The sequence below is a fragment of the uncultured Adlercreutzia sp. genome, from assembly GCA_910585575.1.
Lineage (GTDB): Bacteria > Actinomycetota > Coriobacteriia > Coriobacteriales > Eggerthellaceae > Adlercreutzia.
Map to the genome: position 1 here is coordinate 1 of CAJUFS010000021.1, position 40,859 is coordinate 40,859.

The window sequence follows — 40,859 nt, forward strand, 5'->3', positions numbered from 1 at the left end:
AACATCGCCCTTGCCGGCAACCCCAATTGCGGCAAGACGACCATGTTCAACGATCTGACCGGTGCGAACCAGTATGTGGGCAACTGGCCCGGCGTGACCGTTGAAAAGAAGGAAGGCAAGTATCGCGGCAACAAGGACGTGACCATCACGGACCTGCCCGGCGTGTACTCGCTGTCCCCCTACACCCCCGAGGAAATCGTCACTCGCGATTACCTGATGAGCGGCAAGCCCGACGTGGTGATCAACTTGGTGGACGCTACCAATTTGGAGCGCAACCTGTACCTGACGACCCAGATCATCGACCTGGGCATTCCGACGGTCATCGCCCTGAACATGATGGACTTGGTGGAGAAGAACGGCGACAACATCAATGTGGCCGAGCTGTCCCGCCGTCTGGGCTGTCCCGTGGTGGAGACCTCGGCGCTGAAGGGCCGCGGCATGGACAAGCTGCTGGAAACCGCTCAGGCCGAGGCCGCCAAGGGCGTCGCCCCCGCCACCGAGGTGGGCTTCAGCCAGCCGGTCGAGGAGGCCCTGGCCAAGGTGATCGACATCGCCGGCCCCGCCATCAGCGGCCGCCATGCTCGCTGGTACGCCATCAAGCTGCTCGAGGGCGAGCAGATGACCGAAGAGAAGCTGAACCTCCCGGCTGCTCAGATGTCCAAGATTGCCGCCGTGCGCGACGAGCTGGAGAACGCCGAGGACGACGATATCGAGTCCATCATCACCAACGAGCGCTACGACGCCATCTCCGACGTGTGCGCCGAGAGCGTGAAGAAGTCGCCCAAGGCCATGACCGCCACGCAGAAAATCGACCGCATTGTGACGAACCGCATCCTCGGTATCCCGATCTTCATCGTGATCATGTTCTTCGTGTACTTCATCTCGGTGTCCACGGTGGGCACCTATGTGACCGACTGGGCCAACGACGGCCTGTTCGGCGACGGCTGGCTGTACACCAACACCGAGGCCTACGAGGGCGACGTGGAGGAGTACGAGGGCTACCAGGCTCAGATCGATGCCTATCTGGAGGCTGCAGAGGCCGACGGTCTGGACGTGGAGGGCTTCACGGCCGCCCTGGAGGCCGAAGAGCCGACAGTCGAGGACGAAGAGGCCATCGAGAACTTCATGTACGCCGCCGACAGCGCCGGCGTCGTGGGCGAGATGGAGGTGGAAGAGGACGATGGCGCGGTGACCACCGAGGCCGTCGACTCCGCTGCCTTCGCCCAGGCCCTGGAGGCCGAAGAGCCCGATCCGGCCGATTACGGCTTCTACCATGTGGGCGTTCCCGTGGTGGTGGGCGGCTGGCTGGAAGCCATCGACGCCGCTCCGTGGGTGCAGTCGCTCATCCTTGACGGCATCATCGCCGGCGTGGGCGCCGTGCTCGGCTTCATCCCGCAGCTGATCGTGCTGTTCATTCTGCTCGGCTTCTTGGAAGGCTGCGGCTACATGGCTCGCGTCGCCTTCATCATGGACCGCGTGTTCCGTCGCTTCGGCCTGTCCGGCAAGTCCTTCATTCCCATGCTCATCGCCTCGGGCTGCGGCGTGCCCGCCGTTATGGCCACGAAGACCATTGAGAACGAGAAGGATCGTCGCATGACCATCATGACCACCACGATGATTCCCTGCGGCGCGAAGCTGCCCATCATCGCCCTGGTCTTCGGTGCGCTGGCCGGCGGCGACTACGAGAACACGTGGTGGGTGGCTCCGCTGTTTTACTTCCTGGGCCTGTTCGCCATTATCGTGTCCTGCATTATCCTGAAGAAGTTCAAGTCCTTCGCCGGCGAGGTGGCCCCCTTCATCATGGAGCTGCCGCAGTACCACCTGCCGACGGTGAAGAACGTGCTGCTGTCCATGTGGGAGCGCGTGAAGAGCTACGCGGTGAAAGCCGGTACCATCATCTTCATCTCCTCGATGGTCATTTGGTTCCTGCTGAACTTCGGCGTGTACGATGGCCAGTTCGGCCTGCTTGACCCCGAGATGGACGATTACATCCAGTACTCCATCATGGCCGGTCTGGGTAACGCCCTGGCCTGGATCTTCGCGCCGCTGGGCTTTGGCAACTGGGAGTCTGCCGTTACCTCCATCACCGGCCTGGTGGCTAAGGAGAACGTGATTTCCACGGTGGGCATCATCACGAGCCTGGGCGACGAGATTGGCGAGACCGACCCGTCCCTGTGGATGTCCTTCAGCGCCATGCTGGGTGGCTCTACGGCAGCCATCATGGCCTTCTGCGCCTTCAACTTGCTGTGCGCCCCCTGCTTCGCTGCCATCGGCGCCATCCGTCGCCAGATGATGAGCGCCAAGTGGACTTGGGCCGCCGTGGGCTACATGTGCGCCTTCGCCTGGTGCGTCGGTCTGATGATCTACCAGTTCGTGGGCTTGGCTACCGGCGAAGTGGCCCTCAACCCCTTCACGGCCGTGGCCGTGGTGGTGGCCGCCGGCATGCTGTTCCTCATCTTCCGTCCCGCTGCTAAGCCGAAGAACGCTCAGCTGGAGACGGCGACCAACAACGCCTAAGGAGTTTCCATGCAAGATCTTGGCTTGAACGCATCCACGGTCATTCTGCTGATCATCATCTTGGCTCTGGCCGTCTTGGCCATCCGTCGCATGACCCATCGCGGGCTGTGCGACTGCGGGGGCGACTGCGACGAGGGCTCGTGCCGCGGCTGCTCAAGCTGCTCGGCCGTTGACGATATGGTGAAGTCCATGGACGAGGCGGCCAAGAAAGCTTGCTGCTGCGAGAAGGAGAAGGGTCGCTAACTGCCCTTTTGCCGCTCGGCGAAGACTCTATGGAACGAGGCTCGGAATTCATTTTCCGAGCCTCGTTTTTTCATGGGAACGTGCTACTATGAACAGATCATCTGGATAGGAGCGTACCGTGGTGAAAACATCCATGTCTCATGAGGACTACCTTGAGGCCATCGTCATGCTGGGCGGCACGAACACCGTGCCCGTTCGGTCGGTTGATGTGGCGAACAAGCTGGGTGTTTCCAAGGCCTCGGTGAACAAGGCCGTCTCGGCGCTGAAAGAGCAGCAGCTGGCTGTGCAGCCCCATTACGGCGACATCACCCTGACCGACGCCGGCTATGCCTACGGGCAGTCGGTGCTCGATCGCCACCACCTGCTCTCCGAGTTCCTCACCAAGGCCGTGGGTATCGACCCCGAAGTGGCCGAGGTGGAGGCTTGCCAGATGGAGCACGCCATCAGCGATGAATCTTTTGAGAAGTGGGAGGCCTTCGTAAAAAGCCTCAACCTTTGATAAAGCGGGGCTCGCCCCGCCTTTGCTTTCGGCTCGCTACTACCGCACTAGAAACACACCACGGCAGCGAAAGGAACCTTCTTTGCAGTCCCAGGCGCATATCGTCTCGTTCGACGCGGCCCGTCGGCGCTCTACCGCGCAGCGCCGCGGTGCCTCCGTGCGCCCTGAAGTCCGTGATGACTATCGAGCCCAAGTGGGGGCGCGGCCGTTCGGCGAGACGCCCTCGAAGCGTTCGCGGGCGGCAGCAGTGCCAGCCGGACGCTCGGCGCGGTCTGGAGTCTCTGTCGGTGCGGCGCGTGGCCGCGGTGCTACGGTAGCCAGTCGCAACGATGGGCGAGCGTCGGTGCGCAGCGGAGCTTCCCCGGCTTTGGCCGCGGCGCGGGATCCCTTAGGAACGTCCTCGCGTCGAAGCGCAGCTGATCGCTCGTCTTCGATGACGGCCAGCGCGCGCCGTGGGCGTGTGGATGAGGATCGCTTCGAGGACGAAGGCCCGCAGGCGCAGGGGTTCTTCGGCCGTATGCGCGCTTCAGCGAGCGAGGGCCGTCGGGCCCGCACCAAGGAGCGGGCGGGCAAGGCCTATTTCCGACAGTACGAGAAGGACAAGCCCTCGGGTGCGTCGCAGGGCGGTCCGCGGGCGGCCGTGTACAAGGGCGAAATGGGCAGCACCCATAAGCGCTCGGCTCGCATGCAGCAGGACGGCAGCGGAGGCAGTCGTCGCAGCACGGGCTCCTTCGCCGCCTCCCAGAAGCGCTCGAAGGCCCGGGGGCCGCTGGTGGCCCTGGGGGCGTGCGTTTTGTGCGTGGCATTCGGTGTGGCCATGCTCTACGGTCCTGCCCAGCAGTTCTACACCGAGCTGCGCGAGCGCGACCGCCTGGCCGCCGAGTACCAGGCCGTGGTCGAGCGCAACGAGGCCATCGGCCAGCAAGTGGCGGCCCTGCAGACCGACGCGGGCATCGAGGATCGGGCGCGCGAGGAGCTGGGCTGGGTGAAAGAGGGCGAGCACGCGGTGAGCGTGAGCGGCCTCGAGTCCAAGGACCGCTCCACTTTCCGCAGCAATATCGTATCCGAAGATATACCGTTGCCTGACACGTGGTACTCGGGCTTGCTCGACCCGCTGTTCGGCGTGGAAGATAAGGCCGGCGCCGCTGCAGGCGACGCGTAACCGGTAACCGAAGGGCCCTCCAGGGCCCTTTTGCATTGGTGATCAAGGAGGACTCATGAGCTACGTGAACGGACGCTATGCCGCGCTCGATATCGGTACGGTGACCTGCCGTATGCTGGTGGCCGATGTGCACGATGGCGCGTTGACCGAGCTGGACAAGGAATACCGCATCACCGATTTGGGAGTGGGCGTTGATGCGACCGGTCGCTTGCAGCCAGCTGCCATGGAGCGCGTGATGGCGGCAGTCGACGACTACCTGGCTGTTTTGGCGCAGTTCGATACGGCCGAGCATCCCGTGCGGCGCTTGATCGCCATGGCCACCTCCGCGGCCCGCGACGCTTCGAACGCCGACGAGTTCACGGCTCTTTTGGCGGCGCGGGGGGTGACACTGACGGTGATTCCCGGCCAGCGCGAGGCTGCCCTCACCTTCGCCGGCGCCTCGAGCGACTTTCCCGGGGAGAACTTGCTCGTCGTCGACATCGGCGGCGGCTCCACCGAGGTGGTGGCAGGTCGTGCCGGCGCCGACCCTCTGGCCTCGCACTCGTTCGATATCGGCTGCCGGCGTGTGACTGAGCGCTTCTTCCACAGCGATCCGCCCACGGCCGACCAGATGGCGGCGGCGCGCCAGTGGATTCGCGAGGAAATGACCGCGTATTTCGGCGATTTGGCGGCGCGCGGGTTTGCCATTGAGCGCTTAGTGGCCGTGGCTGGCACCGCCACGAGCGTGGTGAGCATTCGCGAGGAAATGACGGTCTACGATTCGACGCGGGTGCACAAGGCGGTGGTGACCGCCGAGCAGCTGCGGGCCATTACCGACCGCTTGGCAGCGCTGCCCGTGGTCGAGCGCGAGCGCACCGTGGGGCTCGATCCCAAGCGCGCCGGCGTCATTGTGGCGGGGTTCATCATCTTGGAAGAGGTACTGCGCTTGGCTGATGCCACCGAGTATACGGTGAGTGAATCGGATATTCTGAACGGCATGATTCTGGAGGCTGCTCGGGCCTAGGGGCGCAGAAAGCGCCTTGTGCGGAGTTCTCCCGATCAGCATTGCGGGCCCCCGAAGCCATGTGATAAGGGAAGCGCTCTCAAGTATGGTAGGGGCGGTGGGACTCGAACCCACAAGACCGAAGTCGGCGGATTTTAAGTCCGCTGCGTCTGCCAATTCCGCCACACCCCCACAGGAATGCGGGATCGTAACGACCCAAAGAAGGCTCGCCCTGGCGCGAGCCTTTGCATTCTATCACGAAAGCGGGGAGGGGCCTATCGCGCCATGACGCAGCGGACGTTCTTTTCGTCGGCGCAGCAGGTTTGCAGGGTGATGGTTTCTCCACGGGGGGCGATGCGGCCTTCGTAGCGATAGTAGTTTGTGGCGTTCGGCAGCGTGAGAATGTCGAACACGTAGTAAGTGCGCTTCGCGCCCGAAGCGTCCCAGACGGTGATCTTGTCGCCGATCTCCAAGTCCATGACACGGGCGAAAACGCCGGGGTTATGGCCGATGAAGTAGGTGTTCTCGCCATCGTCGACGTCGCCGGTGCTTACCCAGGTACTCGCGGTAAGGGCCGGGGCGGTGGTGTCGGCGGGGCTGCCCTGGGCGAAGGGAACGTACTCGCCTTGGAAATAAAGGGTGTTCTTGCGCTTCTTCTTTTTCTTGGCGGTTTGCGAAGACGACGAGGTGCTTTTCGTGCTCTTGGAGCTTTTCGCCTTTGTGTCAGTTTTGGGCGTCGTGGAAGAGAGCGGCGTGCCGCTGTCCTCGATGGCTCCCTTGGCGTCGTCGTCGGCCGCGGAGCTTTCGGCGGTGCTGTCGTTGGCGTTCGCATCGGTGCTGGCCGAGCTTGCGGCTGAGCGTGCGGCGGCTTCCTCTTGGCCGCGCGTGTTCAGGGCTTCCAAGCGCCGCTGCTCGTCGGAGTCGTCGGCGCGACGAGCGTATTCGAGCGCCTTCTCGTCGAGCACGTACTGGCCGTGGCGCTCCACGCGATGGCCCAGGGCGCTGAGCGTATCGAGAACGCCCTCGTGCACCGAAGAGACGGAAATTGACGGGTTGGCGGCGGTTTCGTCAGCCTGGGCGCTGCCGGTGAACGCAAATCCGACCGCTGCGACGCCAAGCGCGACAACCAGTCCCCCGACAAGGGGGGCGCGGAGAGCGGCAAGGCGAAAAAGGCGGACGGTCACGGCAGCGATCTTTCAGGGCTCGGTGGCGAAAAAGGGGTGCGACGGGCGCTGCTGCTTTTAGGGTGGGTAAGCCGCGCAACCCCCATGGCCTCTACTTTATCGACTTCTCGTCAAAAAAGCTACCCCTTGAACGGTGAGAAGTTTCGTGCCTTCAACCTTACAATCTTGTCGGTGAATTGGGCTTCCAGAGCGGTAGGAGGGTTCTGTGGTAGTATGATGGGCGCTGAAAATCATCAAGCCCACGGCAAGAAAGCACTATGAAAGACATTAACGCAATTCTCGAGGACGCCCCCGCGGTGCCCGCTACCTTCGAAGAGTACCTGAGCAGCTTCGCCGAGCCCGTGGGCGTGCTTATCAACGAGTACATTCCCCACGGCTCTCATCCCGACATGGACCGTTACCTGTACGACCCGCTGTTCCGCTATAGCGAAAATGCGGGCAAGCGCCATCGTCCGCTCATTTGCGTGGCCGCCTGCAAGGCGGTGGGCGGCGACCCATCCCGGGCTATGTCGGCTGCGGCCGCTATCGAGCACTTCCATTCGGCCGCGCTTATCCACGACGACATCGCCGACGAGGCCGAGCTTCGTCGCGGCGAGCCGTGCCTGCACCTTACCGAGGGGCTGGGGCTGGCCATCAACATGGGCGACCTGGCGCTGTCTCAGGTGAACGGCACGGTCATTGATGATCCACTGTTGGACGATGCCACGAAGGTGCGCGTGATCGGCGAGCTGATCGCTATGACCCGCCGCACGGTGGAGGGCCAGGCCCTCGACATCGGCTGGGCGCGCGATGGGCGCTACGACATCACGCCCGACGACTACCTCACCATGGCCATCCACAAAACCGCCCATTACTCGGGCGCGGTGCCGCTGGCTATCGGCGCCATTGTGGGCGGCGCGTCCGACGAGGTGGTGGAGGCCCTGCGCAGCTACGGTCTGGATACGGGCCTGGCCTTCCAAATTCAGGACGACTTGCTGAACCTCATCGGCACCGACGAGGCCAAGAAGAAGGACTTCCGCAGCGACATTACCGAGGGCAAGCGTACCTTGGTGGTGGTGCACGCCCTGTCTCACGCCGAGCCTGCGGCTCGCGAGCGCCTGGTGGAAATTCTCTCGTCGAAGGAGCACGATCCCGCGGTGCTGGCCGAGGCCGTGGCCCTCATGGAGGACGCGGGCTCCATCGAGTACGCGCGGTCCTACGCCGAAGACCTCAGCCAGAATGCCAAGGCGCGCCTGATCGAGGTTGTGCCGGCGTCGCCCTACCGCGATCTTCTCGTTTCCATGGCCGACTGGTTCGTGAACAGGTTGAAGTAATATGGAGCCTATCAAGCGCAACGACACGGGAGCTGCCGTCGAGGACGTGCAGCAGCGCCTGTGCCGCATCGGGCATTTGGACGAAGCGGCGGTAACGGGCGTCTTCGACGAGGCCACAGTGCGCGCCCTGGCGGCGTTTTGTCTGGAATCCTCGCTGCCGGTTTCCGAAGAGGTAACCGACAAGGTGTGGGCGGCCCTGGTGGACGCGTCCTACAACCTGGGCGATCGCACGCTGTACCTGCGTATGCCCTACTTCCACGGCCACGACGTGCTGGAGCTGCAGCAGGCGTTGGGGGCCCTGGGCTTTTTCCATGGCGGTCAGGACGCCATCTTCGGTGCGTTCACCGAGGAAGCCTTGCGTCGCTTCCAGCTGAACCTGGGTCTGCCCTCCGATGGCATCGCCGGCGCCTACACCTATGCGGCGCTGCGCAACTTGGCCCATTCGTGGGTGGGCAAAGAGGCCACCCACGGCGACACGCGTCACCTGGGCTTTGCCCGAGCGGCCGATGTGCTGGAGGGCCATGCCGTGTGCCTGTTCGGTACCGATGAGTTCTCGCGCTCGGTGGCGTCGCGCATGTCGAACTTGTCGCTGGCCACGAATCCCGCCTCGAAGATTATCAGCGCCGACAGCCTGTCGGTGGCGCCGGACGCCTCCATGATGCTGGTGCACGTGCTGCTTTCGGCCGAGGAGGCCGAAGTGGGGGTGCCCCTGGTGTCCTACGAGGACGAGGACACGCTGGCCCTGCGCCTGGAGTCGGCGATCGACGTGGCGCAAGATGCCTCCTGGCCGCGCCTGTCGGTGCTACTGCCCGGCGCGATGTGGCTGGAAGCGGGCCCCGAGCGCTCGGCCCAGCACTATGCCATCACGCTGCTCGACGCCCTCTGCGCCGCCCTGCAGGAGTAGGGGAGGACGGCGCGTCTTCTGCGGTGGGCTGACAAACCATGTGCGTCTACGCCGCCCTTCGGGGCGGCGTTTTTTTTGCTCTGAGGGGTCGTTGTGGCCGAAACGGCTATTTCGGCGGCTACTCGCTGGGAGGAAATCTGTTTGCAACGAGGGCAGTGCTAAAATATGTCCGTTTGAGAGAAGACGTAACCCCGCGAGAAGAAGGAGAGCGTATGGCCCGTCCTATGACCATGGCGGAGAAGATCCTCGCCGCCCATGCGGGGCTGGACGAAGTCGAGCCGGGGCAGCTGATCGAGTGCGATCTCGATCTGGTGCTGGCCAACGACATCACGGCCCCCATTGCCATTGCCAAGGTGCGCGAGCTGACGGGGAAGGTGTTCGACCCTGAGAAGATCGCCCTGGTGCCCGATCACTACACCCCCAACAAGGATATTAAGAGCGCTGAGCAGGCCAAGATCGTGCGCGATTTCGTGCGCGAGCAGGGCATTACCCACTACTACGAGGTGGGCTGCATGGGCGTTGAGCATGCGCTGCTGCCCGAGCAGGGCGTAGTGGGCGCCGGCGACCTCATCATTGGCGCCGACAGCCACACCTGCACCTACGGCGCCCTGGGCGCCCTGTCCACGGGCATGGGCTCCACCGACGTGGGTGTGGGCATGGCCACGGGCAAGGCCTGGTTCAAGGTGCCCGAGACCATCAAGTTCGTCATCGACGGGCAGCTGGCCCCGGGTGTGACCGGCAAGGACGTTATCCTGCATATCATCGGCATGATCGGTGTGGACGGCGCGCTGTACAAGGCCATGGAGTTCACGGGCAGCGCCATCGAGTCCATGCCCATGGACGAGCGCCTGTCCATTTCCAACATGGCCATCGAGGCCGGCGGCAAGGCGGGTCTGATCCCGGTGGACGACATTACCCGCGCCTATCTGGACGAGCGCGCCGAGCGCCCCTATACCGCGTACTATTCCGACGACGATGCGGAATTCGCTCAGGTCATCGAAATCGACGCAGCCGACATTGTGCCGACGGTGGCCTTCCCGCACCTGCCCTCCAACACGCGTCCCGTGTCCGAGGCCCGCGACGTGAAGATCGACCAGGCCGTCATCGGCAGCTGCACCAACGGCCGTCTGGCCGACATGCGGCAGGCCGCGGCGGTGCTGAAGGGCCGCACCGTGCACCCGGATGTGCGTTGCATTGTCATCCCTGCCACCCAGAAGGTGTACCAGCAGTGCATCGCCGAGGGGCTCATGGACATCTTCATCGACGCGCACTGCGCCGTGTCCACGCCCACCTGCGGCCCGTGCCTGGGCGGCTACATGGGCATTCTGGCCGCGGGCGAGCGCGCCATTGCCACCACCAACCGCAACTTCGTCGGCCGCATGGGCGATCCCACCAGCGAGGTGTACCTGTCCTCGCCGGCCGTGGCCGCTGCGTCCGCCGTGCTGGGCCACATTGGCCTGCCCGAGGATCTGGACTAGGAGGGAACCCATGCAATTCAAAGGAACTGTGCACCGCTACGGGCGCGACATCGACACCGACGTCATCATCCCGGCCCGTTACCTGAACACCTCCGATCCGGCCGAGCTGGCGAAGCACTGCCTGGAGGATCTGGACGTGGAGTTCGTGAACAACGTGCAGCCTGGCGACATCATTGTGGCCGACGAGAACTTCGGCTGCGGCAGCTCCCGCGAGCACGCCCCCATTGCCATTAAGGCGGCGGGCGTGGACGTGGTCATTGCCAAGAGCTTTGCGCGCATTTTCTACCGCAACGCCATCAACACCGGTCTGGCCATCATGGAGTGCCCGGAGGCCGTGGACGCCATCAGCAACGGCGACGTGGTAAGCGTGGACGCCGACGCGGGCGTCATCACCGACGAAACGACGGGCCAGACCTTCACCGCGCAGCCCTTCCCGCCGTTCATTGCTGAGATTATCGAGGCCGGCGGCCTGGTGGAGCGTTGGCAGAAGAAGTTCGCTGAGGAGGCGTAAGAGCATGACCGCAACCTATAAGATTTGCCTTTTGGCCGGCGACGGCATCGGCCCGGAGATCATCGCCGAGGGCGTGAAGGTGCTGAACGCCGTGGGCGCGAAGTACGACACCGCTTTCGAGTACACCGACGCGCTCATCGGCGGCATTGCCATCGATGAGACCGGCGAGCCGCTGCCCGCTGCCACGCTGGAGGCGGCCTGTGCTTCCGACGCCGTGCTGCTGGCGGCCGTGGGCGGCCCCAAGTGGGACACCACCGACCCGAATGCCCCGCGTCCCGAGCAGGGCTTGCTGGGCATCCGCAAGGAGCTGGGCCTGTACACGAACTTGCGCCCTGTTCAGATCTTCAACGCCCTGGCCGACGCTTCCACGCTGAAGCCCGAGATTGTGGACGGCGTGGATATGATGATCGTGCGCGAGCTGACCGGCGGCTTGTACTTCGGCATGCGCGAGCGCTTCTACGACGAGGACGGCGCCGGTCCGAACGGCACCAAGGGTCAGCGTGCCTACGACACGCTGGAGTACTCGGAGTACGAGATCGAGCGCATTGCCCGCCAGGCCTTCGAGATTGCCCGCAAGCGTCGGAACAAGGTGACCAGCGTGGACAAGGCCAACGTGCTGGAAACGAGCCGTCTGTGGCGCGAGATTGTGCATCGCGTCCACGACGAAGCCTATGCCGACGTGGAGCTGGAGGACCTGCTGGTGGACAACACCGCCATGCAGCTGATCAACCGCCCGGCTGACTTCGACGTGGTGGTGACCGAGAACATGTTCGGCGACATCCTGTCCGACGAAGCGGCCCAGATCACGGGCTCGCTGGGCATGCTGGCCAGCGCGTCTATGGGGGACGGCGTGGCGCTGTACGAGCCGAGCCACGGCAGCGCGCCGGACATTGCGGGCCAGGGCATTGCCAATCCGCTGGCGCAGATTCTGTCTGTGGAGATGATGCTACGCTACAGCTTCGACATGGGCGAGGCCGCCGACGACATTCGTCGCGCCGTGACCCAGGTGCTCGACGAGGGCTGGCGTACTGGTGACATCAAGGACGCCGAGACCCCGGCCGACAAGATCGTCGGCACCGTGGCCATGGGCGACCTGATTGTGGAGCGCCTGTAGCGCCTGCGTCGGCGGTGTTGCCGCTCTTTGCGGTTCTAACGCACTGCCGTGCATCCACTGACACGACGAGGGCTCCGTCGGGGCTGCTTCTGTTTCGCAGAGCGAGGTGGAAGCAGTGGACGGAGCCCTCTCTGTATCGACTGAGCTTGTGCAGGGAGGGGTATGAGCTTGAGGATGGAGGAGGTTCGTCGCGGGCTTACCGCGTCGGCCGGGGTTGCGCTGGTTGCGTACACCCTGTATCGCTTGCTGGCCTATACCAGCTATGTCACGAATTTCGGATTCTTCGCCAACCCTTTGGGCTACGTGTCGAGCGGCTCGTTCATGCTGGGGGCGGCCTTGGGCAATCTATTCTCGTGCGCGGTGGTATTCCTGCTCTATGCCACGGGTCGCTTGCGGCCCTGGAGTATTCCGTATCGTGGTTCCCTTTTGGTGGTCGCTCTCGTGTACGGCGTTATCGCCTTCGCGCCGCGGGCTTTTCTGGATGAGGCAGTGGCCTCGTCGTTTCTGGGGGTGCTGTGGGGGCTCACCATTACTATGATCGGCTTTGCAGCATTGGAGCTGCTGACGGCTGCCTCATCGCCTTTTGTTCTGATCGGGCAGTTGGCCGTGGCGTCGCTGCTGTTCAGCGTGGTCTCCTTCGGTATGGAGCAGCTGCCTGGCTTGGCGAAGGATCTGTTGGGCGCCACCTTCGCTTTGGCGCTGTGGCCGCTGCTCCCCTCGGCCCGAAAGCTTTGCCGCGCGGAAGGGGAAGCGGGGGCGGAAGACCCGGGGGCGGCGGTGGCGGCGTCGCAGGGGGAGCCGACGCCTTCGGCTTCAGCGCCGGCAGCGGAGGGGGACACGCCGGCGGCGGTGGCCGAGCGCTTCCGCGTGTTTCGCGCCACCTTGGAGGAGTGCTCGACGCCTATTTTGGCCACAGCCTTCTTCGAGTTGGTGGTGGGGCTCGTGAATATGTACGCGGCCAGCGCCCATGTCTCGTTCACTATTTCCACCCAGGCGCCGCTGGAGGGCGCCCTTATCTGCTCAGTGCTGGTTATTGCCTTCGTGGCGCTTACTTCCGCTATCCCGCACCGCAACTTCATGTACCTGGGAGTGTTTCCCGGCGTCATTGCCGTGTTCTTGGTGCTTCCCTATTTCGGCGACGTGTGGGGCGGTCCGCTCAGCGCGATCATCTACACGGCGTACTCGTTCACGGCCATGCTCTCCACCTTCTGCATTATTCGCGCCTGTCGGCGCACGGGCGACTGTGTGTACGGAGTGGCGGCGGTGCTGTCGGCCTCGATGAGGCTCTGCCTTATGGTGGGTTTGGGGCTGGGGCGGTACTTCGGCGGGCTGACCGAGGGCAGCACTTTCGTGCACCTGTCCATCGTGGGCGTCACGTGCGTGTACGTGTTAGGTATTGTGGTGGTGCTTTGGGGGCTGAAGAACGCGCGGGCCAAGCGCGTGGTGCAGGTGGTGGAGGTGGTGCGCGTGGTGGAGGAGCGCACGCCGATGAGCTTCGAGGAGTCAGTGGCCGAGCGGGTCGATGAGCTGGTGACTGCCTATCAGCTGTCGCCGCGCGAACGCGACGTGCTGGTGGGGCTGGCCCAGGGAAACACCGCGGCCAGCATTGCCGCAGGGCTTCATCTGTCCACCTCGACGGCGCAAGGGTACATTAAAAGCCTGTACGCCAAGCTGGGAGTAAATAAGAAACAGCAGGTCATCGACTTATTTCAAAAATAGCCATTTTTTGGGGGAGCGCAATTCTCGCTTCTTTCGTAGGCTTCTCGGCGCATTGACCGACCGCGTGTTCGCTGGAGCGGAGCGCAGGCGAACTCAAGGGGAGGGGCTGGCGCAGGGCGCGGCGGTCGTCGAGAATCCGAAAGGTAGGATTTCGCCATGACTCTTTCACGTCGAGATTTTTTGAAGGCTGGCGGCGCAACGTGCCTCATTGCCGGGGCGGGAGCTGCGCTCGCGGGCTGCAGTCCGTCGGGCGACGCGGGCGATTCCGGCGCGCTGGCCGAAACCGGTGAAGTGACGCTGGTGGGCTACCAGCCGGTGAACTTCACCGAAGAGACCGACATTCTCATCATCGGCTCGGGCTATGCGGGCCTGGCGGCCGCCATGGCGCCGGCGCTGGCGGGCAAGAAGATCAAAATCGTCGAGAAGCAGGACCAGACCGGCGGCGATTCGGCCACCTCGTGCTGCTTCATGTTCGCCGCGGGCACCGAGCTGCAGCAGGCCGCGGGCAACCCCATGACCGTGGACGAGTACTGGGAGGCCGTCAAGGAGAAGCAGACGGCCGGCTACGATCAGTACGACTGGTACCCCGAGTGGGTGAAGGGCAAGACCTACGCCAATACCAAGTTCGTGGACTCTGCCATCAACGATTTCGGCGCGAAGTTCCAGGAGCCCTGCACCGAGGCCGAGTTGCCGCGCCTGTTCGGCAGCGTTATCCTGCCGGGCGACGGCATCGGTTCGGGCGGCCCCAACATTTTGCAGCCCATCTCCGACAAGTTGGCCCAGCTGGGCGTGGAGACGGTGTGCGGCCTGCGCGCCACCACGCTGATCAAGGGCACTGAGGGTGCCGTGATCGGCTGCCGCTTCGAGGACACCACCACGGGCAAGATCACCGACATCAAGGCTACGGCCACGGTGCTGGCCACGGGCGGCTTCGCCGACAACGGCGAAATGGTGCGCGAGTACCTGCCCGAGTGGGCCAACTACGGCCAGATGGTGCATGGCTGCATGGGCGAGGGTCACAAGATGGCCGCCGCTGCCGGCGCACAGCTGGTGGGCATGGACTCCTCCTTCACCTATTGCAACTTGATGGGCGACATTCCCAACTGCACTACCTGGGGCTATTGGACGCCCGTGGTGCTGGTGCTGCCCAACGGCAAGCGCTTCATCGAGGAGGCCCAGTCCCACGATGCCGCTCAGGCTGCCCTGGACGCGGGCTACCGCGAGTGGTGGTCCATCTTCGACCAGCGCGCCTTTGATGCCCGCGCCATTGGCCACTCGGTAGAGGGCAACGTGAAGAGCCACGAGGATGTGTACGTGAAGGCCGACACGCTGGATGAGCTGGCCGCTGGCATGGACGTGCCCGCAGATACGCTGAAGGCCACGTTTGCCCGCTACGACGAGCTGGTGGCCGGCGGCGAGGACACCGACTTCGGCAAGGTGGCATGGCTCGAGTCGTTGCAGCCGCCGTATCATGCGCTGAAGCTGAACGTGAGCCGCTACAAGACCTCGGGTGGTGTGATGGTCGGCCCGAACAACCAAGTGCTTGACACGTCCGATGCTGAGATTCCCGGTCTGTATGCCGCTGGTGCCGTCACGCTGCAGTCCTTCGCAAGCGTGTCCACCTGCATGGCCACGGGCTATTTCGTTGGTGAAACTCTGGCGGCTCTGTAATCCCTCCCTTGTTCCTCAGAGCGCCGGTTCACAGGGGGCGGTTCTGACCGCCCTTCCCCAGGGGCGCCCGTCTCGTTGCGAGGCGGGCGCCTTGCTGCCAGTGCCGTTTGCGTGGCCGCGCTTGACGCGACCTGCAATTTCCCGTTGAATGGAAGCGATACATGCTTCGAGAGAGGAAAGCTTATGGCAACCATTAAACTGGCAGTGCCCACCATGGGCGAAGCGGGCCTTCAGGCCACGCGTGCCGGCCACTTCGGCCACTGCGACCGCTTCACCATCGTCACCATCGAGGACGGCGTGGTGTCCGAGGAAACCGGCGTGGTGGAGAATCCGCCCCATGAGTCCGGCGGGTGCCTGCGCCCCGTGGGCCTGTTGGCGGGCGAGGGTGTGGACGCCATCGTGGCCGCTGGCATGGGCGGTCGTCCGCTGATGGGCTTCAACCAGGCGGGCATCACGGTGTACTTCGACAATGTGCACCCCGTAGTGGCCGACGCCGCTGCGGCCGTGGCCGCCGGCGAGGCGCCGATCATGGATCCCTCCCAAGCTTGTCAGCACCACTAGAACCGCGCCCGCACCGTCTTGTTGCTTGCGGCATGGCTTGACTATCGAGCGGCCCCCGACGACATGTCAGGGGCCGCTTTGCGATTGACGACGCGTAAATATATCCTCGACTATCAGGTTTGCTCCAGGGTTGCCTATAATAGTGGTATCCAGGGAGCATGATCGACGAAGGAGGATGCCATGGAACAGGCGAAAAAACTATCGAGGGGAGGGGTCGCGCTTTTCGCGGTTATCGCGCTGCTGCTCGTGGGCGCCGCCAGCTTGGCCTTGGCCCCGCAGAAGGCGTGGGCCTATGGCATTACGCAGACGGCCGCTACCACTAATTCGGCTACCATTTCGTGGGAGGATCCGAACAAGGACAGCTCTTCCTACGAGACGACGGGCTATACGGTCAGCTGGGGCGCCGATTACAACAGCGCGACGAACAAGGTAGCGCTGCCTGCTGAGCAGACAAGCTATACGGTTACGAATCTCAAAGCAGGTACCAAGTATTACGTCAAAGTTGAGTACAGCGAAAAGTCCTTGAGAACCGGAAATGCCAACACTTACACGGTCGGGTCGAGCTCCGACGTTGCTTCCCGCGTGACCACTCCCACGGGCGTGAAGCAGTCCAAGTGGTGGTACTACATCAATAAGGTTGACTTTACCTGGAATAAGCAGAACGCCGCCGACAAGATAGAGTACCGTGTTTATCAGGTGGGCAAGAAAAAGGTGTTCGCCAAGCAAACCGCCACGTACCCCTCGAATGAGTTCGAGGTTAACAAGGTGAAGAACAACGCCATGTACACCGTGGAGATGCGCGTGCACGACAAGTGGGGTTGGTCGGGTTGGTCCAAGAAGGCCTATATGTTCACGCAGCCCATGGCCGTTGCAGGCAAAACCAAGGTCAAGGGCAATAAGCTGACGGTTACTTGGAACAAGATCAAGGGCGCTACGTCCTACACGGTCTACGCCTCTACCAAGGAGAAGAAGGGCTATAAGAAGCTAAAGACGGTAAAGGCTTCCAAGAACTCCCTCACGGTAAAGAAGATTGGCAAAACGAAAGTGAATGCCAAGAAGAAGTACTACGTGTACGTGGTAGCCAACAAAAAGGTGGGCAAGACCACCTACACCAGCGGAAAGCACTACACCTATCAGGTGAAGGGCAAGAGCGGAACCGTTCGCTGGACGTTCGACTAGGACGGTTTTAGTGCCGAGGGGCGGCCGACAGCGACGCAATGTGTCGCTTGGGCTGGACGCCCCGCGGATATCATCGGAGTGCGCTACAATAGACGCGCGCTTGCCTTGGCGGCAGGCGCGCGTTTTTTGTTTGACTGCAGGCGGCGTGCCCACGGCGCGCCGATAGTGGCGCCGCGGGGCGCTGGACGAGATAAAGGACGGGTTATGGCCATCAATGCACCGGAGGGAACGCGCGATCTTCTGCCTGACGAGGCGCTGTTCTGGAACTACTTCAAGCAGACGGCGGCCGATATTTTCGGGCGCTACGGCTACCTGCCCATCGATACGCCCATCATCGAGCAGACGGAGCTGTTCGTCCGCGGCATCGGCGAGGCCACCGACGTGGTGTCCAAGGAAATGTTCACCGCCATCTCCGGCGAGAACCTGCGCCGCTGGGTGGAGGAGGGCAAGGCTCCCAAGGCGAAGAGCCGCCTGAGCCTGCGTCCCGAGGGCACCGCTGGCACCGTGCGCGCTGTGGTGCAGCACGACCTGGTGCCCCAGGGGGCCGCTCCGGCGAAGCTTATGTACGCCGGTCCCATGTTCCGTGCCGAGCGCCCGCAGAAGGGGCGCCAGCGCCAGTTCAACCAGGTGGGCGTCGAATGCCTGGGGGCTGAAGAGCCCACTATCGATGCCGAGGCCATCATCATGCTCATGCGCTTCTACGAGAAGATCGGCATTCCTCGCGATTCCATGCGCCTGCTGCTGAACTCCATGGGCTGCGAGCAGTGCCGTCCCGCTTACCGCGACTTGGTGAAGGCCTACATGGATGAGCACGCCGACGAGCTGTGCGACACCTGCAACGAGCGCGCCCAGGTGAACCCCCTGCGCGCCTTCGACTGCAAGAACCCCCAGTGCGCTGCCGTCATGGAGAACGCACCGAAGATCACCGATCACCTGTGCGACGAGTGCCTGGAGCACTACGGTGCGGTGAAGGCGTTGCTTGACGGTGCGGGCATTGCCTACGAAGAGGACTATCGCCTGGTGCGCGGTTTGGACTACTACACGCGCACGGTGTTCGAGGTGCAGGTGGATAACGGCATGGGCGCCCAGAACGCCATCGGCGGCGGTGGGCGCTACGACAAGCTGGCCGAGGAGGTAGGCGGTCGCCCCACGCCGGGCCTTGGCTTCGCCCTGGGCTTCGAGCGCTGCGTGCTGGCCTTGGAGGCGGCAGGCTATGAGTTCCCGAAGGCCCAGCACTGCGAACTGTTCGTAGCCTGCGTGGACGATTCCGTGCGCGCCCGCGCCTTCGCCTTGGTGCAAGAGTGCCGCGATGCCGGGTTCGCTACCGAGATGGACCACCAGCATCGCAGCTTGAAGAGCCAGTTCAAGCTGGCCGACAAGCTGGGAGCAGCCCGCGTGGCGGTGTTGGGTCCCGACGAGCTGGCCCGCGGCGAGGTGACCCTGCGCGACATGGGTACCCACACCGAGGCCCAGGTGCGTTTGGAAGACGTGGTGGGCGAGATGGGTCGCGCGATTTTGTAATCGCGCGTGGCTTGTGGCCGCTGCCGCTCCCGTTGGCGCGGAGCGCTGGTTGACCGTCCTGCGCTTGCGGTTTTTCTTTCGGGTCTTTAACGGCTCCCTGGGGACAGGGGGCCGTTCTGGTATGGTGTCACGAAACCTTTAGCGGGCGAGGGGCCCGCGCTCGGCGGTGCGACGTGGCGGGGACCGAGCCGCCCGATCGGCCGACGGGAGCGTTCGAGGAATTGTCTCGGACGCGCATCAAGAGAGGATGAGTTACGTGGCGAAATCTGGTTTGGATGCCCTGCTGGAGGCGCTTCAGCAGTCGGGCATGAACACCGACAACGTGGGCTCGGGCGCTGGTAGCGCCGGGGCTGATGGGGCTTCCTCGGGGGCTGCGGGAGCGGGCGCAACGGGCGCCGGCGCTGGCGGCTCGCAGGGCGGTCGCGGGGCTTCGGGCTCCCGCGGCGGCGTAGGTGGCTTCGGAGGCTTCCCCTTCAGCGGCTTCGGCGGTTTCGGCGGAGGCAGCGGCCATGACGGCGGCAAGGGCGGCTCGGGCGACGGCGACGGCCCGGTGAACTTCGAGTTCTTGGCGAACGACTTCCATCTGCCGGGCAAGAAGACCCTGGTGCTGCTTATTATTGTGGCCCTGCTGGTTATTGCCGGCGCCTACTGGTGGTTCCATCCGGCCATCAACATTCACTCGACGGACTTCTGGACCTTCGTGTTCATCGTTATCCTTCTGCCGGTGTTCCTGTTCTTTTGGATGAAGTCGAAGCAGTACCGCACGGGCACCAAGGAAATTACCCAGAACGAGGGCAAGGCGAAGACCTTCCGCGTGCTGTCGTTTATTCCCATTGCCGTGGTGGTGCTGGTGGCCATCGGCGCGGTTATGTCCATGGCCATTTTCCCGGGCAACGCCGAGAAGTACTCCAATGTGCTGAAGACTGACACCCTGGAGTTTGCCCAGGACATCAAGGAGGTCAACTACAACGAGATTCCCGTTATCGATCGCGACTCGGCCATTTTGCTGGGCAGCCGCGAGATGGGCTCCATTCCCGAGTACGTCAGCCAGTTCGAGGTGTCGAGCCTGTACTCGCAGATCAACTACCAGGGCACGCCGGTGCGCGTGAGTCCGCTGAACTACGCCGACCTGTTCAAGTGGTTCACGAACCGCGAGGGCGGTATTCCGGCCTATGCGCTGGTGGACATGACCACCCAGGACGCCGAGATTGTGCGCTTGGGCGACAGCCCCATCTACTATTCCCAGAGCGAGCCTCTGGTGCGTAACATCGACCGTCATGTGCAGCTGAAGTACCCCTTCTACATGTTCGACGAGAAGTCCTTTGAGATCGACGAGGACGGCCATCCCTGGTGGATCTGCCCCGTGAAGGACTTCACCATCGGTCTCTTCGGCGGCCAGACCATCAGCCGCGTGGTGCTGTGCGACGCCACCACGGGCGAGACGCAGGACTTGGCCGTGGAGGACTGCCCCGAGTGGGTGGACCGTGTGTTCCCGGCCGAGCTGCTCATCCAGCAGTACAACTGGTGGGGCTCCTACAACAACGGCTGGCTCAACTCGTTCCTGGGCCAGGAGGGCGTGGTGCGCACCACGCCGGGCACCGACGGCACCTTGGGCTACAACTATCTGGCCAAGGACGATGACGTGTGGGTCTACACCGGCGTCACCTCGGCCACGGCCGACAACTCCATCATCGGCTTTGTGCTGGTGAACCAGCGCACCCAGGAATCGCATTTCTACAGCGTGTCCGGCGCCACCGAGGACTCGGCCATGAACTCGGCCGAGGGCCAGGTGCAGAACTTGCGCTACACCGCCACCTTCCCGCTGCTGATCAACGTGTCGAACCAGCCCACCTACTTCATGGCGCTGAAGGATGGCGCGGGTCTGGTGAAGAAGTTTGCCATGATCGACATCCAGCGCTACCAGAACGTGGCCGTGGGCGATACGGTGGCCGACACCCAGAAGGCCTACGAGGCGCTGCTGGCCACCAATGGCGTGGTGGCCGAGGGTGAGGACGGCACCACCGACGTGGTAACCGTGAAGGGTACGATCCGCTCCATGAACCAGGCGGTCATCGACGGCAACACGCACTTCTACGTGACCGTGGAAGGGGAGGACGGCTCGGTCTTCGACTTCGCGCTGCCGGGTCTGCTCGACATTGTGGGCTACAAGGAGGGCGACTCCATCAACTTTACCTACGTGGAAGCGGCTGGCTCCAACGTGAGCCCGGCCTATGAAATTCTGGGGACCGATGGCAAGCCTGCCGAGAACGCCTCGGGCGAGCCTCAAGACGATGTGGTGGAGGACAACGGCGCGGCCCAGACGCCGGAGCAAGTGGCCGATGGCACCGACACCCAGAACGCCGCCGCAGCCGCCGAGGGCGACGCCGCCACCGACGCCGCCGCGGGAGCAGCGGAGGGCAACAAGGCTGCCTAGAGCCGGCGAGATCATTCGGCAAGTTAAACGGGCGACCCTGTGGGGTCGCCCGTTTGTTTATTCTGGGATGCATTCCCCGGGGATGCCCTCTTCTATTTGCCGCTCGAGTTGACGCGTGCTCCAATTTGCATCGGCACATTCGTTCATGTACCAGGTGCGGGCTTCAGCATCTTTTACCTTGAGCAACGCTCTGTAGTGCGTCCAGCTCAATTGTGTACGCAGTGCGTTCACTTTCGGGAAGGCGAGATAGAATGACCTCATATTCCAGAGGTTGCGCTTGTCGAATCCCTTCCCGAAATCTGCTGTCAGGCGCTTCGAGAGCTCTGCAACCAGGCGCTTCCCGTACTCTGCTCGTTCGCCGCCTTGCTGCTCAACAATGCTGCGTCCGATTTCCCAATAAGCCTGCACCATGGCAAAGTTCGCCGCCCGATAAGCGGAGTGACGCGCGGCGGTCAGGATCTCTTTTACGGGATGATAGAAATCGGGAGTGAGAGCGGTCGGGCTCGTCGAGTCGCTCTTTTTGACGCTTTCGCTTTCCATTGGATCCACCGCCTATGTTTGCTGTTTGGCATGGTTGACATGTGCGCCGCGCTTTGGTGCAGAGTCGTTTCTTGGCTTGGCATTCTAGCAAGTTGAAGAGGGGTGGGATAGTGCGCGCAACCGCAGATTTAATGGACGGAAAGAAAGGCGCGTCAGCAATGAGACGAGTAGTGGTTTGGGTCAAGCAGTCTTGACAGATTGCAGGGGATCTCTGGACGCTTGAGAAACGGGATATGCGGTTATCCCATGACGTTTTCCCAGTTCAAGCGGAGGGTTTATAGGGTGGTTTAAAGCTTTAAACTTCTTTTTCCTCGTTGGTCGATGCGGGATTTTTCGCGGGGCGGCATAGTTCGTCTCGCAGCGAGGGTGCTGCAGGAACGGCAGCCGAGGCTGCGGTCGTCTCCAAGGGCGGGACGGCCTTACGAGAGAGGGAAGGGAACCCATCATGAGCAACGCAAAGAACGTATCTCGTCGTGACCTGTTCAAGTTCGGCGGCCTGGCCGCCATGGGCGTCGCCACTGCCGGCGCGCTGGCTGGCTGCGGGCAGCCGAAGCTGGCCAGCACCGGTAGCGCCGCCGCCGAGGACGGTTCCACCTATATGGGCCCCAGCTTCCTGCAGAAGCCGGCGGAGATTACCGACTTCGCCGAGACCCATGAGTTCGACGTGGTAGTGGTAGGCGCCGGCGAGTCGGGCCTTTCCGCCATGCATGCCGCCTTGGAGGCCGGCGCTACGGTGGGCGCGCTGCAGAGCCTGTCCATTGTGCAGACCGCAGGCAACATGGGCGCCTCCATCGATCTGACCAAGACCAGCGAGGCCGGCATCAAGGCGGCGCTGTCCTTCATCAACTACAAGAGCGACTATCGTGCCAACATGGGTCAGGTGGAAACCTGGGCCCGCAACTCCCAGGAAGCGCTGGCCTGGTGGGCCGATGCGGCCGCTCAGGGCGGCAGCGAGTCGCAGCCCTACGACTACACGGTGAATTGCAACGGCCACGAGGTGTTCTTCCATGCCAACACTTACTTCCATGACGAGGGCCACCAGAAGGGCGCGCTCATCATCGGCGACGCCGTGCAGGCCGAGGGCGCCGAGATCTTCTTCGAGACTCCCTGCGTGCAGCTGTACGTGGAGGACGGCCGCGTGGCCGGCGCCATCGGCGAGACGGCCGACGGCTCGCACATCCTGCTGAAGGCCGCCAAGGGCGTCATCATGGCTGCCGGTGACTACGTGGGCGACTCCGAGATGCTCGAGTTCTTCACCCCCGACGCGAAGGGCCTGCACCAGGCCGTGGACTTCCGCAACGGCACGGGCCTGAAGGCCGCTCTGTGGGCCGGTGCTCAGATGTGCCCCGCCTCCCACACCAAGATGGTGCACGGCGAGGGCCCGAAGGTGCGCTTCGAGATGCCCTACCTGTTCCTGGACCGTCATGGCAAGCGTTTCATGGACGAGGGCTGCTGCCGCATGGGCTACCTGAACGAGTTCACCAACAAGTACCTGGCCGAGGTCGACTTTGCCGACTCCACCGCCGTGAAGTTCTTCTCCATCGTGCCCACGAACTGGGAAGAGCACTACGAGGAGTGGAAGGACTTCTCCGACATCTCCATCCACAACGCCTACCGCAACGTGGACCCGGAGGCCTGGATCAAGGGCGACACCCTGGAGGAGCTGGCCGCGAACATGATTGCCTACGCCGACCAGGAGCAGTGGGCCCACGATTACACCGTCGAGGCCATTGTGGAGTCCATCAACCGCTACAACGAGCTGGTGAAGGCCGGCAAGGGCGATGAGGACTTCGGCAAGCGCGACGAGTACATGGTGCCCATCGAGGCTCCCTGCTACGCGGTGCCCCGCGGCGCCAACAACATCGATGCGCTGGTGGACGGCTTGTGGTGCGACGACCACTTCCAGTGCCTCGACGCCAACATGCAGCCGATCGAGGGCCTGTTCGCCGTGGGCAACGCCTCTGGTCCGTTCTTCGGCAACAGCAACTACCCGATGGACATCGAGGGCCTGTCCGTAGGCCGCGCCATCACCACCGGCTTTGCCACGGGTCGCTACGTGGCTGGCCTCTAGGCTCTCCCGAACGCCGAGCTGCTCCCTCCCCAAGCTCGGCGCATTCCCTCCGGGCCGGCGACCGTTGCAGGTCGCCGGCCTTTTGTGCAAAAATTGATTCCTTGAACAATTGACTTCTTGTTAAACGATGGGGAAGGGGAGGCAGTGCTCGGGGAACGCGAAAGCGCGGCGGAACGCCGTGCGCTGATGGCGGGCGGCCGCCTCTATATAGTGGCCTACGGGTGCGCCCGCGCCTGGGCGACGCTTACCTTTACGGGAACGGGCGCGGCGGTGCTGGCGGAGGTGCCGTGGAGTTTCGATCCGCACCTTACCTTCGATGCGGCTTATATTGCCATCAGCCTCTTGCTGGTGCTGTGCTTCCGACGGTTTATTCCCTTGAACGAAAACCGATGGGTGAAGACGGCGTCGGCGGCTGGTATGGTGGTGGCGTCGCTGTGCTGTGTGGCAGCGTGGTGGTTGCCCGCATTCTCGTTCCCGTTGATGATAATCGGGTCGTTGGCGGCGGGTCTGGGCTATGGGCTGTTTCTGCTGCTGGCGGCCGAGGTGCTGGCCACCTTCAGCTTGCTGCGCATCTTCTTGTTCCTGTCCGCGGCCATGCTGCTGGGCACCGTGATCACGTTCTTCTGCCAGTCGATGACGGGCGTAGCTGCCCAGGCGGCGCTGGTGCTCTTGCCGGTGCTGGCGGCGCTCTACCTGCAGAACGCCTATGGCCAGGTGCCGACGGCCGAGCGGCCCAAGCGCGGTGTGCCGAAGTTCTCCTATCCGTGGAAGCTGTTCGCGCTGTACGGCCTGTACGCGTTTGCCTACGGCATGCGCGCCAACCAGCTGACGGCCGGAGCCGGCCAGCATTCGTCTGTTTCTACGTTTGTGCTGATGGCGGTCTTGTTCCTGACGGCGTACTTTGCCTCGAAGCGCTTCAACATCGGGCTTTTGTACCGTTCGCCCGTGGTGCTCATGGTGTGCGGCTTTTTGCTGGTGCCCGCCGAGAGCCTGCTGGGCAGCGCCGCCTCCAGCTGGCTTATCTCCATTAGCTTCTCGCTCATGTCATTCCTGGTCATGTTTCTGCTCTACGACATCTCCAAGCGCATGGGCGTGGCCATTGTGGCGTTCATGGCGGTGAAGAATGCCGAGCAGCTGTTCCAGGTGTTGGGCGGGGCGGCCACCGACGGGCTGGGACTTTTGGGGCTGCCGGCAGCCACTGAGAACGTGGTGGTGACAGCTATTGTGGGGGTGCTCATCCTGGCGGCCACGGTGCTGCTGTTCTCGGAGAAAGAGCTGGCCAGCAAGTGGGGCGTGGGCATTCTGGATGCCGGCGGCCTGGTGGAGCGCACGGAAGAAGAGGAGCAGACAGCCGTGCGCGTCCAGGAACTGGCGGAGACCTATCGCCTGAGCCCGCGCGAAACCGAGGTGCTGGCGCTGTTGGCCGAGAGAAAAACCGGTCGCGTCATTCAGCAGGAGCTGTTCATTGCCGAGGGCACGTTCAAGGCCCACACGCGCCATATCTACGAGAAGGTGGGGGTCAACTCCCGCAAGGAGCTTTTCGAGGTTATGGGTATTGCCCAGCGGGCGTAAGGGGAAGGGGAGGGTCGTTCACGAGCCGTCCGCGGACATTTTTTGAAGAGGCGCCCTTGGCCTCTTGACGGCGCCGTTCTTCGCCCTATACTAGATAAGCTGCTCAAATCAGCAGCAACCGAACAGAACTGTTCCGCTACTTAAGACAGCAGGCACCCGCCGCGCGGCCCGCCAGGGAAGCGCTCAAGGTTTAATCGCGCAAGCGGCCCGCCGAGGTGGTCGACAAGATTCGCTTCCGTGAATTCGTGCGGCCTCCGTCTTATGGGCGGGGGCCGTTTCCTTTTCAGGCAGGCGGCCCACCCGTGAAGGGCGGAACCCGAGTGCTTGAAAAGGAGGTGTACGTACCCTATGCCCAATGCTCAGAACAAAGAGATGCTCGCTGCCATCAAGGAGGATCTCGACGGCGCTTCCGCCATGTGGGTGGTCGACTACCGTGGTCTGACCGTGAAGGAGATGCAGCAGCTGCGTCGCGATATCCGCGAGGCCGGCTCGGTCATCAAGGTTTACAAGAACACGCTGGTTCACCTGGCCCTGGCCGAGGCCGAGCTGCCCACGCTGGACGATCTGCTGGAAGGCCCCAGCGCCTTCGTGTTCGCCGGCGGTGATGTGGCTGCTTCCGCCAAGGCGGTGAAGAACTTTGCCAAGGCGAACGAGAACCTGGAGATCAAGGGCGGCCTGATGGAAGGCGCTGCCGTTTCCGCCACCGAGGTGGAGGCCATCGCGTCCCTGCCCTCTCGCGAGGAGCTCATGGCGAAGATCGCCGGTGCTATTTCCGGTGTCGCTCGCGGTCTGGCCACCAGCATCAACGGTGTGCCCCGTGGCATGGCCCAGGTCATCAAGGCCGTGGCCGATCAGAAGGAAGCTGCCTAACAGCTCGCGCGGCCTGAGACGGGTCGCTTAGAAACAAGAAAACTTGCGGTCGGCGCAAAGAGGTGCCGGCCCCCTTTGAAAGGAAACTAACATGGCTGTTACCCGTGAAGAGATTCTTGAGGCTCTGAAGGAGATGTCCCTGCTCGAGGCTTCCGAGCTCGTGAAGGACATCGAGGAGACCTTCGGCGTGTCCGCCGCTGCCCCCGTGGCTGTGGCTGCCGCTGGTGCTGCTCCGGCTGAGGGCGGCGCTGCCGAGGAGAAGTCCGACTTCGACGTTGTGCTCGAGGGCTTCGGCGACAACAAGATCGCCGTCATCAAGGTTGTCCGCGAGATCACCGGCCTGGGCCTGAAGGAGGCCAAGGAGGTCGTCGAGGGCGCTCCGAAGCCGGTCGCCGAGGGCGTGAACAAGGAGAAGGCCGAGGAGATCAAGGGCAAGCTGGAGGAAGCCGGCGCCGCTGTGACCCTGAAGTAAATTCGCGCAAGCGAACACTTCTCCAACCTTTACGGTTATGCAAGAACCCCCGCTTTGGCGGGGGTTCTTTTGTTGCGTACGGCTGTTTGTTAGTATGCGCGGGGCAGGGGTGGGGCAAATGGCTGCATATTGACGATTTTGGAGCGAAAGCGCTCGAAACGAAGGTTGTTCGAGTCGGATTGGCTGAGAAACAGCGATTTTGGAACCACGATCGTAAAAGGATGTTCCAAGACCGTCGTTTCGCAGCCAATTGAAGGGGGATAAGCAGTGTTTTGGCGATGGTCGGTTCCAAAATCGAACTTTCGCAGCCAATCCGCCCTGCCTTACTGCAGAAATGGGATTCCAGCCAACTGAATTAAGACTATGGCCGAGCAAGCCACTCCTGCAGGCTGTCGATGTCGCGCTGGGCTTGGGCTTGGCCGGTTTCGTAGGATTTGACGAGGGCCTGGTAGTCGGTGGTTTTGTTGGTGACCTCCATGGTGTCGGGGTAGAACACCCAGGCGGCGCCCGATTGCTCGAGCTGCTCGATTTCGTCGCACAACTGGTTGTAGGGCTGCCAGCGCGCTATAGTGCGCTCGGCCACGAGGGGATGCTTGCGGAAGGCGGCGCGGAACAGGGCCTGGGCTCCACGCCCCATGGGTTTCTTGCGGTAGCCGCGGGGCTGCGTGCGGATGATGCAGAAGCGTTCGAAGCCGTCGGCGCGGGCGGCGTTCAGCAGAATGCCCCAGCTGTCGCCCATGCCACCGTCCACGTAGGTGCGCCCGGCAACAGTAGTGGGCGGCATAAAAATGGGCATGGTGGACGAAGCGCGTACCATGAGTCCCACGTCATGGGCGTTTACCATGTCGGCCTTGGTCCAGGCAACGGTTTCGCCGGTATCCCAGTCCATGGCCTCGATGTGTAGGTCGGCGGGATTGGCGCGGAAGGTGTTCCAGTCGAAGCGCATGGGATCGTCGGGCGGTGCCGTTTCAATGAGCTCCTCGTAGAGGTAGGGACCGTTGAAGTACCCGGTGCCGCGCAAAAAGCTGCCCCAGCCGCCGAAGCGGGGGTACTGCACCAGCTCCACGAAGGAGGCGCGAGCGCGGACAGGGTCGCGCACCAGGTAGTTCACCGTGTGGCTGGATCCCGCAGAAATGCCGTAGACCTTTCCGAAGTTGAGGTTGCGGGCCAGCAGTTCCACCACCATGGGAGCCGTGTAGCTGTTGCGCATGCCGCCGCCCTCGAAGATGAGCGCCACATCGGGCTGGTTGATAGCAAGATCGGCAGGGCGGCTCGTGGGACGTTGGTCCGCGCCGCTGCCATTGGCCGCAAGGGCGTCCGTCTTAGGTGCGTCAGTTTCGACGTCAGTTGAACTGGCTTGCGCGGGGCATCTATGGGGGGAGTTCTCGATCACGGAAATCACGCTTTCTCGACACGAAAAAAGGGAGCTCCGAAGAGCTCCCTTTTAGTATAAGCCTTTGGGCGCGCGGTTCGTTACTCGGCGTAGCGGTACAGGGCGGCGATGGGCTGGTCGGTGGGCATCTGATCCTGCTCGACGATGTAGATGTGAGCATCCTGGAGCAGGGCGGCCTTGGCGAAGGCATCGGTGATGTCGGGCGCGGCCGGATCGATGTAGCCGTTGTCGACCGGGTTGGCGTTGGGATCAAAGGTGACGGTGCCGGTGTTGATGTCGAAGCCGCCGGGGAGCACCTTGCCCTTCACCATGAACAGGGCCTTCACGCGACGCTCGGCCAGGGCCATGCCGATGTTGTCCCAGTCGTCCGAGGCCTTGTTGTGGGCCTTGTCGCCGGCGAACTTCTCGGCGGTTTCCTTGATGTTCGCATCGCGGATGCCGTCCATAACGGCCAGGGACTCTTCGAGCAGCTCCTTGCCGTTCAAGCCGGCGGGGTCCTTCTCGATGCCCACGGGCAGCAGGTGGCGCAGGGTGGAAATCTTGCGGAACTCGTTCACGTACTCAGGATCGCAGCACAGGATGATGGGGGTGGTGTCGTCGCGCACCAGATAGTCGTCCACGGCCTTGTTCACGTAGCGGAACCACTGCTGGGCGTCTTCCTTCTTCACCTCGTTGCGGCTCTTGCGGTCGTGGTACTGGGAATCGTGGCCCTCAAGGCTCACGAAGTCCAGGGCGCCTTCCTCGTGCTTGCGCACGTCGGCCTCGGTTTCATCGCTGTCGGCGAACAGCTGGCTGAAGTAGTCGTGCACTTCTTTCGGGAGTTCCTGGCGCGTGGCGTGGGTGCGGTCGCCCTTTACCCAGCTGAAGCGGTCGTTGCCCAGCTCCAGCACGTAGTACTCGGTGCCGTACTGGAAGTTGCGCAGCAGCGGCTTCACGAAGTAGGTCTCGCCGGCGGCCACCATGGGCTCGGGGGCGAAGAACAGGTTGTACACGTACACGGCGTCGTTGCTCATGAGGAAGCCCAGGCCCTCGCCGGCGTGAATCCACAGCGGCATATCGGCGTGGTCGAGCAGATACTTGGCGCGCTTCTCGATGCCCTTGTAGGCGTCCTTGTCGTAGGACTCGGCCAGCGTGCGCTCGGCGTCCTTCATAAGATCCTTGAACATGTCGGCGTCCCACTCGTCGCGGCGCTCTTCGCGCTCGGAATGATGCACCGGAATGTACAGCGAGACCACCGGGGCAGTAACATTCTCAAGAATGGACGGATCGAACCCCTCCATTACGTGAATGCTCTCGTCGGTGAGGCGCTGAGTCTCCTTCTCGTCTTTCATGTCAAACCTCCATAGTGGTTGGGAACCAACAGTTGGCGCTGCCGGCCGGGCCGTGCGCCCGGGACGCGCTTGGGCGCGTTTGCATCGCGTGATAAAAGCATAGCCCCCCGACGCTGGTTCGGGGGGCTATGGACGGGTCTGTGAACTTCTGGTTGCCGAAATGCTGATTTAGGAGGTTGGTATTCGCGTTGTGACCGGAGGACGGGTGCGGAACGAAGGGCGGGAGCGCTTCGGGGCTCCGTGCCGCCAGGGCGGCTGGGACCTATCCTGGCGGCAGCCTACTTCTTGACGTTCATGGCGCGCATGGCGTTGAGGATGGCGATGACGGCCACGCCCACATCGGCGAAGACGGCCATCCACATGTTGGCAATGCCGAAGGCGGCCAGGATGAGCACGGCGAACTTGATCCCGAGGGCGAACACGATGTTCTGCCACACAATGGCCATGGTCTTGCGGGCCACGCCAATGGCGCGGGCGATGGAGCGCGGGTCGTCGTCCATGAGCACCACATCGGCGGCCTCGATGGCGGCGTCGGAGCCCATGGCACCCATGGCGATGCCGATGTCGGCGCGGGTGAGCACCGGGGCGTCGTTGATGCCGTCGCCCACGAAGGCCAGCTTGCCGTTGCCACGGGTCTGCTCCTCGGTGGCGTGCAGCAGACGCTCCACTTCCTCCACTTTGTTCTGGGGAAGCAGCTCGGCGCGCACTTCGCCGATGCCCAGCTTCTCGGCCACGGCGCGGGCCACGTCGGTGCGGTCGCCGGTGAGCATGACGGTCTTGCGCACGCCGGCGTCGCGCAGGGCGGTGATGGCTTCTACGGCCGTGGGCTTGATGGTGTCGGCAATGATGATGTAGCCGGCATAGCGGCCGTCCACGGCCACGTGAAGCACGGTGCCCACGGCGTCGGGGGCGTCGAAGGCAATGCCGTGATCGGCCATGAGCTTGTCGTTGCCCACGAAGACCTGCTTGCCGTCGATGACGGCCTCCACGCCGCGGCCGCTGACCTCCTCGACGCGATCGATGCGGTCATGATCGATGTCGCGTCCGAAGGCGGCGCGCACGGAAGCGGCGATGGGGTGGGTGGAGTAGGCCTCGGCCAGAGCGGCTACGGCAATGAGGTCGTCAGGACTCATGCCGGCCGCCGGGCGGATTTCCGTGACGGCGAAGGTGCCATCGGTCAGAGTGCCGGTCTTGTCAAAGACCACGGTTTCGGTGGAGGCCAGGGCCTCCAGGTAGTTCGAGCCCTTCACCAGAATGCCCAGGCGCGAGGCGCCGCCGATGCCGCCGAAGAACGACAGGGGCACCGAGATGACCAGGGCGCAGGGGCACGAGACCACCAGGAAGGTAAGGCCGCGCAGGATCCAGTCGGACCACTGGCCGCCGAACAGCAGCGGCGGAATAACGGCCAGCAGGGCGGCCACGCCCACTACCACCGGCGTGTAGACGCGGGCAAAGCGGGTGATGAAGTTCTCGGTGCGGGCTTTCTTCTCGGCGGCGTTCTCTACCAGCTCCAGAATGCGGCTCACGGTGGAGTCCTCGTAGGCCTTGCTGGCGCGCACCACCAGCTTGCCAGTAAGGTTCACGCAGCCGGAAATGACCTCGTCGCCGGGCTTCGCCATGCGCGGCACCGATTCGCCGGTCAGGGCGGCGGTATCGATCTGGCTGTCGCCGTCGACAATGGTGCCGTCAAGCGGAATGCGCTCGCCGGGCATGACAATGAACTCGTCGTCGGGGGCCAGCTCGAAGGGATCCACCTGCTCTAGCTTGCCCTCTACCATGACGTTGGCGAATTCCGGGGCAATGTCCATCATGTCGGCGATGGACTTGCGGGATTTGTCCACGGCGTAGCTTTGGAACAGCTCGCCTACCTGGAAGAACAGCATAACCGCTGCGCCCTCGGCCATGTGCGGGTCGGTGTCGGGGAAAAACACCAGCGCGAAGGCGCCGAAGGTGGCGATGGTCATGAGGAAGTCCTCATCGAGGGCGTGGCCGTGGGCCAAGCCGCGCAGGGCACCGCCGATGACGTCGTAGCCGGCGATGAGGTAGGGGATAAGGAAGAGGACGAACTCGGCGTAGATGGCGCCGGGGTCGCCGAACAGGTTGTGCAGGACGCCCGTGAGGCTGGCGGCTTCGATGGCGGCGAACAGCACCAGGGCGATGATGATGCGCGTCAAGAGGCGCTTTTGCTTGGGACTCATAATGGATCCTTTGGGAAGCTAGCGGACGATGCGGCAGTCTTTTTCGTAGCTGGTGCAGACGGCTTGGGCGGCGTCCAGGATGGGGGCCAGTTCGTCGGCATTGGCGGCGTCGGCGTCGATCATCAGCTTGCTGGTCATGAACGAGATGGAGGCCTTGTTCACGCCGGGCAGCTCGTTGATGCCGGCTTCCATTTTGGCGGCGCAGTTGGCGCAGTCGAGGTTCTCGAGCTTGAACGACTTTCGCATGATTGGTCCTTTCCTTGGGGTGCAGCTTAGCGGGTGCGGGCTTGGCTTGCGGCGCCCGCGGGGGTTTATTCCGAACGGTTATTCGCAGACGTGGGTCATGCCCTGGGCGAGCATGGTGTAGACGTGGTCGTCGGACAGGGCGTAGATGACGTTCTTGCCGGCGCGTTCGGCGCGGACGAGACGCGCTTGCTTCAAGGTGCGCAGCTGATGGCTGACGGCGCTTTGGGAGCATCCCACGGCCTCGGCAATTTCGTTGACGGGAAGATCGCGGCCCATAAGGGCGAACAGAATCTTGATGCGCGTGGTATCCGAGAAGGCCTTGAACAGGTCGGCGACGTCGAACAGCAGCTCCTCGTCGGGCATTTCCTCGAAGAGGGGGCCGGTGGCATCGCGGTTGCAGCCGCAGGGGCAGTCGGCAAGCTGGGCCTGGGCGTCGCGCACGACGGCGAAGGCTTCTTGCTCGATGGTGGTCGGTTGGCTCATGGCGTCTCCTTATGAACATTACAACATATGAGCAACTGTTCATAAGTATAGGCATGGCGCGTGTGCTGTCAAGGGGGAGGGGGAGGGTTTTTGAGTGAGCGAAGACTTGGGAGCGACCTGAGGCGCACGGAGGGCCGAGGACCGCGCTTGCGAGAGCTCGAGAGGGGAGACGGTTCTTCTCATGAACAATGACCTTTTCGCACCAAGTTGTAACGATGCGTTACGGCACCGTTTGTCCTCTTCGCCGAGGGGAGGGGTAGGATAAAAAACGCAAGGCGCGCACGATGCCACGGATCGACCGGGCTTATCTTGGCTGGCTGGTTTGACGGCGCTGGACTTTGGCCGGCGTTTCCACCATGCGCGTGCGGTCTCAGAAGAAAGGTAAGAACTATGAGTGCCTATGAAGTTGTTGATGCCCACTACGTTGAGGAGCATATTGGCAAGATGCCTCTGGTGGACGTCCGCCCGACCCTACGTTTCGATACGGGTCACATTCCCACGGCCGTCAATATTCGCCTTGACGTGGCACAGATGACCGACGATGCCGGCGCCGAGCTGGCGGAGATGTTCCAGGATCACGGCATTGGCCAGCACGATGCCGCCATTGTGTACTGCCAGTGCGGCCCTCATGCCAAGATGGCGTGCGAACTTTTGGCCGAGCAGGGTTATGACCAGCTGCGCCTGTACCAGGGCAGCATGGACGACTGGATCAAGGATCCGGCTCGTCCGGTAGAGACAGCGGGCGAAAGCTTCGTGAAGTAAATCGAGCCCCACGGAAAGTTTCATGCGCAGTCGGAGGTGGTGAAGCGGACAGGTCCGCACGCCGCCTCCGCGGCGTATCGGGGCTCGGGGGAAAGTGAGTCCATGATGATGCAGCGAGACGGAAAGAACGGGACGCCGGGGGCGAAGGGCCCTGGAGCCCATGCGAGTGCCCCGGCGGAAGGGACCGAAGATCGGACGGGAGCCGCGGCTGCGGCTTCGGCGAAACGCCCCAGCGCCGGTGCGGTGGTAAAGCACGTGGTGACGAGCCTGCCGTTCATCCTGCTGGTGGCGGTAGGCGCCGGATTGGTGCTGGGATGGCTGGCCCCGGAAAGCGTCATGAGCGTGGTGGCTACCATCGGCGATGTGCTGCGCCAGATTATTGTGTTCTGCGTGCCGCTGATCATCATCGGGTTCATTGCCCCCTCTATTGCGCGGCTTGGGTCGAACGTATCGCGCATTTTGGGCGTGGCGGTGCTGCTGGCCTACGTGTCTACCCTAGGCGCAGCGCTGCTCTCCATGGCGGCGGGCTACGGCATCATTCCGCATCTGGCCCTGGCGGAAAGTGTCGAGCCGCTGCGTGAGATTCCCGATCTCAACTTCCCCTTGGAAATTCCCGCCATCATGTCGGTGACCAGCGCTTTGGCCCTGGCGCTTATGATTGGCCTGGCGGCGGTGTGGGCCAAGGCCGACCGCTTCACCGAGCTGCTGATGGAGTTCCAGCGCATGGTGCTTACCATCGTGGTGAAGATTGTCATCCCTCTGCTGCCGTTCTTTATTGTGTGCACCTTCGCCACCTTGTCCTACGAGGGGGTGGTTACCAGCCAGCTGCCCGTGTTCATCGTGGTTATTGCCATTGTGCTGGTGGGGCACTTCATTTGGCTGGGCGTGCTGTACGGGGCGGCGGGCGCCTATTCGCGCACGAACCCCTGGGAGGTGCTGAAGCATTACGGATCGGCCTATCTGACGGCGGTGGGCACCATGTCGTCGGCGGCCACCTTGGGCGTGGCGCTGGAGTGCGCCGGCCAGGCGAAGACGCTGCGCCGCGACATGGTCAGCTTCGGCGTGCCGCTGTTCGCCAACATTCATCTGTGCGGCTCGGTGCTGACCGAGGTGTTCTTCTGCATGGTGGTGTCGCAGATTCTGTACGGCGGCCTGCCCAGTCTGCCCACCATGTTGGTGTTCTGCGTGTTGCTGGGCGTGTTCGCCATTGGTGCGCCCGGGGTGCCGGGCGGTACGGTCATGGCGTCGTTGGGCCTGGTCACGGGGTTGCTGGGCTTTGATGGAGCCGGCACGGCCCTGGTGCTGACGGTGTTCGCGCTGCAGGACAGCTTCGGCACGGCCTGCAACATTACCGGCGACGGCGCGTTGACGCTGATGCTGTCGGGCTATGCGAACAAGCATCATATGCCTGATCAGAGCGACGTGACGTTCTTCGATGGCGAAATTGCCGAAGGCGCGGGCGTAGGTCGGGGCAAGCCGGCCGACGAGGGCGCCACCAGTGAAGCGGGCGCGGAGACGTTAGAGGACCAGGCGCGCGGCGTCGCGACGGGGCGCCATTAACGGGCTGTGGCAACGCGCTACGGAACTGTGACGGCTTGGGTCCGCGGGCTTGCTTTCGCGGGTTTCTCGCTAGTATGAGGGAAACGACGAAAGGGGCTTTCCATGGACGAGCGCACGAAGCAGAACGATACGGAAACGACAGCGGGTCATATTGAGCTGCCCGAGCCCATTCCCGGGTTCAACGAGTTCGGCCACATACCGCTGGAGAAGCTGCACAACACTCGCGACTTGGGCGGCCTGCCAGCGGCCGATGGTCGTCGCATTCGACCGGCGCAGCTGCTGCGCTCGGGGTGCCTGCATAAGGCCAGCGAACAGGATATTGCCACATTGTTGGCCGACTATCGTCTGGAAGGCGTGGTGGATTTCCGCACTGCGGTGGAGCGCAGCAAAGAGCCCGACCCGCGGGAGCTCATGGAAGGCGTGGTGTTCTACGACTTCCCGGCTTTCAGCATGGAGGCGGTGGGCATTACCCACGGGGCCAGCTTGGCCCAGGAATTGAAGGCGCTTTCGGCCGATTCGGCGCGGCCACACGAGATGGTGCGCAGCCTGTACCCCAAGATGCTGCTGGGCGATGAGGGCCGCGAGTCCTATCGCTCGTTTATGGACGTGCTGTTGGAGGGCAATGGCGGCGCGTACCTGTGGCACTGCACCGAGGGCAAGGACCGTGCCGGTTTGGCGGCGGTCATTGTGGAGCGCGCCCTGGGCGTGCCCGAGGAATTCGTGAAGCGCGATTACCTGGCCACGAACTTGTTCGTGCGCAATAGGGCCGAGACCATGCTGGACGCTGTGCGGGACAAGCTGCATCTGTTGAAGGGCGTCGACGCCGATGTGGACTCGCTGTTCTACGCATTCTCCGACTACTACGAGGCGGCCATGACAGCAGTGGAGAAGGAGTACGGCTCCTTCTCCACGTATCTGGAGCGCGGGCTGGACTTCGGCCCCGACAAGCAGAAGGCGCTGCGGGAGAAGTATCTGGCGTAGGCGCGTGTGTGCGGCTCTTGCGCACCGGGGTGCGTCGTGCGGCTGCTTGTGCGCTGCGAGCGCGGAGCGGCGCGGTTTCGCAACGGGCTCGTGCGCTTAGCGAGAATTCGACGATTGGAAACAAAGCCCCTGGCTGGCTGGGTGTAGAATTCGGAAAAACGTTAGCGACATCCTAGGAGGAACCGTGGCAGAGTCCGCAACCCCGGAGCAGAAGGTCATCGTCGTCGATTTCGGCGCGCAGTACGGGCAGCTGATCGCCCGTCGCGTGCGCGATTTGCACGTGTACTCGGAAATCGTGCCCTGTGACATTACCGCCGCCGAGGTGCGCGCCATGGCGCCGGCGGCCATTATCCTGTCCGGTGGCCCGGCCAGCGTGTACGCGGAAGACGCCCCCTCCATCGACCCCGAGATTCTGGCCCTGGGCATTCCGGTGCTGGGTTTCTGCTACGGCCAGCAGGCCATGGCCGTGGCCCTCGGCGGCGAAGTGGGCCATACCGAGAAGGGCGAGTACGGCCCGGCGCTTATTACGCGGGCCAGCGAGTCGGCCCTGTTCGACGGCACCCCGGGCGAGCAGACCGTGTGGATGAGCCATCGCGACGCTGTGAGCCGCGTGCCCGAGGGCTTCACGGTGAGCTCGCGCACCGAGGTGTGCCCCGTGGCCTCCATGGAGTATCCGGAGCGCAAGCTGTACGCCACCCAGTTCCACCCCGAGGTGCGCCACACCGAGTTCGGCCAGACCATGCTGCGCAACTTCCTGTTCAACGTGTGCGAGCTGACGCCCGACTGGACCATGGACTCCATCATCGAGGACTCGGTGGCGGCCATTCGCGAGGAAGTGGGGGAGGACCGCGTCATTCTGGGCCTTTCCGGCGGCGTGGACTCGTCGGTGGTGGCGGCCCTGTGCGCCAAGGCCATCGGCAAGCAGCTGACCTGCGTATTCGTGAACCACGGCTTTCTGCGCAAGGGCGAGCCGGAGGAAGTGGAAGAGGTGTTCACGAAGCAGTTCGATGTGGACTTCATCCATGTGCACGCCGAGGAGCGCTACCTGGAGCTTTTGCGCGGTGTGACCGACCCTGAGGAGAAGCGCCGCATCATCGGCACCCAGTTCTGGAAGGAGTTCTTCGCCGTGGCCGAGGACCTGGCCGACGACGGACGCCCCGTGAAGTTCCTGGCTCAGGGCACTATCTACCCCGACATCATCGAGAGCGGCGCGCGCAAGACCGGCGGCAAGGCGAGCACCATCAAGAGCCACCACAACCTCATTCCCTTCCCCGAGGGCGTGCATTTCGACCTGATCGAGCCCCTGGACCACTTCTTCAAGGACGAGGTGCGCGCGCTGGGCACCGCCCTGGGGCTGCCCGACTATATAGTGCATCGCCAGCCCTTCCCGGGCCCGGGCCTGGCCATCCGCATCATCGGCGAGGTGACGGCCGAGAAGCTTGAGATCCTGAAGAACGCCGACCTGATTGTGCGTGAAGAGTTGGACGCCTACAATGAGCGCCTGTTCGCCGAGACCGGCGAGCGCAACAGCGAGCATTCCGTGTGGCAGTACTTCGCCGCGCTGCCCGACATCCGCACCGTGGGCGTTATGGGCGACGAGCGCACCTACGCCCGCCCGGTGATCCTGCGCGCCGTGGAGAGCTCGGACGCCATGACCGCCGACTGGGCGAAGCTGCCCTACGACCTGCTGGGCCGCATGAGCAGCCGCATTGTGGCCGAAGTGCCGGGAGTGAACCGCGTGTTCTACGATGTGACGAGCAAGCCTCCCGCGACTATTGAGTTCGAGTAGGGGAAGCAAGTTCTGAAGCGCCAAGAGTGGTTTGTTTTTCGCATGATGGGTGATTTACGAGTTTGACGATAGGATTGATGCATGCGCGAATACCTTTACCTGTCAGTTCTTGATGACGGGGAGCGGTTCGAATTTGTTTCTTTGGACACCTTGAGTCATCCACTTGATTTTCTCGACGAGATTGAAAATGTCAGGAAAGATCACCGGGAAGCTGTCCATATTCATGGACTGAATCATAACGAAATCTATGGATGCTTTGGCCCGAGCGGCGAAGTATCTTTGTTTGAAGATGTCGTTCTTAAGGAGGCATGCGGCCTCAGAACATCCCCTAGACCCACGATCCAGTTCGAGCGCAGCATTCTCGAAGGAGACGAGATCAAGGCAAGTTGCGTAGAGATCCTGCGCAGTCGGGCACGGGGATCAACTGATGCGAAGATCGGAATTTGCCGCTGGCGGGACGAAGATGATCAATTTGCTCTTTTTCTCCTGATGAATGGCGAAGCGTATTCGTCTCAGGAGTGCTGTCAGCTTGCGATCGAGCAGCTGGCGAATGCGTGGTTAGAGCAAGAGGAGCCTTTCCTTCTTTGCAGGCAAGTTATGACGAATGGTTTTATGCTTCGCGGCGTAAGGGGCAAACGTATTATCTCACCGCACTTCAATGCCCAGGCCCATAGGTGGGAGCTTTTGCTGGAAGGAGCGCGAAGGCTGAGCCTTAGCGGCGATCCTCTCTACGTAGGGGCTCAGACGGATTCAGCTATTGTCGGTTCTTGGACGGAGCCAGATGTGGAGTCCATCATTCTGGATCCGTTGAATGGATTCGGTGTCTCCTTTGAGCCCTACGAGGTGGTAGAGGATTGGCTCAAGGCGCTACTTTATTGCTTTGCGCTTTCCTTTTACAGGGAGGAATGGAGCGGGGCAACCCTCAAAACAGTGTATTTTGAGTTTCTGAAGCTACTGAAAGAGCGTTTCCGTTTCGAGGAAGTCTCAGGAGTAGAATTGCCCGTTGGGGAAGACCTATATCTAAAAACGTTTAGGGAGATGGCGCGGCGTTGCGCCGACTTCCTTCGTGGAATTGAGGAATCTGAGCTCACGAGACGTTTTGCGTCCGAAACGCCCTCCAGAGTTTATCAGCTAAAGGCGTTGGCACCCTTGCTTGCGCGGCACGGGGTCCTGGATATTCGAAACTCACGAGAAAAGCCTTTCGACCGGGTTAGATTTGGGGAGCTTCTGAGTGCCTGCGACGCGGGGAATGCTGCGGAAAAGGGTCGCGCCCTCGAGGATGTTGCTGCCTGCATGCTGGAAGCGCTTCCTGCTTGGTGTTTGGCGGGTCGACGCGTTAGGGCGGATGATTGCGAGATTGATCTTTGCTATGTGAATCGTTCTCTAGATCAAAAGGCGTGGGACTTGGGTTGTATGCTGCTTGTGGAATGCAAAAATCGTGTCGAGCTGACTGGGATATCTGTGCTGAGAAACTTGTCTTTCGTGATGGATGCAAAGGGAGCAAAAGCGGGAATGGTCATTTCTGCTTCGAGGTTTAGCAAGGTCGTGCGAGACCAGGTTCGCAGGCTTGCACTTCAGGGCAAAATCATTTTCTTGGTAGACGGCGCATGTCTTGAAAGTATTGCGAAGGGAGCGCATCCAGATGTTGTCCTTAGTGAGCAATACGCTTCGCTTATGAATCGAATTGAAGATGATTTTGGCCTTTTGTGCTAATGCTGGGGCGATGTGCTCTTCGTGCCGTGTGCTGTCTGTGTTCGTTGAGGCTGAGAGGCACGCGAATATTGCGATCAATGAAATAGCATGCTCATGATGTTTTCGGCGGTTTCGCACGTGTCGGCAAATGATATGCCTGAGGCGTAGGAGTGATCTTTGACGTAGCTGTTCCATCTACGGGACATGATGTCGCTTGCTTTGACTGAAGCAAGGATATCTTTGTAGTCCTGGACAATGCCAAGGCTCCCGCGCTTTTCGCATGTTGCAGTGAGGGCTTCGCGCAGAAGGGGGATGTTGCATTCGGTTCCTCTTATGTGCCACAGTTCGTAAATGTCGTAGTGGTCGCGGAGACGTGTGTTTGCGGTACTGCGGGTTAGCACGGTTTCTAGTTTCTCGGCGAAAATTGTTTCCAAGGGATATGCTAGGATCCTTGCGCTCCCTTCGTCGAACGCAAAGGGGTACTCGTAGGTCATCGCTTCTGGAACTATCGCATCTCCAGTAGTAATGTCGACTTTGACTGGGATTGACATGGGCGCGTAGTTCGCTTTGAGGAAAACGCGTATTCCGGGATAATCATCGGTGTCGCGAATGTCCTCTGTTCTTGCAAATGCAAAGACGATGTCGTCGTCGACCTCTACTCGGCAGATGCCCCTAAACACCTCTTCGGCTTTCTGATGAGATAAGGTGAAATTTCTGATTGTGGTGTCGAGATCCTTTGTCGAACGACGATCGACGCCGATAAGCGAGCCGATGAGCATGCCTCCCTTCACGATTATGCTGCTCCGCCACGGGGATTTTGATATTCGGTCTATCAAACGTTCCAGCATGTAATTCTGCAGCATAAGTTGCGGTGAGACGCCGGCTTCTGCGGCACGCCTCTTGATGATTGCCTTAAGCTGCATGGCGTTATTCGTTCTCATGCGAGAACCTCCACGTAAGGTGCAATCTTGTTTTGGACACCGAGTTTGTCGGCGGTGTCGAGGAGTTTAGGGATGTTGCGTTTTGCCGATAACATATAAGTGGTTATAGCGGGAACAAGTGCTTGCATATTAGGAGAGGAGGTGCCTCGCACCATGTCGCAGAGGGTTCTCTCTGCGTCGTAGCAACGTACTTCGTTTCCGTAGGGGGTTGCTACTGTTGTAACTCCGAGGGTTAGAAGGTCGGCAGCGATCGTTTTTGCGCATATCCCCGAGGCTACAACCCGCGATGTATTGTAGCCACGGGGAAAGGTCATGGTGATTCGCTCTGGTGTGTCGTCGGATAAGTCTAGCAGGCTTAGCGCGGTCTCATGAGAGAGCACTCCCCGCCCGAAACGCCAGTTGGCCACAAGGTACTCGTCTTCCCATGTGCCAGGGGTGCAGTAGATGCCCCTTTCGATGCGCACGAGATCGCCCGACTGTACCGCGCGGGTAAGTGCCATAGCGGGAACTCCAGCGCTTACAACCTCAGAGGTAGCAACGAAGCCGTATCTGCGCTCGATCAACTTGTCTAGCCTCTCGTCCATTGTCCTCCAAATGTTATAATGATGCTATATAATTTGAAATATGTAGCATAATTATAACACCCGCGCAATCCGTTTTGACGCCAACCTCTCAGGGTGACAGGCCTGCTCTTATAGCGGCGCGGATTGATGCAGCTACTCTACTAAATCCTCCCGAGCTATGGAATAGTCGCAATAGTTTCATCTTGCAAAGGTTTTCGAATGTCTGGGGGCGCAGTCTCGTTCAAGACTGGAGCCGATTGATGCAGTATGCTAGAAATATGAATACACATGAGTCGCGATGTGAGATGCATTTTGGGCGCGAAGCGCCCGAATGCGTTGTTGCCCTGCTGCCCGGGATAGGGGAGCGGCGGCGGTACCGTGGGGTGGTGCAGCCGTTTGCGGC

The 40,859-nt window shown here is 62.2% G+C and carries 34 protein-coding genes and 1 tRNA gene; 25 read left to right on the plus strand and 10 right to left on the minus strand.

The window, feature by feature from the left end; all coding sequences use genetic code 11:
* Positions 1–3 precede the first annotated feature (3 nt).
* The 5 genes from QZ307_RS04195 to QZ307_RS04215 all read left to right on the plus strand — a co-directional run bounded on the left by QZ307_RS04195 (position 4) and on the right by QZ307_RS04215 (position 5,424).
* Positions 4–2,517, plus strand: coding sequence for a ferrous iron transporter B (locus QZ307_RS04195; protein ID WP_295996384.1), 2,514 nt, complete (start codon positions 4–6; stop codon positions 2,515–2,517).
* 9 nt (positions 2,518–2,526) lie between these two features.
* Positions 2,527–2,760: a hypothetical protein gene (locus QZ307_RS04200; protein ID WP_295996304.1), complete on the plus strand. Its 234-nt coding sequence runs from the start codon at positions 2,527–2,529 to the stop codon at positions 2,758–2,760.
* Between the two features lie 118 nt (positions 2,761–2,878).
* Positions 2,879–3,259, plus strand: a complete 381-nt coding sequence (locus tag QZ307_RS04205; protein ID WP_295996308.1) for a metal-dependent transcriptional regulator — start codon at positions 2,879–2,881, stop codon at positions 3,257–3,259.
* 433 nt (positions 3,260–3,692) lie between these two features.
* Positions 3,693–4,421, plus strand: a complete 729-nt coding sequence (locus tag QZ307_RS04210; protein WP_295996311.1) for a septum formation initiator family protein — start codon at positions 3,693–3,695, stop codon at positions 4,419–4,421.
* 55 nt (positions 4,422–4,476) lie between these two features.
* Positions 4,477–5,424, plus strand: a complete 948-nt coding sequence (locus tag QZ307_RS04215; protein ID WP_295996313.1) for a Ppx/GppA phosphatase family protein — start codon at positions 4,477–4,479, stop codon at positions 5,422–5,424.
* A gap of 86 nt (positions 5,425–5,510) precedes the next feature.
* Here QZ307_RS04215 and QZ307_RS04220 read toward each other — a convergent pair.
* Positions 5,511–5,595, minus strand: a tRNA-Leu gene (locus tag QZ307_RS04220).
* 83 nt (positions 5,596–5,678) lie between these two features.
* The gene (locus QZ307_RS04225) at positions 5,679–6,587 is read right to left on the minus strand and encodes a sortase (protein WP_295996316.1); all 909 of its coding nucleotides are present in this window, start codon (positions 6,585–6,587) and stop codon (positions 5,679–5,681) included.
* 257 nt (positions 6,588–6,844) lie between these two features.
* Between QZ307_RS04225 and QZ307_RS04230 the strand changes: the two genes are divergently transcribed.
* The 11 genes from QZ307_RS04230 to QZ307_RS04280 all read left to right on the plus strand — a co-directional run bounded on the left by QZ307_RS04230 (position 6,845) and on the right by QZ307_RS04280 (position 20,992).
* The gene (locus QZ307_RS04230) at positions 6,845–7,900 is read left to right on the plus strand and encodes a polyprenyl synthetase family protein (RefSeq protein WP_295996319.1); all 1,056 of its coding nucleotides are present in this window, start codon (positions 6,845–6,847) and stop codon (positions 7,898–7,900) included.
* A 1-nt stretch (position 7,901) separates the two neighbouring features.
* Positions 7,902–8,804 (plus strand): peptidoglycan-binding protein, encoded by a 903-nt coding sequence (locus tag QZ307_RS04235; protein WP_295996322.1) that lies wholly within the window; start codon positions 7,902–7,904, stop codon positions 8,802–8,804.
* 212 nt (positions 8,805–9,016) lie between these two features.
* Positions 9,017–10,282, plus strand: coding sequence for a 3-isopropylmalate dehydratase large subunit (leuC, locus tag QZ307_RS04240; RefSeq protein WP_275206296.1), 1,266 nt, complete (start codon positions 9,017–9,019; stop codon positions 10,280–10,282).
* 10 nt (positions 10,283–10,292) lie between these two features.
* On the plus strand, positions 10,293–10,793 hold the full coding sequence (leuD, locus tag QZ307_RS04245; RefSeq protein WP_275206297.1) for a 3-isopropylmalate dehydratase small subunit: 501 nt from the start codon (positions 10,293–10,295) through the stop codon (positions 10,791–10,793).
* A 4-nt stretch (positions 10,794–10,797) separates the two neighbouring features.
* Positions 10,798–11,907 (plus strand): 3-isopropylmalate dehydrogenase, encoded by a 1,110-nt coding sequence (gene leuB, locus QZ307_RS04250; protein WP_295996329.1) that lies wholly within the window; start codon positions 10,798–10,800, stop codon positions 11,905–11,907.
* A gap of 162 nt (positions 11,908–12,069) precedes the next feature.
* A complete protein-coding gene (locus QZ307_RS04255) occupies positions 12,070–13,626 on the plus strand; it encodes a helix-turn-helix transcriptional regulator (RefSeq protein ID WP_295996331.1) in 1,557 nt (518 codons plus the stop codon).
* A gap of 156 nt (positions 13,627–13,782) precedes the next feature.
* Entirely contained in the window at positions 13,783–15,297 is a 1,515-nt protein-coding gene (locus QZ307_RS04260; protein WP_295996333.1) for an FAD-dependent oxidoreductase, read from the plus strand.
* Between the two features lie 183 nt (positions 15,298–15,480).
* Positions 15,481–15,858: a NifB/NifX family molybdenum-iron cluster-binding protein gene (locus QZ307_RS04265; RefSeq protein WP_275206299.1), complete on the plus strand. Its 378-nt coding sequence runs from the start codon at positions 15,481–15,483 to the stop codon at positions 15,856–15,858.
* A 180-nt stretch (positions 15,859–16,038) separates the two neighbouring features.
* Positions 16,039–17,037 (plus strand): fibronectin type III domain-containing protein, encoded by a 999-nt coding sequence (locus QZ307_RS04270; RefSeq protein ID WP_295996337.1) that lies wholly within the window; start codon positions 16,039–16,041, stop codon positions 17,035–17,037.
* A 204-nt stretch (positions 17,038–17,241) separates the two neighbouring features.
* Positions 17,242–18,558 carry a histidine--tRNA ligase gene (hisS, locus tag QZ307_RS04275; protein WP_295996342.1) on the plus strand — a complete coding sequence of 439 codons (1,317 nt, stop codon included), beginning with the start codon at positions 17,242–17,244 and terminating at the stop codon, positions 18,556–18,558.
* A 256-nt stretch (positions 18,559–18,814) separates the two neighbouring features.
* Entirely contained in the window at positions 18,815–20,992 is a 2,178-nt protein-coding gene (locus QZ307_RS04280) for a Tat pathway signal sequence (RefSeq protein ID WP_295996344.1), read from the plus strand.
* Positions 20,993–21,049: 57 nt separating this feature from the next.
* Here the strand turns inward: QZ307_RS04280 and QZ307_RS04285 are convergent, their stop codons facing one another.
* Positions 21,050–21,532 carry a DUF1016 N-terminal domain-containing protein gene (locus QZ307_RS04285; protein ID WP_295996346.1) on the minus strand — a complete coding sequence of 161 codons (483 nt, stop codon included), beginning with the start codon at positions 21,530–21,532 and terminating at the stop codon, positions 21,050–21,052.
* Between the two features lie 445 nt (positions 21,533–21,977).
* On the opposite strand from QZ307_RS04285, the gene QZ307_RS04290 reads away from it, so the two are divergent.
* From QZ307_RS04290 to rplL, 4 genes are all read left to right on the plus strand, one after another.
* Entirely contained in the window at positions 21,978–23,603 is a 1,626-nt protein-coding gene (locus QZ307_RS04290; protein WP_295996349.1) for an FAD-binding protein, read from the plus strand.
* 144 nt (positions 23,604–23,747) lie between these two features.
* Entirely contained in the window at positions 23,748–25,175 is a 1,428-nt protein-coding gene (locus QZ307_RS04295; protein WP_295996352.1) for a helix-turn-helix transcriptional regulator, read from the plus strand.
* A 348-nt stretch (positions 25,176–25,523) separates the two neighbouring features.
* Positions 25,524–26,045 carry a 50S ribosomal protein L10 gene (rplJ, locus tag QZ307_RS04300; RefSeq protein ID WP_295996355.1) on the plus strand — a complete coding sequence of 174 codons (522 nt, stop codon included), beginning with the start codon at positions 25,524–25,526 and terminating at the stop codon, positions 26,043–26,045.
* 91 nt (positions 26,046–26,136) lie between these two features.
* A complete protein-coding gene (rplL, locus tag QZ307_RS04305; RefSeq protein ID WP_275206306.1) occupies positions 26,137–26,517 on the plus strand; it encodes a 50S ribosomal protein L7/L12 in 381 nt (126 codons plus the stop codon).
* Positions 26,518–26,878: 361 nt separating this feature from the next.
* Here the strand turns inward: rplL and QZ307_RS04310 are convergent, their stop codons facing one another.
* From QZ307_RS04310 to QZ307_RS04330, 5 genes are all read right to left on the minus strand, one after another.
* Positions 26,879–27,910, minus strand: a complete 1,032-nt coding sequence (locus QZ307_RS04310) for a patatin-like phospholipase family protein (RefSeq protein ID WP_295996358.1) — start codon at positions 27,908–27,910, stop codon at positions 26,879–26,881.
* An 80-nt stretch (positions 27,911–27,990) separates the two neighbouring features.
* Complete coding sequence (locus tag QZ307_RS04315; RefSeq protein ID WP_295996360.1) at positions 27,991–29,241, minus strand: hypothetical protein; 1,251 nt, start codon at positions 29,239–29,241, stop codon at positions 27,991–27,993.
* Between the two features lie 278 nt (positions 29,242–29,519).
* Positions 29,520–31,439, minus strand: a complete 1,920-nt coding sequence (locus tag QZ307_RS04320) for a heavy metal translocating P-type ATPase (protein WP_295996362.1) — start codon at positions 31,437–31,439, stop codon at positions 29,520–29,522.
* Between the two features lie 18 nt (positions 31,440–31,457).
* Positions 31,458–31,685 (minus strand): cation transporter, encoded by a 228-nt coding sequence (locus tag QZ307_RS04325; protein WP_295996365.1) that lies wholly within the window; start codon positions 31,683–31,685, stop codon positions 31,458–31,460.
* A gap of 78 nt (positions 31,686–31,763) precedes the next feature.
* Positions 31,764–32,048, minus strand: coding sequence for a metalloregulator ArsR/SmtB family transcription factor (locus QZ307_RS04330; protein WP_295996386.1), 285 nt, complete (start codon positions 32,046–32,048; stop codon positions 31,764–31,766).
* Between the two features lie 510 nt (positions 32,049–32,558).
* On the opposite strand from QZ307_RS04330, the gene QZ307_RS04335 reads away from it, so the two are divergent.
* The 5 genes from QZ307_RS04335 (at position 32,559) to QZ307_RS04355 (ending at position 38,973) form a co-directional block, all read left to right on the plus strand.
* Positions 32,559–32,930: a sulfurtransferase gene (locus QZ307_RS04335; RefSeq protein WP_295996368.1), complete on the plus strand. Its 372-nt coding sequence runs from the start codon at positions 32,559–32,561 to the stop codon at positions 32,928–32,930.
* Positions 32,931–33,032: 102 nt separating this feature from the next.
* Entirely contained in the window at positions 33,033–34,490 is a 1,458-nt protein-coding gene (locus QZ307_RS04340) for a dicarboxylate/amino acid:cation symporter (RefSeq protein WP_295996370.1), read from the plus strand.
* 102 nt (positions 34,491–34,592) lie between these two features.
* Positions 34,593–35,471 carry a tyrosine-protein phosphatase gene (locus tag QZ307_RS04345; RefSeq protein ID WP_295996374.1) on the plus strand — a complete coding sequence of 293 codons (879 nt, stop codon included), beginning with the start codon at positions 34,593–34,595 and terminating at the stop codon, positions 35,469–35,471.
* A 184-nt stretch (positions 35,472–35,655) separates the two neighbouring features.
* A complete protein-coding gene (guaA, locus tag QZ307_RS04350; protein ID WP_295996377.1) occupies positions 35,656–37,260 on the plus strand; it encodes a glutamine-hydrolyzing GMP synthase in 1,605 nt (534 codons plus the stop codon).
* An 81-nt stretch (positions 37,261–37,341) separates the two neighbouring features.
* Complete coding sequence (locus tag QZ307_RS04355; protein WP_295996380.1) at positions 37,342–38,973, plus strand: restriction endonuclease; 1,632 nt, start codon at positions 37,342–37,344, stop codon at positions 38,971–38,973.
* Between the two features lie 74 nt (positions 38,974–39,047).
* On the opposite strand, the gene QZ307_RS04360 is transcribed toward QZ307_RS04355, so the two are convergent.
* The gene (locus QZ307_RS04360) at positions 39,048–39,893 is read right to left on the minus strand and encodes a nucleotidyl transferase AbiEii/AbiGii toxin family protein (RefSeq protein WP_295996381.1); all 846 of its coding nucleotides are present in this window, start codon (positions 39,891–39,893) and stop codon (positions 39,048–39,050) included.
* Positions 39,890–40,477, minus strand: coding sequence for a type IV toxin-antitoxin system AbiEi family antitoxin domain-containing protein (locus QZ307_RS11070; protein WP_304424718.1), 588 nt, complete (start codon positions 40,475–40,477; stop codon positions 39,890–39,892). The genes QZ307_RS04360 and QZ307_RS11070 overlap by 4 nt, the downstream gene beginning before the upstream one ends.
* Between the last annotated feature and the right edge of the window lie 382 nt (positions 40,478–40,859).

Excerpts from the sequence above, each read along its gene's own strand:
- QZ307_RS04210 (WP_295996311.1), top strand. The coding sequence starts at position 3,693 with ATGACGGCCAGCGCGCGCCGTGGGCGTGTGGATGAGGATCGCTTCGAG.
- QZ307_RS04360 (WP_295996381.1), bottom strand. The coding sequence starts at position 39,893 with ATGAGAACGAATAACGCCATGCAGCTTAAGGCAATCATCAAGAGGCGT.
- rplJ (WP_295996355.1), top strand. The coding sequence starts at position 25,524 with ATGCCCAATGCTCAGAACAAAGAGATGCTCGCTGCCATCAAGGAGGAT.
- QZ307_RS04200 (WP_295996304.1), top strand. The coding sequence starts at position 2,527 with ATGCAAGATCTTGGCTTGAACGCATCCACGGTCATTCTGCTGATCATC.
- QZ307_RS04265 (WP_275206299.1), top strand. The coding sequence starts at position 15,481 with ATGGCAACCATTAAACTGGCAGTGCCCACCATGGGCGAAGCGGGCCTT.
- QZ307_RS04255 (WP_295996331.1), top strand. The coding sequence starts at position 12,070 with ATGAGCTTGAGGATGGAGGAGGTTCGTCGCGGGCTTACCGCGTCGGCC.
- leuB (WP_295996329.1), top strand. The coding sequence starts at position 10,798 with ATGACCGCAACCTATAAGATTTGCCTTTTGGCCGGCGACGGCATCGGC.
- QZ307_RS04320 (WP_295996362.1), bottom strand. The coding sequence starts at position 31,439 with ATGAGTCCCAAGCAAAAGCGCCTCTTGACGCGCATCATCATCGCCCTG.
- QZ307_RS04215 (WP_295996313.1), top strand. The coding sequence starts at position 4,477 with ATGAGCTACGTGAACGGACGCTATGCCGCGCTCGATATCGGTACGGTG.
- leuD (WP_275206297.1), top strand. The coding sequence starts at position 10,293 with ATGCAATTCAAAGGAACTGTGCACCGCTACGGGCGCGACATCGACACC.
- QZ307_RS04335 (WP_295996368.1), top strand. The coding sequence starts at position 32,559 with ATGAGTGCCTATGAAGTTGTTGATGCCCACTACGTTGAGGAGCATATT.
- QZ307_RS04325 (WP_295996365.1), bottom strand. The coding sequence starts at position 31,685 with ATGCGAAAGTCGTTCAAGCTCGAGAACCTCGACTGCGCCAACTGCGCC.
- QZ307_RS04330 (WP_295996386.1), bottom strand. The coding sequence starts at position 32,048 with ATGCCCGACGAGGAGCTGCTGTTCGACGTCGCCGACCTGTTCAAGGCC.
- QZ307_RS04355 (WP_295996380.1), top strand. The coding sequence starts at position 37,342 with ATGCGCGAATACCTTTACCTGTCAGTTCTTGATGACGGGGAGCGGTTC.
- QZ307_RS04270 (WP_295996337.1), top strand. The coding sequence starts at position 16,039 with ATGGAACAGGCGAAAAAACTATCGAGGGGAGGGGTCGCGCTTTTCGCG.
- QZ307_RS04260 (WP_295996333.1), top strand. The coding sequence starts at position 13,783 with ATGACTCTTTCACGTCGAGATTTTTTGAAGGCTGGCGGCGCAACGTGC.
- QZ307_RS04235 (WP_295996322.1), top strand. The coding sequence starts at position 7,902 with ATGGAGCCTATCAAGCGCAACGACACGGGAGCTGCCGTCGAGGACGTG.
- hisS (WP_295996342.1), top strand. The coding sequence starts at position 17,242 with ATGGCCATCAATGCACCGGAGGGAACGCGCGATCTTCTGCCTGACGAG.
- QZ307_RS11070 (WP_304424718.1), bottom strand. The coding sequence starts at position 40,477 with ATGGACGAGAGGCTAGACAAGTTGATCGAGCGCAGATACGGCTTCGTT.
- QZ307_RS04340 (WP_295996370.1), top strand. The coding sequence starts at position 33,033 with ATGATGATGCAGCGAGACGGAAAGAACGGGACGCCGGGGGCGAAGGGC.
- QZ307_RS04315 (WP_295996360.1), bottom strand. The coding sequence starts at position 29,241 with ATGAAAGACGAGAAGGAGACTCAGCGCCTCACCGACGAGAGCATTCAC.
- QZ307_RS04230 (WP_295996319.1), top strand. The coding sequence starts at position 6,845 with ATGAAAGACATTAACGCAATTCTCGAGGACGCCCCCGCGGTGCCCGCT.
- QZ307_RS04290 (WP_295996349.1), top strand. The coding sequence starts at position 21,978 with ATGAGCAACGCAAAGAACGTATCTCGTCGTGACCTGTTCAAGTTCGGC.
- rplL (WP_275206306.1), top strand. The coding sequence starts at position 26,137 with ATGGCTGTTACCCGTGAAGAGATTCTTGAGGCTCTGAAGGAGATGTCC.
- QZ307_RS04345 (WP_295996374.1), top strand. The coding sequence starts at position 34,593 with ATGGACGAGCGCACGAAGCAGAACGATACGGAAACGACAGCGGGTCAT.
- leuC (WP_275206296.1), top strand. The coding sequence starts at position 9,017 with ATGGCCCGTCCTATGACCATGGCGGAGAAGATCCTCGCCGCCCATGCG.
- QZ307_RS04285 (WP_295996346.1), bottom strand. The coding sequence starts at position 21,532 with ATGGAAAGCGAAAGCGTCAAAAAGAGCGACTCGACGAGCCCGACCGCT.